The following is a 57,671-nucleotide window of genomic DNA, read 5'->3' on the forward strand; positions in this document are numbered from 1 at the left end:
AATTTCGACCTAACTCAGTCAAGGTCAGTGTCTTACATTCAATCAGTGCCTTAGAGGCCAGCATCAAGCTGTTTAATCGTTTTAGGTGAAGTTCTGGGCAGTATTGGTGTAAAGAATGTTGTAGGATATTGGCTTCGCGCATCTTGTTGTCCAAGTGTAGTTTTTAGCGAAACCATTTGATCATGCAACAAGATGCGCTTCCACCCTAATTTGATGATTTATTTGTAAATCATCAGGGGATTCTTCAGGTGCTTGCCCTGATTCTGAAGTGACATACAGCTTATTCAACACTTTAAAATCACTCAGTTTGTCTAAGTTTACTTGCACTTGAATAGGATAAGTAAAACCATCGGTAGCATGTAAGTCCGCCGCCTTCACTGAGCCAAGAAAGGTAGAAAGTGCATTAGTGACATCACCATAACTCACACCTGAGAGGATAATGGCGTTGCGATCGATAGACAGATCGTAGCGTAGTTGGTCCCTAAGCACTGAGTTGCCCACGTTATTCAGGCCAGGATAATCCTCGAGTAATTTTTGCACTTTGGCGGCGGTTTCGCTGAGTTCGTCCTTATTCCGATCTAAGGTCGTCAGCTCTAAACGCAAATTATTGGCAATATTGAGATTATTTGCTGAGCGAATGCTAAACGACATGTTATAGGCAGAAACGTTTTCCTTTGATGTTGTAATCAAGTCGCTGATCACATCATCTATACCCTCACTGCGCTCACCCCAAGGTTTGAGTAGCACATGGTTCACTGGCTCTCCCTCGATATAGGACAAGTTAGCCCCAACCGCGGGATGCTCGTCCATCACACCATTAAGCTCAGCATTGTGATTGAGATGATACTGCCTACCGACACCGGTAGGGCCATTAGACGCCACATCGATAAAGCCAGAGTCCTCCGCAGGCAAGAGTATTTTGGGTAATTGCCAGTAAGCAATACCCGCAAGACCCACCAAAACCACAGCCACACCAAACATCAAGCGCTTGCGGAAAAACCACTTATTCAGCTCATTGATATACAAATGATTTAACTGCTGCAGCGCATTCTCGACTCGGCTAAACCATTTAGGGTGTTGCTCAGTAGTATTGATAAGATAGGCGCTCATCATAGGCGACAAAGTCAACGCCACCACGCCAGAGATCATCACGGCCGCTGCTAAGGTAAAGGAGAATTGCCGAAACAGATCGGCGGTTAAGCCCGACATTAATCCGATCGGCAGATACACGGCGGCGAGCGTTAACGTCATCGCAATGATAGGGAAAATGATCTCCTGACAGCCTTTAATCGCCGCATTGAAAGGCGTTTCACCGTTTTCAATATGGCGATAACAGTTCTCGACCACCACAATGGCATCATCCACCACCAGGCCAATGGCCAAAATAATCGCCAGAATAGTCAACACATTGATACTAAATCCGAGCGCCGACATCACAGCAAACACCCCAATCACGCACACGGGAATGGTAATAATGGGGATCGATGCCGCCCGCAAGCTACCCAAAAATAACACCACAATCAGCGAAACTAAGATCACCGCTTCAATCAACGCAGAAAATCCTTCGTCGATGGAGGCTTCAATAAAATCAGCTTGGTTATAAGCCAAGTTCATTTCTAAGCCTTGGGGTAAATGTTTTTGCATGCGTGCAATTTCGGCTTTAATGTTCGAAGCCACTGTCACTGGGTTAGCGTTGCTCAGCGGTAAAATCTGCAATGACATTGCACTATGTCCACCGATAGACAACATACTCGGCGACAGACTTTCCTCGCCCATCACCACATCGGCGACATCGGACACGCGGATGATCTTACCCTCGCTAACCTTAATCACCAGATCCTTCACGTCTTCAAGCGTTTCAACTTGATTCAAAGGGTTAATCGAGAAATCCCGCGACTTACCTTTGATCGCGCCCGAGGTAAAACTGGCATTGTAGGAGCCTAACGTGCCCACCACATCGGCAGCTTTAATATTCAGCGCTTTCATTTGTTCAGGATTGAGCCAGACTCTGACCGCCTTTTGTGAGCCACCATAGGGCCCCCAAACAGCACCAACGCCTTGAACTTGTTTGAGTTGCGGTACTAACTGCTGGCTAATGTAGTCGTACATAGCCTGCTTTTCCATGCCACCCGCGTTCACAAAGGTGATGATATTACTGGCCGAATCTGTGGCCGAGGTATCGTCAGTGACTGTGGGCTTATCTATCATGCTCTGGGGGAAATCGTTAATCCCTTCGACGCTGCTACGCAACTTGTTCATTAAGTTGGTGTATTCAATATCGCTGGTGTCATCATTGAATTTAATCGTTAATGAGCAACGCCCCTCGCTACAGTCGGTCGACATGGTATCGACTTTATCTATGCCCGAAGCCGCAGCAATCAACTTATCGGCCACGTTGCTCGACATAAAATCGGCGCTCGCCCCTGCAATCGACGCATTCACAGATGCCGAGTGGGTGGTATGCTCAGGGAAGTATTGGATATCGAGTTTTTGAAAGGCAATCAAGCCCAGTAACACAGCCATAATACTGAGTACGGAGGCGAAGATAGGATGACGAATACAGACTTCGGGTAAACGCATTATTCAGCCACCTCAATATTTGGAGTAGCGCCTGAATCAGCACCTTTGTCAGCGCTTGATGTTGCCGCTTTATCTGCAGTGTTTCTATCCTGCACGACTTTGATCTTGCTATCGGACTTGAGGTTTTGCATACCCGTTTTAACGACTAAATCGCCTTCGGCTAAACCTTCAGTCACGACGGCATAACCGTCATTCGTATTTTGAGCGAGTTTAACCACTTGCTTTACTACGCTATCACCCTGCACTAGCCAGACAAAACGTTCATCGTTATTGGCAATAATCGAATTTTGCGGCACTAACAGACGTTTAATCCCCAGACTATAGAACTGCTTAATGTTGGCGAACATGCCAGGAGCAAGCTTAAACTCAGGGTTTTCAAGGGCGGCATGCACTTCAACCCGTCCTGAGCTTTCATCTACCGCAGGGGCAACATAGTTAACTAACCCTTTGAATACCTTATTACCATAGGCCTCAACAGTCACATTCACCTTTTGGCCCTTTTGCGCCTTGCCTAAATCCTTCTGACTGATGGCATAACGCACTTCGACCGGATTTAAACTATAGAGGGTGACTAAGGCCGTACCAGCACCAATTTGACTGCCGATAGACTGACTAAAGCTGGTCAACTGACCATCGAAGGGAGCCTTGATCAGGTAATCGTTCATGGTTGCTTGTTTCTGGCGAAAATCCGCATCGGCCAGATTCACATTTTCCCGTAGCTCATCCACATCTTGCTTAGCAAGCGCAAAGGGTTCTTTAATCAGTAAATCTTCGATACGCTCCAGCTTAGTTTTAGCCAGTGCTAAGGTGCTCTTGGCTTTGTCTAAATCAGCCTTGGCTTTAATGTTGTCCTGCTCGGCAATCACTTGGCCTTTAATCACTTTGTCGCCGTTACTAAAATGAATCGCGCTAATTTTTTCGCTAGCATTAAAGTTCAGCGTGGCTGAATCGATAGCGTTGATTTTACCGACTTCATTCACTACATCGGCAAAGGACGTTTCTTTAACGGCCTCGACCGTCACAGGGATGATGTCGACCTTGTCCGCCGACATCACGGCCATAGGGGCTAAAGCGAAAACACTCGCCAGTAGAAACGGCAAAGGCGCGAATAAGGGCGCCTTTGGGAGATGATGGGGATGGCTTTTTAATGAAATATCGCATGCACTGCGTGCTTGTTCAGTTACTCTTTGTATAAACAGCGTTCGTGTAAACATAGTATGCAAACCTATCGTTCTTACTATTCAACGGACATCCTATCCGACAACAGCAAACCGGATTGAACCCAAAACTAATACCAAGTCCCCCCAAAGTGCCTGTTTCAGCAATTTGAGGTTATTTGGGTATACAGCCTATAGGCTTAATCCCAGTCAGTGCCAGTAAAAACTCGGTTACACAACCAAACAAAACAATAACTTAACGATAAACTTAATAGTGAGCACTTAAATCACACAAACAACCATAAAATACAGCAAACTTGAAACAAGTGTAGAGCCAGCCTATTAGCAAGCCACTATTTACCTTTTAGCAGGGCTCCGATGGCCTTTTTCACGTCAGCAAAACAGGGGCGCTGAGCCACATCTAACTGCATGCACTCATCTTTAATCGCACTCAACTGTGTGTAGTACAGAGGGCCAATCGAGGCACTCACATAGGCAGATGCATCCACATAGGCCAATAGATCTTCAATCAAGCAACCAAGCGCCCGCACTTCAATAGCTTCTATCGCTAAGCGTTCTGCTGTCGATAGATTGCGTAAGTTTGATGCCGCACCAAAATCCCCAAACAATAAGCTCATCTGTTGATTAACCATAATATTATGGGCGTAGACATCACCATGGCTTACTTGTTTTGCATGCATGTTCGCCATCGCATCGGCCAACTGGTGCGTGATTTTGGCGACTTCATCAAGGCGAAATTCGCTACCGTCTTTAAAGGTATCGCGAGTGCAGGTGACAAGACTTGGTGGTAGCCCTAAGTTACTAAACCCTGGCGGAATAAGTTCCATCACTAAACCCAATTGATCTTTCTGGCTAATGTGCGCCACGACCTTAATAAGGCTGGGATGATCACCCGTTGTGAGACAGCAATCTAACTCGTCAGCGGGATAACCATCGCTCGTCACTTCACCCTTAAAGAGTTTTACCGCAATCTGCGCCGACCCCGTCGCGGCTATCATGGCTTGATTCAACCAATCGCCTCGATAAATGACCCCAGAAGCCCCTTCGCCAAGCTTCTCAGCCAACTTGATATCACCCAGAGTCACATTCGCCACTGTGGCCACATCGGCGTGGGGATCGACTAAGGTATGGCTGAATGGATTTCCCGCAAAGGCGAGCCAAGTCAGTTTGGGCAAACTGAGTAACCAAGCTGGCAGTGCGTGGAGTTGATTGGCCGATAAACGCACTAACTCTAAGTTGCGGCAATTAGCCATGGACTCGGGCAAGGCTGTTAAACGGTTACCCGCTAAGGCTAATTTTTGCAGACGATGTAAATCGCCCATGGCCGCAGGCAATGTCTCAATGAGGTTATCGGTTAGGATGAGCCAGCGGGTTTGCAGCGGTAATGCCGCCGCAGTCACTGTTTTAATTTGATTGGCCTTAAAGCCAATCATCTCTAAATTTGTGCATAGCCCTAATGCCTCAGGCAAATGTTCAAAGCGATTATTCGAGGCGAAAATTATCTTTAAATGCGATAAGCGGTGTAAATCCTCGGGCAAAGTGCTCAGTTGATTATTCGATAAATCGAGGATTTCGAGGGTATCAGCTAAATCAAAAATCTCCCGCGGGAACTCGGTTAAATCCTCAACCAATTGTAAACGTGTGATCCCTTGTAACTGCCCTACCCTTAACTGCGCTAACGTCTGCACTTTGCTACCCAAGTTAATGAAAAATCGCGGCTATGGTAGCGTATAAATCGATAAAGCTAAACGCAGGATCTGCAATCAAAGGGCCGCACAATCGGCCTTAAGACAACTTTGATACAATAGGTAAAACTTGGGGGAGCTATCCAGAAACTCGAAAACAGATTAGCATGTGCACCAATATGGAATGCCCAGTCAACTCATCACAGGACAATCATGCGGACACATTTTCGCCAAACGCACTCATTTACAGTGCTTATGCTTGCCATGCTAATGGCCCTACTGAGCGGTTGTGCTACAACATCAGCAAGCCCATCAACCACTGAATTCAATGCCACAGCAAGTGATGTCAGTAATGATAACGACCACTCGCCACAACAGCATCAAACACCACCCGAAGTGGTTGAGCAGTACAGCGATGTATGGGAAAAGATCCAACACGCCAATACCATTGACGTCCATGATGATGCCGAAGTACGTAAACAACGTAACTTTTTCGATGATAAACAAAAATTTATGAATCAGGTTGGCGATCGCGCCGAGCCATTTTTATATTACATAGTCAGCCAGCTCGAAGCGCGTAACATGCCATTAGAATTGGCGTTATTGCCCATAGTCGAAAGTGGCTATAACCCCTTAGCACAAGCTAACGGCCCCGCAGGACTGTGGCAAATGATCCCTGCTACTGGACGTAATTTTGGCTTAACGGTGAATTCTGCCTACGATGGCCGTAAAGATGCGCTGGCCTCAACCGATGCAGTGCTCGACTATCTACAGCACCTATACGACACCTTAGACAAAGACTGGATTAACGCCGTCGCCGCCTACAATACCGGTGAGCTAGTGATCAAAGCCGCCATTGATAAAAACAAAGCCAAGGGCAAACCTACGGACTTTTGGTCACTGGGTATCCCCGCTAAGCGAGTACAAACAGTCCCTAAGTGGCTGGCATTTATTCAGATTATTCGAAATCCCAACCACTACGGTTTAAAAGTCCCCCCTATTGCTAACCGCCCTTTCTTGGAAAGAGTGCCAGCACCTAATGGCGTAGATATTGGCCAGATTGCTAATGCAGCAGGGCTCAGCAAAGCAGAATTTAAAACCTATAACCCAGGCTTTCGCCAAGGTGTAATCCCCAGCAAAGGCAAATATCAAATCGCCTTACCGCTGGAAAACATAGGTCATTATCAGGAAAATCAGGACAAGCTCTACGCTCAAAAACGCTATGATAGCCAAAGCTATATCGTCAAATCTGGTGACAGCCTAGGCACAATCGCAGCCAAGTTTGATATGTCAGTGAAAGCATTAAAACAGGCCAACAATCTGACATCGGACCGCCTAAAAATCGGCCAAGAGCTCACGCTGTTAACGCCAATGGCGGGCAATGATAATGAGCCTGAACCCACTAAAACCAAGGCGAAGACAGATAAAAAAGTGAACAATAAGTCGTCGACCAAAGCTAAAGCGACTACCTCAACATCGACCGATAAACCTGCAGTAAAAGCGACCACTTACAAGGTGAAATCTGGTGATTCGCTGGATAAAATCGCCCGTAAGAATAAGGTTAAACTGGCTGACTTAATGAAGTGGAACCAGCTCAATGGTAAAAGCATTATTAAGCCAGGCCAAGAACTGAAAATTTCCGAATAACGATTGTAGTTTGAACGGCAAAAAGCCCAACAAAGCGCAGTTCCCAAGCGCTGTGTTGGGCTTGTTTCTATCCCAATATCAGAGTTAACCGCCACAGTTCAGCGTTACTGCTCAGTTGACCTAATCAATACTCCCAGACAATCATTCCAAAACAAACCACTCCAATTGCAGCGCCATTATTTTGTGTCTTTCTTCGCTAAACCAAGGGGATACAATTGCTGCTTAAACATGCCAACAGGCATGTAATCGCCCACGACACCATATTGCTCTGGCCACTCTTTCTGGCCTCGAACTGCAGTCCCAAATAGGTAATCTAAAAAAGAAAAATGGGCAGCATAGTTACGGTCGATTGCCGCCTTATCGGAAGCATGGTGCCAATGGTGGAATTGCGGACTGACAATTAAGTAACGTAGCCAGCCAAAGTTAACCTGCACATTGGCATGATTAAAGACCGCCTGCACGCCAACGATAATCACATAAATACTGATGATGTCTTTGGAGAATCCCAAGATAAAAATCGGCGTGAGCACTAAACAACGGGTAGCAATCAACTCAAACATATGTTGCCTTGAACCAGCCAACCAATCTAAATGTTTCGCGCTATGGTGCACCGAATGGAAGCGCCACAGGAAAGGAATTTCATGGTAGGCACGGTGCGCCGCATATTGCATTAAATCGGCGACCAATAGAATCAACAGTAGTTGCAGCACAAAGGGAAGACCCGCAATAAAGCTTTGCACTGTGCTGGAAATAGCCCAAGAAAAGCTCGACTGTACAAATTGGTTGGCCACCAATAATACAAAGCCAATCGCTAAGTGATTCACCAGAAAATGATTTAAATCCCCTTGCCACTCGGGTCTCAATATTGCCTGTTCTGGTTTATGGGGTAACCATTTCTCGATAAAAATGAAAATTAAGGTTGAGCCTAATAAGTCTAAAATAAACCAATCTAAACCCAGTGAGACCTTATGATTAGCAAAAGGCTCGACCTCAACTTGATGACCACCAAAGGCAATCGCTAAACTCACAAATACCCAAGCCACAAAGCCGAAACGCTTATTTTTATTTCGAATAAAATTCAATAAACCTAAACTGCCCGACACCACTAAGGCGACAAATATTAAGCTGCGAATAACATCGACATTATAGCTTTGGCGTAATTCTGGAGTGGTGAGATATTCGGGAAAATGAAACGCCAATACACCCAGAAACGATAATATCGCTAACATACACGCTATAGTGCCGCTAATACTGCCTTCACCAATTTGGAAATGGCCGTCTTTAAATCCTTTACTCATCACAGTGAACTCCTTTTCCTATATTGCTCGCGTTACTCACATCACAGCAATGCTCGGCTTAATTTTTGCCGATCAGCCTACATTAACCCCGCAGCCACAATCAATAAAAAGTGAATGCTAAGACAATAATGCTCAATCTACTAAGCCCACTAAAACGAGCACAAAAAAACAGCAAAAAAAGCGCTACCTAAGTAGCGCTGTTTTATTAGAGCCGTTCACTCACCTTAGCGGTTAGATCTTAATCAAGTTATAACCAAAGCTAGTAGAAGGATCTTTATTCAGCACCATAGTCACATTGTCTTCATTGCTGAAATCCATTAAATCGGATGCATAGACAACGGTTTTAGTACCGTTTTCCACAGCGATAACCTTAATAGAATATTCGCCAGCTGGCACAGTCAATGACTGAGGGCTCGCAGGATTGACTGCGGTGATCTTATTTACAGCCGTTTCAATCGTGTCATTTGCCTTTAAGAAATACACGGTTAGATTGCTTTTATCGGCAAAACTCACAATGTCGAACTTAAAGCTATAGGGACTTGGCGTCTGAGTTTGCTTCATCTCCATCGCCTTCACTTGGCTGCCCTGCTCGGTCGTTTGCTCATAGATGAAGATGGTTTTAATGTCATCTTGGTTAAGGGTGATAAGCACATTATCGAGCAATTTATTTTGCGTACCGTGGTCGAACACACTCACACCAAAATCATTAAACTCAGCACTTTGATAGCTAGTCACCCCAAAAGATGGCACTTCACTAAACAGAGTATCTTGCTTACTGCTAGCCACTTTCACATCGATAATGTGCGAACCTAAACCGTTAAAGACGCGATAATCGACACTCGCTTCTAATGCTACATGATTGCGAACATTGGTAGTTGAATCGACACTGTCCAAGGTGATTTTTGAATCCGAAGCACCAAAACCTTCGCGGATGATCAGCTTATAAGGCACCTTAGAACTGAATTTAATGTTCGCAGTTGTATAAGAAACATTGGTTGTTCCCGCTGGTGCGAGGTAAACCTTATATTCACCCGTATCCATCACTTGCGGCTGCGACACTTCACCGTAGGCCACACTGCCTAACATCACGGCATCGGCAAAGGTTTGGGTCGACTTAGAAACATAAGCGTCAAAGGCTTGGGCATGTACAGCAGTATTGGCAATCAAGAGCTGCATTTTACTGTTTTCAGCCACTTCGTTGAGCTTATCGAGTTCAGTGCGAGAATAGTTAATATTAAGTAATTTAGGTTCGGTAAAATCACCATGTAATACAAAGAAATGGTCCGTTGCAACTTTCAAATCGATATTTTCTTTATAAATAGAGATATCTTTATCAGAGGCATCCTTAGCCATCACTTCAATCGCAGTTACGCCAGCCGTCGACGTAAATCGCGGCATAGTGTCCCCATAGATCACACTTTCATAGGTTTTATCGGCAACTTTGAGTGCAGTAGCAGTGCTTCCAGCTGAAGCATTATAAAATTGCACATAGGTGGCATTTTGATCTGTGCCCTCTTCATTATTATCATCTGAGCCACATGCCGTTACCGCTAAACAGGCAACAGCCACCGCAGCGAATCCCTTTAGCTTACTTTTTATCATTGTTTCCCTCATTAGCAGACAAAAATTCAGTTCAATCTACGCAGTTATACAATGACAACAATGGCAATTTCCACTAAAAACAAAAACAAATATTTTACAAACTCAAACACTTAACAAACATTTCAATAACACACAAAAAAGTGATACAAACCACACTTTTCTGGCCCTTAATTGATACAAATGCGGCTGCTGATACTTTTGCTCGCCTCTCAAAAATTCTGCTCCAGTGGAAAATGACTGTTCTATCGAACACCTCTCTTTTAGGCTTAAAGCGACTATGGATAAACTATCCTCAAACGGTACAAACCTTGTTCGACTAATGCGATTAGGTTACTCTCGCATCGCCAATTAAGCCTTTGGGATGGATAGGATTTGCAAGGGATTCTCAACTACTACAAACAATGTTTTCAACACGATAGTGCCGAAATCAATCTCTGGTCTAACCACAAGCTTGCCGAGCAAGATCAGCTATTACTCCAACATGAAGACGAGTTAAGCAGTGGCTTCCTACCCCGCTTGCCTGTGCCATTTGCTCCCGCCAGTGCATTACTAGCACGTAGCGCTTTGTATTTACGTGAAAAGGTATTATTGCACTGCTGTCTGTTTTTCTGCGGCACAGTCGACCTTAATGGCGAAAAACGTAAAGTCGTGACACCACTCCTTTATCGCGAATGCCAATTACAGGCTGACGGCGATAATCTCTACCTAGAGAGCAATAACACTCTAGCTGGCAGCGGACCATTCACTATCAATGAAGCTCTATTAGAAAAATTAGTCGTTGAAGGACATAGCCTAAGCCAAGATTTACGCGATAATCCAACGGATGTCAGTGGCTGGATATCTTGGCTGCGGGCGGGCCAAGCCGATGTTGATACCAGTCACTTATTGCATTTTCCCAAGCTGATCGATGAGGCTGAATTCACGAGCTTATGCCGTAAACGTGGGCAGTTTCTTGTCAGTCGAAGCCAAATCATTTTGGCAGAACGTTCGATCGCAAGTCGGGGCATTTTGCACGAACTCGACAAACTAATGACAGCGCCTGAACCATCAGCACCACTTAAAGCGCTATTCGCAGAAACACAACAAACAACATCAATCAGCGCCAGTGTATACACGCAAGAGGCTTATCTTCCTGGGCTGTTAAGCCGCGCGCAAATTCAGGCCTTAAAGATTGCGGCCAATCATACTTTGGGGCAGATCTCAGGCCCACCAGGAACAGGTAAGAGTTACACCATAGCCACAGTGGCGGCGGAGCAGGTATTAAGGGGCAAATCTGTCCTCATCGTCGCCCACACCGATGTAGCTGTTGATGTGATTGCCGATAAATTGCAACAACAATTCCAGCTAGGGAGCAGCCTTATTCGAGCAGGCTCGCCGCAGTTTATAAAAGTCCTTAAAAACCAGATTGATGAAATGCTCCATGGTCAGCACCCTGCATCTGATGAAGCCGTCTCGGATAGGTTGCTACTCAATGCAAAACAACAACTTAATACTGTGACTCGCGAGCAAGTCAAAATGGAAGCGGGCTTTATACGTCATTGCCGCCACGCCATACGTCGCGGCCAAAAACTGGCGACCTTACAACAAGGACAATCCCGTTGGCGCTTAGGATTTTACAATTGGGCTTACCGTGCAGGTATCGAAAGGTTTGCCCAGCAATGGAATGAACTCGATAAATTAACGACACTGATAGCGCAAAAAGAAAGCTTAAGCCTCAAATACTTACAATTGGCCACTCACTATCGATTAAACCAATTACTCAAAAATAAGCGCAGTACGCTGGTGAGTTTTGCCAGTGCGTTACGCGCCCGGCAATCCGCTAAGCAACTCGACGGCTTCTACAAGACGGATTTTGATGCCTTAAAACAAACCTTTCCCATTTGGTTATCTAGCCTTGCCAGCTTACATAAAGTGCTGCCCATGGAGCAGCAAATGTTTGATTTAGTGATTATTGATGAAGCCACCCAAGCCAATATTGCCGCATGTTTACCGGCCTTGCAGCGGGCAAAAGCGGCACTGGTGGTGGGCGACAGTAAACAGCTGCGCCATTTCTCGTTTTTATCCCGCGCAAAACAAACCCAAATCCAGACTCAACTCGGACTCGCCCCGGATTGCCGCGGCCTAATGAGCTACCGTGATGCCAGTATGCTCGACTTAGCGTCACAATCCCTCGCAAGCCAATCCCAAGTGGTATTTTTAAATGAGCATTTTCGGAGTAAACCTGAGCTGATCCAATTTAGTAATCAGCAGTTTTATCAAGGCATGCTGAAGATTATGCAGCACAGACCCTGCACGAGTTCAGGGCACTTACACAGAGTCCACGTTACTGGCAGCCGTTATAGTAAGGGAATTAACGCCATAGAAGCTGAGGCATTAATTCAAAAGTTAGCTCAACTGATTAATGAACAAGATAATGTATTAGTGCCTTCCAGCATTGGTGTGCTCTCCTGTTTTCGCAATCAGGCAGAGTATTTATCCCAGCAGATCCTCACGCGCTTTAGCACGCAGCAAATAGAACGCCATCAATTACGGATTGCCACGCCCTTTGGTTTTCAAGGGGAAGAGCGCGATATTATGCTGCTGTCGTTTAGCATTACGGCCAACGACAGCCGCGCCGCCGTGTACTTAAATCGCGAAGATATGTTTAATGTCGCCATCACCCGCGCTAAACAGATGCAGTGGCTATTTTTATCGGTACAAGCACATGAGCTCCCCAACAATAATTTACTGGCAACTTACTTAGCATCGGCGGGCCAATTTCAAGCGGCGCACAATTATGTCGATGCCCTCGATAGCTTCGGCCAGTCAGTGGCACAGGCGATTGAAGCAAAAGGCATAACAGTCTGGCGCGCCTACCATATGGCGGGGCTAGAACTGGATATTCTGTGCCGCTATGGTAACCAATATTTAGCAATAGATTTAATCGGTTACCCAGGACCTTGGGCGGACTTTTTCGATATTGAACTGTATAAACTCTTACAGCGCGCGGGCATTAAACTGATCCCCGTCAGCTATGGGCTATGGTGCCAACAGCGAGAACTTTGTATCCAACATATTTGTCAGCAATTGGGTATTACCCAAACAAGTTAATGCAGTAAATAACAGCCTTGATCATGCTGTTGGTAAATCGCTTTTATCTTGCTTCGCAGCCAAGTGATTTTGGGGTTGTGGCTGTTTCTCTTATGCCAAATCAAGGTAAAAGGAATAGCGAGTTTATCAAGATATTCGTCGCTTAACGGGATGGGGCGACTCACTAAGTCAGGGTGTAATTGGCGAGCATATTGTTCGCAATATTGTGGCGCAATTGCCATCATGCTGTGGTGAGGCTCTGCCGCGACAAACAGTGACTGCTCAAAACTGGCCAAGGTCAGCACAATATTACGGCTTAACCCAAGCTCAATAAGCACATCATCTAAGGCCCAGGTTTCGCTCTTTTCCCACAAGATATTGATATGCGAGTATTTTAAGAAAGTGTCTATATTCCACTCTTCCTGCAAGGCGGGATGATCGCGGCGCAAATACACCTGAGGAAGATCGGTAAATAAAACCTCAAAATCGATAAAATAGGGTAATAAATCAAGGGATTCCTTGGAACGTGGATGACTTTCTCGGCCGGTAAAACCCATATCAGCTTCACCACGCACAATCGCTTCGAGTGAATCGTAATCCCAATTTCGTACCTTCACCTTTGCATCAGGGTATTGAGTATAAATGGCCTGAGTCAGCTCATTAAGCATGATAAGCAACAAAGGCGACTCAAGCATCAACTCGAAGGTGAGCCCTTTGGTCATCTCGTCACCGCGCTTAGCCATCAGTTGCTTACCCATTTGCAACCATTCCGATAACTCCTGCTCCATACCGTGAGCCAATGGCGTTAACTGAAATCCCTGCGGCGTTTTGACAAATAAGGGATCGTCAAACCAATCCCGTAATTTGGCCAGCGACTTACTCACAGTGGATGGCGTGACATTGAGCTTTTTGGCAGTCTTAGAGACACTCCGCTCCTGTAATAAAAGCTGCAAAATAAACAATAAGTTAAGATCAAGCCGACTCAGGGATTTGGTCATTAAGTACAATTTCCGGCAATTTAGGAACCGCTAAGATCAGTGTAATGCTCACCAGCGCACCGACAGCGAGGATCACTAATAATATATTAATCGCACTCACTTCGAGCAGACCCATCACCCAAATATATAAAGCTGAAGTACACACTTGGGCAATTCCCAGTAATGAGCTGGCAACTCCAGCCCGAGTAACAAATGGGCTGAGCGCCTGACTCATGGTGACCCCAAATCCAATCGAAAAACCGGAACAAACAAAAGCAAAACCTAACAGGTTGAATGACTGACTAACCCCGCCCAATTGAGTCAAGATAAACACCAATGCCGCTGCGGCAAATAATATCTGAGAGAACAAGATTAACGATTTTTCTTTAAACAGGTTAAGCAAAAAGGGCGTCGAAAATGAGGCTAACATACTCACCAATGCCATCATTGCCATGGTATTGGAATATTGCCCACGGTCAAACCCCATCTGCCCCATGATCAACATGGGAGAGACATTTACATAGCTTAAAATCGTGGTCACACCTAAAGTCGTTATCACCACACGACTGAGAAAAAACCGCTGTTTAAAGGATTCTTTATACCCACCCAGCTCAACTGTGGTGTGAAATTGCGGTTTAGGATAGGTTTCGTGCAATACAAAAATACACAGGATTAAGACCATTAATCCCATCCCCGCCATAGTGTTAAATAGGCTAGGCCATGGGAATTTAAGCATAATTAAATGGCCTATCACAGGCGCTATCACAGGGATAATGCAAGTCACGCCATTGACCATAGAGAGCACTTTTGCTCGGCGCTTATCGTCTAATACATCACGCAAAATCGCAAAAGCCACAACATAGCAAGAACCCGCACCAATGCCTTGTGCAAAGCGTGCCATTAAAAAGAGATCACTGGTTTGCGCACTACCGGCAAAGTAAGAGGCAATAGCAAACAAAAATGCGCCAAACAAGGTAATGGGTTTACGCCCAATCCTATCGGCTAAGCTCCCCGCAAACAGCATAGTGGTCGCCATTCCCGCAAGATACACAGAAAAAGCAATATGCAGCTGCGCCTCACTCGCCCCTAAATCCTGCGCAATTTGCGGCAAACCGACCAAGTACATATCTATCCCTGTCGGGTACAAAAACACTAGACAAAAACTGCACAATAGATATCGAAACATATACCTCACCCCGTTAGCCATCTCACACATAAGTTGCGCCTAGACTAGTTTCACTCGCGCAGATCTGTGAGTGGCATTTTCGACAACAGGTATTTCCATTGACGACCTATGGGTGGGCATAACACCACGAACGTGAAAGAAAAGTTGGTAAAAGAAGATAGAGGAAGAAAGAGGTAGAAAAATATCCCCTGTGGTTTGCGACCACAGGGGATATGTCGGTGAATGATCAGTCTACTATTCTATGAGCCCAATACTCATTGCTGAGGTTCTGGCGGTGCAGGAAGGACTTGGATCATTAAACTGCTATCGTCTTGCAGATATTGCTGCGCCAATTTATTAAGTTCTGCAACTGTCATCTGCTGCGCTAACGCTTGCCTTTGTTTAAAGGCAGCAAAACGACCAGGATGACTCTGGGCAGTTGAGGTGAGATCTAACCAAAAACCATTGGTTTGCGGCGCAGCTTGCATCCACTCAAGCACTGGTTGGCGGGCTCGATTAAGCAAATCCTCACTGATCCCCGAAGGCGCTTTAACTTGCTTAACTGCGGCGGTGAAATACTCGGCAACCGTTGGCAACATGGCTTGAGTCGTCACGCTAAACAAACCTAAGTAACCATAACCGCTGGCATTGAAATCGTTGTAAGAAAAGGCCGATGGCGAATAACTCGCGCCCGCCTTCTCCCTCACGTTTTCCGTTAATAGAATGCTTAGCACTTGCTCCAGCAGACCCAATCCCGCGTGTTGACTCAAGTGAGTCATGTCCGTTGTAGGCCACACCATGGCAAGTGCCGCCATATCAAGTTGACCATAATGCGTTAATGTTTTCTGAACGGGCACTTTCGGAAACACAGGTACTATCGACTGAGCATTAGCAATAGGGCTACGCTTAATGGCGCCAATTGTTTCAGCCACAGCAGCAATGGCACTCGCTTCGTCAAAATCGCCCACAATAGCGAGTTCAATCGCCCCTTGCTCGACGGCCGAATGGAAACTCGGCGCTAATTCTCCAAAGTGACGTTTGAGAATTTCTTCAGGCTCACCATAACCATAGCGTTTATCACCATTATGGGAGATACGGGCAAACTGATTAGAAAACTCAGATTGTGGGTTGCTATGAATACTTTGTTGCTCGGCAATCACTTGTTCACGAAACAATTGCTCAGCCTGCTTATCCATACCCGGCTCAATTAAATAAGCCGTCATTAAGCCAAGCTGCGTGCGTAGCTCTGCGGCATTAGTGCTAATCTCGCCGCCAAAACTTTGCTCACGCAGGCCTAAGTTGATGGAAATATCTTGTCCAGCAAAAATATCCTGCAGACTGTCATAATCATGGGCCTTGAGTCCCCCCTGCACAAACGCACTGTTAAACAGATAAGACAAACCATCCAACTCAGGGAATGGCACTTCACCAAAGCCAATGTTTAGGCTGACCAATGTGGTGCCTTTATTAAAGTTGGTAGGCTTAAGATTAAGGCGCACGCCATTGGCAAATTGCAGTTGGCGAATCCCCGTTTCCTTATCGTGACTGTCGGCCACTAACTTGCCTTGCTCGCCAAACTGAGTATAAGCAAACTCATCAATCGCCTTGATTGCTGGTGCGCTCACCGCTTGTTTACGGCTTTTCTCGTAGCTGGCGATAAGCTGTTTTTCAGCATTTTCAATGGGCTTATTGCTGGTCAGATACAAATACGGCGTGGCGTTCCATGTTTGATTAAACACTTGGCTTAGCTTTTGCGGTGTCACTGTTGGCATTATTTTTTCAAAAAATGCGAGCTGCCAATCAGGTTCGACAGGGACGCGATTGCCCGCCACCGAATACACTAGACTCTCGGCAATATTCACACTGTGAATAGTACTGCTCCCCGCGACACTTAGCTGATATCCCTTATGCATACGTTTGATTTGCTGGTCAATTTCCTGCTGGCTAAAACCAAACTCTTTTGCTTGACGCAGGGTTTTCTCCAAGAGTGCGATTCCCTCTTGCCAGTTATTTTCCTGCGTACCTAGGCTCATTTGTGTGCCATAGGCAATATCAAACTGCGGCCCAACCTGCAGGTTTACACCATATAAACCTTGGCTATGCAGTAATTGCGACTCCATACGGCGATACAAGATGCCGTGGGCGAGCTCGAGCAACATTTCCTGCTCCCGCACAGCAGGGCTATCGGTAATCGCTGAGATGGGTTTTAGCATGCCTAGGGAAACTGACGTTGACAGACTTTGATCAAAAAATGCCGCCGCATCGACACTTTGGCGCTCTGCGACAGTACCAATAGCTTGTTCCTTGGTTTTAGCGGCCAAAGGCGCGTCTTTCCAACTGGCAAACTGTTGTTTTATCTTTTGTTCTACCGCGGCTACCTCGATATCTCCCACCACAATTAAAGTGGTGCGTGAGGGCGTATAAAAACGCTGATATAAAGACAGCAACGCCTCACGATTGGCATTACTGATACTGTTCGCCTCACCCACGGGGAAGCGCTTTGACAGCAATGTGTTTGGCATTAAAAACTGTAATTGGTTACGGTAATTCTCAAGATCCGCACCGCTACGTTCACGCAGCTCAGACAACACCACCGCTTTTTCACGTTCAATTAGCGCTGGGTCGAGTAATAGATTACTGCCAATTTCTCTCATTAAAAACAAAGCAGTATCGATTTTATCTTGGCTATTACTTGGCAAGTTGAATTGATAGACCGTCTGCTGAAACTCAGTCACAGCATTGGTATCGGCGCCAAAACTCAGGCCAAGGCGCTGCAATGTCGGCATCATCTCCCCCGCAGCCAATCCGGTCGATCCATTAAAGGCCATGTGTTCAAGAAAATGCACTAATCCTTGCTCGGCATCAGACTCGACCAAAGAGCCTACATCCACCCGCATCCGCACTATGACCGCCTGCTCCGGCGTCTTATTGCTCACCAATAAATAACGCATACCATTGGCAAGTTCACCGGTATGGACCCGCTCACTCATAGGCAAGCCTGTCGTTCCCATCCACAGCAGATCTTCGCTCGCCTGCAGTGGCAACGTCATACTCAAAAGCGCCAGCAGTAACCACTGACGCACAAAACTAATTACCTTGAAATTGTTCATTAAAATTCGCACTTTGCCCCCAAAATCAAACAAGAAACCTAGGAAGCGCTCACCTATGTTTCAGATAAAATAAGCTTTCACTATAGTACCTAAAGCACTTTAAGTCACAAAATCAATACCTTATGCCGTACTAAAAATAGTTTATCGCCTTGATATATAGTCAGAATATGCCGAAAAATAATGAGCGAGGAAGGAAGCTGAAACAGCTGTGGATTTAATGGTTACTGTGGAATGGTATGCATATATTTGCGAGATATTGAGTGCTTAATTGGCGAAGCCTTTCGCCAATCTAGTAATAGAGCAATATCTTGATTGAAAATCTGAGTTGAACCCTCACAATTTTGGCTTTAAAAATCACACCAAAGTTTAGATATTTCGGCTCATGGCCTCGTGAAAAAACCACTTCACAGGTAAGCCATTAATGCAAAAGCCCTACGAATATTCGCAGGGCTTTTGTTTTATCACGCAGTTGAATCTTAAAACTGTTGAAACCAACGTTGGATCTGTTGTGGATCTTTGCTTTGCGTTAAGGACAGCATCAGTAAAATGCGGGCTTTTTGCGGGTTAAGATTACCTGCGGCGATAAAGCCATATTTAGCATCGTCTATCTCGGCATCAAGCGTGGTTGCGCCTGTGGGCACTCGGCTAGAGCGAACGACTAAGGTGCCTTTTTGACTCGCCTTAGCTAAGGTGTCAAATATTGAGTGGTAAATATTACCATTACCTACACCGGCGCTGACTATGCCATCAAAACCCGCTTCAACCATAGCTTTGACAGGTAAATCGCTGGCATTAGCGTAGTTGTAGACAATCCCTACCTGTGGCAGCTTGTCGAGTTTGCTAACATCAAAAGGCGTTTGCCTTGTATGTTGACGCTCAGTTTTGCCCATGTATTCAATCTTGCTGTTATGGATAACGCCAAGCTGGCCAAAGTTAGGCGCGGCAAAAGTGTGTACACCTGTAGTGTTAGTCTTAGTCACATCGCGGGCATTCAATACGGTATCGTTCATCACCACCAACACGCCTCGACCTTTAGATTCTAGGTTAGCGGCGGTCGCGACTGCGTTATACAAATTCATCGGGCCATCGGCACTCATGGCAGTTGATGGACGCATTGCCCCAACCAGTACTACAGGCTTATCGCTCTTGATGGTGAGATTTAAAAAATACGCCGTTTCCTCTAAGGTATCAGTACCATGGGTAATGACGATACCGTCGACATCTTTATCAGCCAATAGCAGATTGATGCGCTTGGCTAAGGCTAGCCAAACTTTATCGTTCATGTCCTGCGAACCGATTTTAACCAGTTGCTCACCTTGAATATCAGCAAGTTGTTTCATTTCAGGCACGGCCGCAATCAAGCTACTAATGCCCACTTCACCAGCCTGATAGTTAGACTCAGTAGCCGATTGTCCGACTCCCGCAATAGTGCCACCCGTGGCAATAATACGTACCTGTGGAAGCGCCTGCGCCGCGGAGGAGAGAAATAACCCTAAAGTGACCGAGAGCAAAAGCTTACGCATTGGAAAATTCATGCTTACATCCTTTGATTAATAATAAACGCCCACAGTGTGCACTATTGTCTAAGCCTCACTGTGATATCTCTCACTAAAATGAAATAACAGATTTAGCGTTATCTAATTGATTATTTAAACTTTAAGGAAAACACCATGCATTTATTATTGAGTAGATTTAACTAATCAATGATTATTCGCTATTGACGCAGTGACAATTAAATATCGTATGGTTTATTTAATTTTAAAAACACTTGAATAAATATGTCGCCGATTGGTTAACGAATAACAAATCTATAGCTAATTTGCATCAAAAAGTAATGGCTCACACTAGTGATCCGAGTTGAGAGACTTATCTAAGAAAAAAAAGAAATACACTATTTCATACAGTTAAGTGATCACCATCCTAATCCTGTTATTGCCAAAGCGTTAAGATCTACTTCGATAGTCAAGGAGACGATTCTCCTTCATGTTTTCGATGAGTTATTCTTGATGTGTTACGTATACTTATTGTACACATCCACAACTCAATACTCGGAGATATATCTTACTATTAATTGGATTTAATAGGATCGAAATGAAAGATACTAATAGCGTACGGATCGAAGAAGATTTATTGGGCACGAAAGAAGTTTCCAATGAATTTTATTATGGCATACATACATTGCGTGCCATCGAAAACTTTAAGCTGAGTAATCAAAAAATTTCCGATGTACCTGAATTAGTCCGTGGCATGATGCTAACAAAAAAAGCCGCTGCCATGGCTAACAGTGAATTAGGCGCTGTAAGTCCTGAAATCGCTGACAAAATTATTGAAGCGTGCGATCTGATACTCACAACGGGTCGATTTGTTGATCAATTTCCGGTCGATGTTTATCAAGGAGGCGCAGGCACTTCAGTCAACATGAATACCAATGAGGTATTAGCCAACGTTGCACTGGAAATCATGGGGCTAGAAAAAGGCCGTTACGATGTCATCAACCCTAATGACCATGTTAATAAATGCCAATCGACCAACGATGCCTATCCAACAGGTTTCCGTATTGCGGTCATCAACAGTACCGATATTCTGTTAGATGCATTAACCGACCTTATCAGCGCTTTCGACACTAAAGCCACAGAGTTTAAAACCATCTTAAAAATGGGCCGCACTCAATTGCAAGATGCCGTGCCTATGACCTTAGGCCAAGAGTTTCATGCCTTTGCTGTTACATTGCGAGAAGAAATTAAGTCCATCAAGCGTTGCCAAGAGCTGTTGTTAGAAGTGAACTTAGGCGCAACCGCCATTGGTACAGGGCTCAATACGCCTGTCGGTTATTCTGCATTAGCCATTAAGTATCTGGCAGACATTACTGGCCGCGCCTATGTGCCAGCGGAAGATTTAATCGAAGCGACATCCGATTGTGGTGCCTACGTTATGCTGCACAGTGCAATTAAGCGTATGGCGATTAAAATGTCTAAGATTTGTAACGACCTACGCTTACTTTCATCAGGTCCACGTACAGGTCTGAAGGAGATTAATCTTCCTGAGCTGCAAGCGGGTTCCTCCATCATGCCAGCCAAGGTTAACCCTGTGATCCCTGAGGTCGTCAATCAGGTTGCCTTTAAGATTGTCGGCAACGATATCACTATCACTATGGCCGCCGAAGCAGGCCAATTACAGCTTAACGTAATGGAACCTGTTATTGGGCAGGCGATGTTTGAGTCGCTCAGTTTGATGGGTAATGCCTGTATCTCCCTGCGTGAAAAATGCGTTGAAGGTATCACAGCCAATCCAGAGATCTGCATGGCCCATGTGATGAACTCTATCGGGATCGTGACCTACCTTAACCCAATCATCGGCCACCATGAAGGTGACATCATAGGCAAGATTTGCGCCCAAACGGGTAAAAATGTCCGTGAAGTGGTACTCGAACGCGGTTTGTTAACGGTTGAAGAACTCGATGACATTCTCTCAGTTGAAAACCTGATGAATCCTAAATATCAGGCTAAACGCAATACTAGCAAAGCCAAAGTGTAACTCAGTGGGGCTGGGGAGCCTTCCCCAGCCCACAACTCGATGATTCAAGAATAAGCATGCACAGAGTGAATATGCGCAGGCTATTGAAATTAAAAATAAAATAGAGTTAACACTATGATTATATTAGAGATAATTATCGTCCTCGGGGCTATTTACCTTGGTGCAAGGATGGGTAGCATGGGAGTCGGCTTCGCTGGCGGTGCCGGGGTACTGATACTGACCGCGGGGATGGGACTCAAACCGGGCAATATCCCGATTGACGTGATCCTCATCATTATGTCAGTTATCACCGCGATTGCGGCCATGCAAGTGTCTGGAGGGATGGATTATTTAGTCTCACTGGCAGAAAAATTATTACGTAAGCATCCCAAACAAATCACCTTTCTGGCCCCTGTCGTCACCTATTTCATGACACTTTTTGCGGGTACAGGCCACACAGCATTCTCCACCTTACCTGTTATTGCCGAAGTCGCAAAAGAGCAAGGCATTCGCCCCTCTCGTCCCTTATCTATTGCCGTTGTCGCATCTCAAGTCGCCATTACCGCCTCACCGATTTCAGCGGCTGTCGTGTTCTTCTCAGGCATCTTAGAGCCGTTTGGCGTAGATTATTTAGTACTGTTAGCCGTTTGTATTCCCTCAACTTTCCTCGCCTGCATGGTCGGCGCCGTTGTTGCCAACTTAATGGGTAAAGAACTGGCCGATGATCCTGTCTATCAAGAACGCTTAGCCAAAGGTTTAGTCAAAACACGCGGTAAAACGGAGATCAAAATTAAAGCCGGCGCGAAACGATCTGTGATGATTTTCTTGCTGGCGATTGCGGCTGTCATGGCCTATGCCACTGCGATATCAGACAAAGTCGGTTTGATTGTTGACCCTGTATTGCCACGCGACGCCGCCATTATGGTGCTGATGCTCACGGCAGCTGCCGCTATTACGATTTTCTGTAAGTTAGACGCGAGCGAAATATCCAATGCGGCCACCTTCAAGTCAGGCATGTCAGCCTGTGTCTGTGTATTAGGTGTGGCTTGGTTAGGCGATACCTTAGTGTCGAATCATATTGAGGAAATCAAAGATCTTGCCGGCACCTTATTGCAAAGTCAGCCTTGGTTATTATCGGTAACCTTATTCTTTGCCTCCATGCTGCTCTACTCCCAAGGCGCGACAACGAAGGCGCTGATGCCCGCAGCCTTGGCGATTGGCGTAAGTCCTTTAACTGCCGTTGCCTCTTTCGCCGCCGTCAGCGCGCTGTTTGTATTACCGACTTACCCCACGCTACTGGCTGCGGTCGAGATGGATGATACTGGCTCGACACGGATTGGTAAGGCGGTATTTAACCATCCGTTCCTGGTCCCTGGCGTTGTGACGATTGCCACCAGTGTGGCATTAGCCTTCCTGTTTGGCGGCATGATGCTGTAGCTCAATTTTACCCTAAGTGCTCTCAGGGCTAATGCCTACAAATGGATTAACCCTCTTCTTTTAATCTGTATCCATAGACTTTGTTTTGGCGTGATGCAGGTACATTCACGCCATAGCAAATCGAGTAAGAGGTGAATTAATGTCAGCAAAAACGCGTGTTCCTACCGCCATTAACGGCGGACCATTTGGCCAAGCTTGGTCGGCTAAAGCAGACTGCTTACAAAGTGCGACAGGGCTTATATTAGGTATTTTCCTCTTATTTCATATGCATTTCGAGGCGAGCATTTTATTTGGTAAAGAAACCTTCTTTCACATGGTGCAATTCTTAGAAGGCAGTATGTTTAGCTCGACGGGTCATGGCTTCCCCATCGTGACCCAGATCATTTCAGTCATTATGCTCGTGATTGTTGCAGTACATGCAGCCACTGCACTACGTCGTTTTCCGGTGCAATTAGGTCAATGGCGAGCGATGCGTGGCTTCATGTCGACTATCAAGCATAGAGATACCCAAGCATGGTTCTGGCAGATGATCACCGGTTTCTTACTGTTTTTCTTAGTGTCGGCCCATCTTGCCACTATGATTTTAAACCCTGATATTGGCCCTCACCTTTCGGCAGAACGGGTTTACCACGATAACGCTTGGCTCTTATACGTGGTGTTTTTACCTATCGTGTTATTCCACGGCATCGTTGGTTTATACCGAGTGATATTAAAGTGGGGTGTGAGTAGTAACCGTCCACTTATCCGCACTATAGCGCAAGTATTGATCGTCTATTTATTGTGTTTAGGCACATTAAGCCTAGTGACCTATATCAATATTGGTATCGAATTAGTTTTGCCAGTTCAACCGTTTATTCCTCAGTAATGGGCATGACGCTATAGGCGCACCTAGCCTATATAGCAAGACAAACAACATACGGATCCTCCTCTGATACATAGTTGCAGCGCATCTATGCCCGAGGAGCGCAATGATAAATCCATGAAATGTTATCTAAATTATTAGATAAGGATCTGATTTGAAAATCATTTATACAGACTCATTAGTCATTGGTGCAGGATTGGCAGGCCTTAGAGTCGCGATTGCCACCAAAGAGCGAGGCCTAGATACCTTAGTGCTATCGTTAATTCCCGCAAAACGTTCACATTCGGCCGCCGCACAGGGCGGAATGCAAGCCAGCCTAGGCAATACCGTTAAAGGCATGGGCGATAATGAAGACATTCACTTTCAAGACACAGTCAAAGGTTCTGACTGGGGCTGCGATCAAGACGTCGCACGCATGTTTGCCCACGTTGCACCGAAAGCGATCCGCGAACTCACCAACTGGGGCGTGCCTTGGTCAAGGATTTCCGCCGGCCCGCGTGAAGTCATCATGAATGCGCAAAGGGTAACGCTCAATGAGGCCGAAGAAGCTCACGGCCTGATCAATGCCCGCGATTTTGGTGGCACAAAAAAATGGCGTACCTGTTACACCGCCGATGGCACTGGCCACTCTTTGCTGTATGCCGTCGATAACCAAGCTATCTCCATGGGCATTCCAGTACATGAACGGATTGAAGCCCTGTCGCTTATCCATGACGGTAAGCGTTGCCATGGAGTCATTGCCCGCTGTTTAGTCACAGGTGAATTGCGCGCTTATGTCGCCAAATCCACCACCATCGCCACCGGCGGTTATGGCAAGATTTATGAAATATCGACCAATGCCACTATCTGCGAAGGCATAGGCCAAGCGTTAGCACTCGACACAGGTGTCGCCACCTTAGGCAATATGGAAGCGGTGCAGTTTCACCCTACCGCCATAGTGCCCGCGGGGATCCTTACCACTGAAGGTTGTCGTGGTGATGGCGGTATTCTGCGCGATAAAGACGGTCATCGCTTTATGCCAGATTACGAGCCAGAGAAAAAAGAACTCGCCTCCCGCGATGTGGTTTCCCGCCGCATGACAGAACACATGCGCAAAGGCAATGGTGTCGAAAGCCCTTACGGCCCGCATCTGTGGCTGGATATTACGCAGCTGGGCCGTGAGCATATCGAAACTAACCTGCGCGAAGTGAAAGAGATTTGTGATTACTTCCTCGGTATCGATCCTTGCAAAGATTGGATCCCCGTTAGGCCAACCCAGCATTACTCCATGGGTGGCGTGCGCACCAATGCCACAGGCGAGAGTCCACAACTCAAAGGGCTGTTCAGTGTCGGAGAAGCGGCCTGCTGGGATATGCATGGCTTTAACCGTTTAGGCGGTAATTCGGTGGCAGAAACTGTGGTTGGCGGCATGATCATCGGCAAATATGTGGCTGATTTTTGTGAGAATAACGACTTAGAAATTGATACTGCGCTGACTCAAAAATTCATTGATAAATTGCAGCAAGAAATCGATGGACTGGTCGAAGGCAACGGCACAGAAAACCCCTTCCAAATAAAGAAAGAAATGCAACGCATCATGATGAACTACGTCGGGATCTTCCGTAATGGACCCGAGTTAGATAAAGCCATTAAAGGCTTGAAAGACTTACTGCTGCGGGCAAAAAATCTTGGCCTTAAATGTAAAAAACGTCACGCTAATCCTGAGTTAGTCGAAGCGCTGCGCGTCACCCGTATGTTAAAAGTAGCCCTAACCGTCGCCTGTGGCGCAGAAGCTCGCACTGAAAGCCGCGGCGCCCATTCACGGGAAGATTACCCACAACGCAATGATAAAGATTGGCTCAACCGCACACTGGCGACTTGGCCAGATGCCGAATCACTTGAACCAGTACTGCGTTATGAAGCGCTAGATGTGATGAAAATGGAGCTACCACCGGGATACCGGGGCTACGGTAACGATAATACTATCGCCCATCCCGATACCGAAAAACGCGTACAAGAAATCAATCAAGTGCTCGCGAGCTTAGGTGATGACCCCGATAGAGACACACTGCAGCAAGCCCTGATGCCATACGAGCTGCCAAGCCACCTGCAGGCTCCTAATGAACGCCTCAGCGATACCTTAGCGATCACTCCAGCCCAACCGGTAGGAAACAAACCACTATGAGCCGTCAAATCAGCTTTAATATCTTCCGCTACGATCCGCAAGATGGCCAAGACAAGCCAAAGATGGAACGTTATCAGTTGACTGAAACACCGGGCATGACAGTGTTTATCGCCTTAAATCAACTACGTGAGCTACAAGACCCTTCACTGCAGTTCGACTTTGTCTGCCGCGCGGGCATCTGTGGCAGTTGCGCCATGGTGATCAATGGTTTCCCCACGCTTGCCTGTCGCACGTTAACGGCAAATTATCCTAATGGCGAAATCACCCTCATGCCGCTACCTGGCTTCGAGCTGATTGGCGACTTATCGGTGAACACGGGTAAATTTATGCGCGAATTAGCCGAACGCTTAAAACTCTGGCTGCATCCTAAACCCGATGATCAGGACATTCATCGCCTCGAAAATCCAATGGCACCTGAAGAAGCCGCGCGGATCTATGAGCTAGAACGCTGCGTCGAATGTGGCGTTTGCGTGTCGGCCTGCGCCACCAAACAAATGCGTGACACCTTTGTCGGCGCGGTTGGCATGATGAAAATTGCCCGCTTTGAAATGGATAGCAGAGACAGCCGCAGCGCGGATGATTTCTACCATGTGATTGGCAATCAAGATGGCGTATTTGGCTGTATGACGCTACTCGGCTGCCAAGATAACTGTCCCAAAGATTTGCCACACATGCAGCAAATCGCTTACCTGCGCCGCAAAATGGCCGCGACCATACTCTAATCCTCCCTCTAACGTCCCGCTGTTTTGGCGGGATTGATAGGATTGCACCTTTCCAAAACCAGCTGACAGCTTTTATCTGTCAGCTGCTGAGATACGAAGCCTAATTTCTTAGCTAGGCGCCTCCCCAGCACTATCACAAGTGCAAATCCTTACTACTAGCGATACAGCTCAATCGGCAACAAAATCCATTAGCGTAACGCGAGTAGTTGTTATGTAAGGAAACATAAATGAAACCGTCTAAACTCACATCAGCCATACTTGTGCTGAGCTTTGCCACACCTATCTTTGCCGTTCAAGCCAATAATACAGCAGAAACCAATGACGAATTACGCACTGAGTTACAACAAATTCAGCAGAGACTCGCCATGCTCGAAGCTCAAGAAAATGAGCCATCAGTGCCATCGGATACCCAGTTTAATTTTTATGGTTCTTTACGCCCAACCTTCGGCCTGACCCACACTAACTCGGACGATGTGTGGGATGTAGGCGATGCGAACTCGCGGATTGGTTTTGCTGCAGAGCACCAACTCGGTAATGGCTTAGTCGGTTTTGCCAAAGGGGAATTTAAGGTCGATATCAAAGATGACGGTGACTTTGGCGATGCGCGTAAAGCCTATGTCGGATTAAAGGGATTTTTTGGTAGCGTTGCCATCGGTAAACAAGCCGTTACTCAGGAAATGATTTCTGATCCGGTCGATATCTTTAACCGCTCAGGAACACCGCTTGCCTATGACAGTGCGAGCCCATTCAGGCTCAATAATCTCGTGACCTATCGTAAAGAGTTTGGCGACCTGTTATTTTCGGCCGATGCGCAATTCGACGGCAATAAAGGCAGTGGCGGCAGTGACTTCGTTAACACGGGTATCCGTTATAAAACCGACTTCATCTACATTGCCGCGGCTTTTTATAATAAAGAGTTAGAAGACAACAAGGATGAAAATACATTCGGTGTAACCCTAGCGAAAAATTTCAATTCTCTGTTCCTCGCCGCAGCCTACCAAAACATTGAAAAAGACAGCGTCGATGGCACCACATTGGATGGTTCAACACTGGATGTGGTTGCAAGTTATCCCATCACTGACAGCTATAAAATCAAGCTAGGCGTGTCCAGATATGACGATGGCGACAATGACATCACCTCTGCGAAATACAATGCCTATAACACTACGCTGGAATGGCATAAAACACCGAAATTCAGCACCTTCATCGAATATCAAAAAACAGATTTTGAATACCGCGAAACCAATGACCAGATCATGCTAGGCATGCGTTATAACTTCGATTATACGTTCTAAGTTTCTATCTCAAACGTATCGTTATGTGAGCAGGAGAGGTGAAAGATTTAGCAACCTCGCCCACGGCCTCAAAGCACAAAACTTAAAAGCATAAAGACAAGAAACAACAAAGCCACGACTCGCGTGGCTTTTGCTTATTTAAGACGATACCGTCTTTACACTTCGATACGTTCCAATCTAGAACGGAATATCGTCATCCCAGCCATCATCCAAATCTGGAGTGAAGTTTTGCTGTGGTTGCGGCGCTGGACGCTGTGCCGGTGCTGCAGGCGCTTGATAAGCTGGCGCTGGAGCGGCTTGTGGCTTAGGCGCATAACCACCTTGTTGTTGTGGTTGTTGAGCCTGTGGCTGACCATAACCTTGCTGCTGGGCAGGTGCTGGCGCAGCATATTGTTGCTGAGCTGGCGCTTGGTAAGCAGGTGCAGCTTGAGGCGCTGGCGCATATTGATTTTGCGCAGGCGCGGCTTGTTGTGGTGCAGATTGATAACCTGCGTTTTGTGGCATGCCGCCCATTGGCGCGCCTTGTGCTTGTCCACCTTGACCACGGCTACCTAGCATTTGCATGCTACCGCTTTGGTCGATAACCACTTCAGTGCTGTAGCGGTCTTGACCACTTTGGTCTTTCCACTTACGAGTTTGCAGTTTACCTTCAAGGTAAACCTGTGAACCTTTACGCAGGTATTCACCGGTAATTTCAGCTAATTTGCCGAACAGAACCACACGGTGCCATTCAGTACGCTCTTGCTGTTGACCCTGTTGGTCTTTCCACGATTCGCTAGTCGCTACTGTGATGTTTGCGACTGCATTACCGTTTGGCATATAACGCACTTCTGGATCTTGTCCCAAATTGCCAACCAAAATTACCTTGTTAACACCACGACTGGCCATTGAAATCTCCTGCGATTCTTTAAATAATCTATTAATTCAGTATGTTGTTTATCTTTATTGCCATAGAGGAAAATCAGCTTCCCCAAATACCACACGGCAGACCAGATATTATTGAGCAGAGCCTAACACAGCTCGTGCTTCTCTTAAATCGAAATGCTCGTCTACCTTGAGATAAGCCACTTTCTCGTCCAGCACGACTATGGCTTCAACAACGCCCATTAATTGGGATAACTGGGTTGCCATATCGCGCGCTTGCGCCTTGTCTTTCACTTCAGCTTCTAAGGTGTAACTCTTTAACAACACAGGATTTTGCATGCCTAATGTCAGGAATAACCAAATAGACATTAAGATCACGGCAACAACAAATACCCCGACTGCGCCCACGAGCTGGAAAGCACCGCCACCGAGCATACCACCACAAAAAGCCCCTAAAAACTGGCTAGTTGAATACACGCCCATAGCCGAACCTTTTTCGCCGACGGGGCAAAATTTGGCAATCAAACTTGGCAGTGAGGCTTCTAAATAGTTAAACCCAGTAAAAAAGAGCACCACGGCAAAACTCAATACCCAAAGATTGCTCGCAAATGCGGCCATCGACAGCAATGCCACTATCATGATCACGAGGGCAATTTGGAACATCGCCTTAGTATTTTTGCGTTTAACCCCTATGATGATTAACGGCACCATCAAAATAAATGCGCCCACAAAAGCGGGGAAATACAGCATCCAATGTTTTTCTTTCACTAGACCCGCATCCACCAGATCCAGCGGTAGTGCCACAAATACTGCGGTGAGCACTAAATGCAGGATAAAAATCCCAGCGTTAAGCCTAAATAATTGCGGCTCGAGGAACATACGTTTGAGCTTAGCGGGCGTTGCTAAAGTGTCTCCCTTCGGCGCCTGAGTGATGGGATTAGGCACTAAAAACTGGATCAACAGCATACCGACAATAGCAAATACCGCCGTTAACCAAAACAATCCAGTCAACCCAAGATGTTGCGCGACGATAGGCCCCATTAGCAAAGACAGGGCAAAAGATAACCCGATACACATGCCAATAATCGCCATCACCTTAGTGCGCTGCTCGTCGCGGGTTAAATCCGCGGCAAGCGCCAGCACGGCAGCGGCAATCGCGCCCATACCCTGTACAGCTCGACCAAAGACAACGCCATAAATCGTATCTGCGTTAGCAGCGATAACACTACCAATAGCAAACAACACTAAGCCACCAAGAATAATCGGCTTGCGACCATATTTGTCAGATAAAATCCCCATAGGGATTTGCAGCACGGCTTGAGTCAGGCCATAGGCGCCGATAGCAATACCCACCCACAGAGGCGAAAAGCCTTCGAGATGCTGACCATAAAGTGCAAAGACGGGCATGATCATAAACAAGCCCATCATGCGCAAACCAAATACACTGGCTAAAGAAAACGCGACTTTTTTCTCAGTACCCGAAAGTCCGTTGTTACCCATGATTTTGCCCTGGATTGAAGTCTTTTAAGGGGCGCATGTTACCACACCCAAAAGGATTTGCTCAAAAGGAAATAGTGGCCTAAACCACTGACTATACAATTAGCTTTTATCCCGTTTATCACGGACCTATATTGACTGTGTCTGAGTTAACATCTTTATTTTTAACGCTCAGGCACAGGGGAATGAGTCTAACATAGTGTTCACAATTGTCCTGTGAGTCAGTGCGCAACAACAGTATTAATCTTAGTTAATCCATTCCATCCACAACATACCGCAAAGCAGGCCGACTTAAAGCCAGTGCCAGCCCTAGGATTGGTGCAGATCACAGAATCAACTAAACTCAGCGGCGGAACTGTGCGATACTTGTGCTCATTTTTTTAAGCATATGGCATTAGAGCGATAGATGGATAAGATTGAAATACGCGGCGCACGCACCCACAATCTCAAGAATATCAACCTGACTATCCCAAGGGATAAACTGATTGTCATCACGGGCTTATCGGGATCTGGCAAATCCTCCCTCGCTTTCGATACTTTATATGCCGAGGGCCAGCGACGTTATGTCGAGTCCCTATCTGCCTATGCTCGCCAATTTTTGAGTTTAATGGAAAAGCCCGATGTGGACCATATTGAAGGCTTAAGCCCGGCGATATCCATAGAGCAAAAATCCACCTCCCATAACCCACGTTCAACCGTGGGCACGATTACCGAAATTTACGATTACCTGCGCTTGATGTTTGCCCGCGTGGGTGAGCCGCGTTGTCCGACACATAATCAACCCTTGGCGGCACAAACCGTCAGCCAGATGGTCGATAAAGTGTTGGAAATGCCCCAAGACAGCCGCTTGATGCTGCTCGCACCTGTAGTCAACGCCCGTAAGGGTGAACACGTTAAATTGCTCGAAGGTCTATCAGCGCAGGGTTATATCCGCGCGCGTATCGACGGTGAAGTGTGTGACTTAACCGATCCGCCAACCTTAGACTTACACGTTAAACACACGATTGAAGTGGTTGTCGACCGTTTTAAAGTGCGTGACGATATTAAGCAACGCTTAGCGGAATCCTTCGAAACTGCACTAGAACTCTCCGGCGGCATAGCGACCGTTGCCAGCATGGAAGACGACACGGGTACTGGTAAAGCAAAAGGCGAAGAACTGATCTTCTCGGCCAACTTCGCCTGTCCGCACTGCGGTTATTCGATGGCGGAATTAGAGCCAAGGATCTTCTCCTTTAACAATCCCGCCGGCGCGTGCCAAACCTGTGATGGTTTAGGGGTACAACAATTTTTCGATCCTGAACGAGTGATCACCAATACCGAGCTGTCACTGGCGGGCGGTGCGATTCGCGGCTGGGATAGGCGCAACTTCTATTACTTCCAAATGCTCAGCTCACTCGCCGAACATTATAAGTTCGATGTCGAAGTGCCCTACGAGCAGCTTAGCGAAAAAGTCCGCAAAATCGTACTTTACGGCTCAGGTAAAGAAAGTATTGCCTTTAAATACATTAATGACCGCGGTGATGTGGTGGTGCGTAATCACCCCTTCGAAGGCATTCTAAATAACATGGACAGGCGCTATCGCGAAACCGAAAGTAACTCGGTACGTGACGAATTAGCCAAGTTTATCAATACCCAAGCTTGTCAAAGCTGTGGTGGCTCGCGCTTACGCGAAGAAGCACGTAACGTGTTTTTAGGTGATATCAACCTGCCACAACTCACCACTTGGTCGATTGGCGAAGCCTTGGACTACTTCGAGAAAGTCGAGTTTAGCGGCCAAAAGGCCCAGATTGCCGAGAAGATTTTAAAGGAAATCCGCGATCGCTTAGGCTTCCTCGTCAACGTGGGTCTCAATTATTTGAGCCTATCACGCTCGGCAGAAACCCTCTCGGGCGGTGAAGCCCAACGTATTCGACTCGCCAGCCAAATCGGTGCAGGGCTCGTCGGCGTGATGTATGTGCTCGACGAACCTTCAATCGGCCTGCATCAAAGGGATAACGAGCGTCTGCTGCAAACCCTGATCCACCTACGGGATTTAGGCAACACTGTGATTGTGGTCGAACATGACGAAGATGCGATCCGTATGGCGGATCACGTGATCGATATCGGCCCAGGCGCTGGCGTACACGGCGGCGAAGTGATTTGTGACGGTCCAATTGAGAAGATCATCGCCTGTGAAGAATCGGTCACCGGCCAATATATTTCCGGTAAGCGCAGCATTCATATCGATACGCCGCGCATTCCATTCGACAAAACTCAAGTGATTGAGCTATTTGGCGCTCGCGGTAACAACTTGCGTAATGTGGATTTAACCATTCCCATTGGCCTCTTCACTTGTGTGACGGGCGTATCGGGTTCGGGTAAATCGACCTTAATCAACGATACTTTCTTCAAAATCGCCCATAGAATGCTCAACGGGGCGACGGTGGATGAGCCATCACCCTATGACCGTATCGAAGGGATGGAACTGTGCGACAAAGTGGTCGATATCGACCAAAGCCCGATTGGCCGCACACCGCGCTCGAATCCTGCCACTTATACGGGCATCTTCACCCCAATTCGCGAGATTTTTGCCGGAACCCAAGAGTCGAGGACTCGCGGTTATCAGGTCGGCCGTTTCTCCTTTAACGTTAAAGGTGGCCGCTGTGAGGCTTGCCAAGGCGATGGCTTGATCAAGGTAGAAATGCACTTCCTACCCGATGTGTATGTGCCCTGTGATTCCTGTAAAGGTAAGCGCTATAACCGCGAAACCTTAGAAGTACGCTATAAAGGCAAGAATATTCACGAAGTACTGCAGATGACAGTGGAAGATGCGCGTCAGTTCTTCGATGCCGTACCTGCCATTGCCCGTAAGCTACAAACCTTGATGGATGTAGGTTTGTCCTATGTGCGTCTCGGCCAAAGTGCGACCACACTTTCGGGCGGTGAAGCCCAAAGGGTGAAACTTGCCAAAGAGCTGTCTAAGCGTGACACGGGCCAAACCTTGTATATCTTGGATGAACCGACCACGGGCTTACATTTTGCCGATATTCAATTGCTGCTCGACGTGTTGCATCGTCTCAAATCCCACGGCAACACGATTGTGGTGATTGAGCATAATCTGGATGTGATCAAAACCGCAGACTGGATTATCGACTTAGGCCCAGAAGGTGGCGGTGGTGGTGGTATGATTTTAGCCACAGGCACGCCGGAAGAAGTCGCCGAGCATCCAACCTCCCACACGGCACGCTTCTTAAAGCCACTGCTAAAACGGGATATCGAGCTTGCAAAGGCCAATAAAGCTAAGGCTTAACATTCGGCTCACGCCACCGTTGGTCTGAATAATAAAAGCGCAGTCGCCCTAAGCACTGCGCTTTTTTTCGCTCAGCAATCCAATATGCTTAAGCTATCGCATACATATAGATCTCATTGAATTAGAATCGGATTTAGGCAAAGATGATATTCATCTTCTGGCGAAGGCTTCAGCGATAAGGAATGTCCATGCGTGATAGCACTCAGTCCCCAGTGACTCACCTTATATTACCGAGGCAGTATCAATCACTTTTAAGTAAAAACCTAAGCGACATAAACCTAAGCGCATCGACTCTATTCAACCACAATCGCATCGGTCAGCAGCTCGCCAAGTTCAAGATCACGCACCTTTTAAGACATCAATCCCAAAGACTTGGCTTATTAGCACTGGCCTGCGTTGTTGCAACGACCCTCACTGGCTGCGTTAACTCAACCGAAACCTGTGCACGCACTGAGCTAAAACTCACTTGGGCCGAGCCCACAGAGTTACAAGCGACAGTCACAGTATTAAGTTCGGATGAATTTGAAGGCCGCAAAACCCAAACCCAAGGTGCGGCAAAAAGTCGTGACTATATAAAGCAGCAATTTCAGGGGCTAGGTTTACAGACTTGGGGAGCGGACTTTATCGTGCCCTTTGAATATAAAACCTTCTTCACCCAAGAAACCGGCGCCAACGTGGTCGCCACCGCGATGGCGGGAGAACCGACGAATCGATGGCGCATTATCGTCGCCCACTATGATCACTTAGGCATGAGCGGCAGTAAGATTTACCACGGCGCCGATGATAATGCCTCGGGCGTCGCCGCTATGCTCGCTATTGCCAAACATTGGCAACAGCAATTTGCCCTACAACCCAATACCTTGCCTAAGGTAAACCTGATGTTTGTGGCAACCGATGCCGAAGAACCAGGGCTCTATGGCAGTATCGCCTTGGTAGAGCAACTCAAGACCCGCCTGCCAGAAGCGACTTTTGAGCTGATGTTGAATTTAGATATGGTGAGTCACTCCGGCAGGCCCTATGCGATTTACCTCGAAGGCAGTCGAAACTTCACTCAGTTCAATCAATTTAAACCCCTACTGAATCAGCAGAACCGACTTTGCATTAAACTCACTCACCCTAAACCCGTTGGTCGAAGCATACAAAGTACCGATTGGCTGCGGGCGTCGGATCATTACCCCTTCCACAAAGCGAATATCCCTTGGCTGTATTTTGGTGTGCCGACCCATCCCCAATATCACACACCAGAGGATACCGTCGCGACAATCGACATCACTTTTCTTGCGGCAGTGACAGAGTCCGCATTCGAGTTACTTCAATTAAATGTTGAATATTTAAAGAATTAATGGGAAGTGGCGCGTTTCTTGCTCAGTTTTAGCGAAAAAAATGCAGAAAACAGGTTAAATAGCGTGACTCTGATTGGTAAAGTGGCCGCCATGCTGCTATAATCCGTCGTTCGCGGGAAATCGACACGGGGTTGATTTTCTGTCTGTGAAACTTTAGCGCCATTTCGCGCGCGCATCCACAAGGCTACAACCCAATGTCATCCGATGAAAGAACTTTCCGTGAACTCGGCCTATCCGAGAATTTGTTGCGTGCTCTTGACGAGCTAGGTTATGAAAAACCAACGCCAATCCAATCAGCCAGTATCGATCCACTTATGGCTGGCAAAGATATTTTAGGTCAAGCGCAAACAGGTACAGGTAAAACTGGCGCCTTCGCGTTACCACTATTAAACAAAGTTACCAGCCAAACTACACCGCAAATTTTAGTATTAGCACCAACACGTGAATTAGCCGTGCAGGTTGCCGAAGCGTTCAGTAGCTATGCCAAATTTATGAAGAATTTCCACGTTCTTCCAATTTATGGTGGCCAAAGCATGCAACAACAGTTGAATGCCCTGAAACGCGGCCCACAAGTTATCGTTGGTACGCCAGGTCGTGTTATGGACCATATGCGTCGCGGCACCTTGAAACTCGACTCATTACAAGCCTTAGTGCTCGATGAAGCCGATGAAATGTTAAAAATGGGCTTCATCGATGATATCGAATGGATCCTTGAGCACACGCCAAGCGAACGCCAACTGGCGCTATTCTCTGCCACTATGCCAGAGCAAATTAAGCGTGTTGCTAACCAGCACTTACGTAATCCTGTACATGTTCGTATCGAATCAAGCCAAACTACGGTTGAGTCAATCGAACAGCGTTTCGTACAAGTATCACAACACAACAAACTTGAAGCCTTAGTACGTGTATTAGAAGTTGAAAACACTGAAGGTGTGATCATATTCGTACGTACTCGTAACTCATGTGTTGAGTTAGCTGAAAAGTTAGAAGCCCGCGGTTACGCTTCATCACCACTACACGGTGACATGAACCAGCAAGCCCGTGAACGTGCAGTTGACCAACTGAAACGTGGCAAGTTAGACATTCTGATTGCGACTGACGTTGCGGCCCGTGGTCTTGACGTTGAGCGTATCGGTCACGTTGTGAACTACGATATTCCGTATGATGCCGAAGCTTATGTACACCGTATTGGCCGTACAGGCCGTGCTGGCCGTACTGGTATGGCGATCCTGTTTGTAACGAGCCGTGAAATGCGCATGCTGCGCACTATCGAGCGTTCAACTAACAGCCGCATTTCACCAATGAAAATCCCAAGCCCAGAGACGGTTGCAGAACGTCGTCTGTCTCGCTTAGGTGAGCAATTGGCTGAAACAATCAACGGCGATTTAGATTTCATGAAAGAAGCTGTTGCTCAATTATGCCAACAGTTAGAAGTCGATACCGATCTGCTAGCCGCTGCATTATTACAGCAAGTTCAGCAAGAACGTCCTTTGCAATTGCCAGCCATTCAAGAACGTGTTCGTGATGAACGCAGTGAGCGCACTGAACGTAGCGACCGCGGAAGTGATCGTAATGACCGTGGTGGTGAGCGTGGTGAACGCAGAAGTCGCGAACCGCGTCCAATGCCAGCAAGCTTAGGCTCAGCTGAAGCGTTGAAAGACAACCCAGATTTAAAAATGTGCCGTTACGTGATCGACGTAGGTCGTGAGAATGGTGTAGGTGTGGGTAACATCGTTGGCGCTATCGCGAACGAAGCTAACATCGACAGTCGTTACATTGGCGCAATCCAACTTTACGATGCAGTGACCACTGTTGACCTGCCAGACGGCATGCCAAAAGACGTGTTACAGCACCTACGTAAAGTACGTGTTTGTGGCAAGCCATTGAACATCCGCGAAGCTGGCGATCAAGTATTTGTTGATTCAGGCCGCAGTGCTCGTTCAGACCGTCCTGCCGGTGACCGTAAACCACGTGGCGATCGTCCAACAGGTGACCGCCCAGCGGGTGATCGTAAGCCTCGCGCTGCGTCAACTGGTGACAAGCCATTTGCTGACCGCAAACCACGTGCAGACAAACCTGCCGGTGAGCGTAAGCCACGTAAACCACGTGAAGACTAATCTAGCTTAAGCTAGAGACTAAAAAAGGAGCCTAGGCTCCTTTTTTGTTGGCTTAAATCGCACTAGCTCAAAGCACACTGGCCAGTTGATATTTCAAGCTGATATAGTCAGTGCAAGAACGCCTAGCTTAAGGATATAAAATGGATTTTTTAGCACTGATCACTTCCCCATTTACCTCGGCACTGCCTGAACTCGCTAAGTCATGCCACAAAGATAAAACGTTATTAATCATGGTACTTGTCGGTTGCACTCTGTTTGCGGGCTTTATTGGAATGTTAGTCGCAATGGCAAATTAACTTGCAGTTAAGCCAACATGTCTATTAGTGTCGACTTAGTCTTTAGCAACGCATCTAGTGTATTTCGATGAAAAAAGCCTTTAACGCCGGCCTGTTATCCGCCTTTGTCGCCCCCGGCAGCGGCCATTTTTACCTAAAACATAAACGCTCGGCACTGGTATTTTTTAGCTTAGCGGTCGTGAGTCTTGTACTGTTGCTATCGCAAATCTATCAAGTGGCGCAAGTCATCGCCTTAGATATTCAAAACGGCATCTTACCGCTAGATATCGGCGTAATTTCTGCCGAAATCACCCAACAAACCCAGACCACAATTGCCAATGCCAATGAACTGCTCTACGGCTTTATCCTCTGCTGGTTAGTGGCATTACTCGACAGTATTCGGCTTGGGCTTAAGCAAGATAAGCTGGATACACAAAGTAACCGCTAAATACCTTCTGACTCTTAGCGAGGCCGTAGCGACAAAAGCGATTTTGATATTGACCTAACATTTTTAATCAATTGAAAAATTGGATATTAACCTTTAGCTACCATGAAAATAACACCATAAACAGTCAAGATGGATGACGATATGTTAACTGAGCAACAACACAATTTTATCCTAAGTGAAGTGTCACAACCCGTGATTACCATTGCCCGTGAGGTTAATTTTGCCGAGCGCTATGCCTCCATGTTAGCGCGCTTTCCTAAGCTCCCTGGCGATTTTAATCCTAAGGTGCCGACGGAGCGTCAACAAATATTGGTTGCCCAGTTCCCTTACCCGATCCGCTTTTACAAAAGTGAGGGGGGATATTACATGCTAAATGCGAAAAAATTCGCCTACCCGCATATGACACTTATGATGGAGATGCGGCAGTGGGTAGTTTTTAACTTTGACTTGTGGCGTGAAGATAAGCGCATCGGTGGCGGCTCCTATCAACAGATTGCCGTTGCAGAGCGGTTAGCGCGAGGTGAAGAGATTGACTGGGATAACGACTGGCGTACACAACGCCAGCCATGGTGCTATAACGAAGATCAATTACAGACGGTGCTAACCGAAAGTTTTGCACTATTTGATGACCTTTGTAAGCAATTACCTAAGTAGTCACAGGAGTTAATTGAGATATATGCGGCTAAACAGGTTAACCGCATAGGAATAAATTATTTAGGCCATGCTTTAATCAGGCTGTGGTAGCAAGAGACCAGTAAATCAGCCGCTTGGGCATAATCGGGAATGGTTTCAGGGCAATAGAGGGCGCAGTGACTACCCGCATTGCGCGCAGTTTGCAGATCAAACAGATAATCGCCCACATACAAGATATCTGCGGGCGCGAGTTGCCACTGCTGGCAAATAAGATGAATACCTTCGGGATGCGGTTTAGGCTGCGCATCGTAGCGCGTTAATACCAGTGCGATATCTATGCCGAGTTTATCGATAGTGATTTGCGCCGCTTCTGGCATATTGCGAGTCAAAATAGCCAAGGGCAGTGACTTGGCCCGTAGGCATTCGATAAGCTCCCTCGCGCCATCGATCCAACTGGCCTTGAGTGAACTTTGTCTCTCGTACTCATGGACAATGTCTAACGCCTTAGCCCGTGCTTCATCCGTACTCAGACTCTCGACATGGGCCAAGATATCCGTACCAGAATGAATCCCCAATTCACGCCGCAACCCAGCAAAATCGGGATTAGAATGTGCTAAGGTGCCGTCGAGATCGAAGATGACACCACGGATATCCTGAAGTTTTAACTCGCTGAGTCTAGTGATCACTGGCCTTTCCCATGGATAAAATGTATGCGTTAGACAGCCTGCAAACGCTTCGCCTGACGATTACGGTACATAGGCAGCAATTGCACCACCATCACAGACACAATAATCACGCCAATCCCCAGCAGAGATAAACCATCTAATTCATCAGCGCGGAATACTTCTGGCCACCAGCCAAGACTCACCACTAACGCCGTGGCACTAAAGCTAAATACTGGCGTTAGGGCCAACATGGCACTGACCTGCGCCGTCGGCCAATACTTCATCGACTGGCCAAAACAGCCATAGGCGATCAAGGTATTGGCGGCGCAAAACAGTACTATCTGCCAATCGAAGCTGTCCATACGGACAAACTGACTAAAGTCGCTAAAGGGAGCCATTACGAAAATACCTAAGCCATAGATCACTAAGAGCACGTTCGCGGGCGACAAACGATTCAGTAAGGATTTTTGCAATAAGGCATAGCTAGTCCACGACAGTGCTGAGAACTGGATGATCATCACCCCAATCCAAACCTGATGATTATTAGCCCCAGAAAAATTTAAATTAGGATGGAAAAACATCAACATACCTAAAGCTAAGGTTGCAAAACAGCTGAGTTGCACCGCATTAAGCCGTTCCTTAAAAAACAACACACCACCAAACGCAAGGAAAAAGGGCGAAGTCTGGAAATTCAGTTGGGCGGCGCCCGGTGCGAGGTAATCGAGTGAATAAACAAAAGACACATAATTGAGCATCAAGAAGATGCCAGCAAGCACTAACCTTAACCAAACTTTGGCATCGAGTGCTGCAAATTGCTTAAGACTACCTGCGCTCCATTGGATCACTATGCTGACTAAAAGCGCGACCAGAAAACGAAACCAAGTAAGAGTCACGGGATCGATAAAGGCCGCCGAGAGCTTTAATGCTATAGGTAACATGCCCCAAAATAAAACCGCAACTGAGATGAACAGGAGCCCGAGTTGAGCATGATTATTTGCCTGAGGGGCGTTATGGCTAAGGTTCACGGAGGAGTCCAGTAGAAACCGCAAAATGGACAGCCATTCTGGCACTGAGCCAACACAATATCTAGCGGATCATCATGGAAACATTCGCGTTAGCTTGGATACTTTAGCTGACACTTATGTGAGGCAAGTTTCAGCATCTTACGATAATTGGAATATTGGCCGCACTCTTGATTCAACTGCAGCAGATTTACCCCGAAAGCCAACATTGGCATTTCCCGCGTTGCCAATAACCGAGTATATTTGGCCCATAAAAATGGCTTCTGCCACACACTCTCTAGGCCACTTCTTTTTAAGCTAACGCTTTAAATAGGAAAGTTAATGTTATCTACCGCCACGATCGAACAAGTTAAAACGCATATTAATACCGCAGCCAAGGAATTAGCCGAGCGCCGCGCAGCAGGCACGAGCGGCGATTTACTGATCCCAGAACTAAGGCCAACCAGCTTCGAACAGGCCTTCGCTATTCAACAAGCCGTAGCAGAAATATTTAAGGCAAGCGACAACAATCCTATAGCGGCGTGGAAATGCCTAGTACCCACGGCGGAAAAAACCGTCGTAGCGCCTATTTATCAAGATGATGTGTATCAACAATCGACTACTTGCCCACTCTATCCATCGACTAAAGGCCTGGCCCGAGTCGAACCCGAACTCGCCTTCGAGATTGCTCGCGATTTACCGCCAAGAAGCACGCCTTATACAGAGGCTGAAATCGACGAGGCCTTAGGTAACATTCGTTTAGCGCTAGAATTGATCAAAAGCCGCTACCACACACCCAGTGAAGCGACGCATTTTGATGCCCTCGCCGATGGCTTAGTCAATCAAGGACTGTGGTTAGGGCCAGTGCTTAATCCGCAAGAAGGTTTAGAAATGAGCTGTTTTGAACTCAGCGTTGATATTGCCAATGGCGAGCACCAGCAAAGCGATACTCTGCAAAAATCCGCCATTCATCCCAACGGTTTCCCTAAGGCAGGACTCTACTGGTTAGTTAACTTTTTATCCGCCCAAGGCATTGGCTTAACTCAAGGGCAATATGTGATCACAGGCTCCTACGCTGGCGTCCTCGATCTGCCATTGGCACAGGTCTGCAAATTTGAATACGGTGCGCTTGGACAGTTCGCCGTGACTTTCACTGCTAAGTGATTGCGACTTATAAAGCGACAAGGCACTGATAAATAAGCGAACTCAGTTTCAGCTGGGCTCGCTTATTTGCAATCTCAGTTCTCAGTGCTCAGTTATCTGCATTCCCCACAAGCATCATTAACAAAAGCCAAACTAACTTGCCTCGAAATGTACACCTATGTATCATCTAAATTCATCAATAATAAGGATATATAGAATGTCGCACGGAAAAATGCTGCCAATCGCCTGTCTTCTTGCCCTCACTTTAGGCACTTCTCTTAGCGTGCATGCCTCAGAAAATAGCTTTACCAAAGCCTATAGTGACTATCAAGCCGCCGTAGAAAAAGGCTATGCTGCAAATATTGAAGCGAGCGCAAAAACCGCTTATCAACTCGGCGAAGCCCAATATGCCAAAGACAGTGTCGACTTAGCGAATCTCGCCATGAACTGGGCCAGCGCGATAGAAAAGCAAGTCGCCCCTTACCCATTTGCAGAAAAGAATCTGCCAAAAACGGCGAAGGCAAATGAGTTGTATCAACTCGCTCTGGCTAACTATAAAGTTCATTATGGCAAAGAAGCGCTTGAGCTTATCGATCCCTTACTGGGTGCTGCACAAACCGCCGTTGAAGCCAAAGATGCGAAAAATGATTTGCTTACTGCTATCGCAATTGCTGAAAAATCCGACAAAAAGAAACTGCTCGCCGATGTAAAAATGGCCGCCTTCAACCGCTTATCAAATACAGAGCTATACACCAAAAGCGTAAGACGCTATGCCTTCGATGCCTATGATATTTATAAAGAGATTTTACCAGAGAACGCCATAGACAGAGTCAAGGCAACCTATGTGGTGGGTGCCGTTGAGTATGCAGAAAAGCATGATGACAAGGCGATTCCATTGCTTTTAGAAGTCGTTAAGCAGTTTGAAGCCCTTAACTTTAGCCATCCCTATGCCTTAAGTGCCCACGCTTATTTAGTCGAACTCTATGAGCGCCAAGGAAAACGTGACGAGTCAACCGCCCACTGTATTGCTATCGGCAAAATGCGTCCTTGGGCCGACGCACAGGAACAACAACCTATTTTCCGTACCGCACCAGACTATCCAATGTCCTATGCTAAGCAACGTAAAAGTGGCTGGGTTCAGCTTAAATTTACTGTCGATGAAAATGGCTTCGTCAAAAATCCTGAAATTTTAGCTTCTAAGGGTGGTGCTCTCTTCGAGAAAGAAACGCTAAAAATGATAGATAAATGGCGTTACGCACCCAAGTTTGAAAATGGTAAAGCCGTTGAGGCACAAACCACTGTGCAACTGGATTACACCATAAATCGATAGCTCATTACTTCACCTCATGCCCTAGCTCATCGCTTACACTCGATGGGCGTTTTTCATCCTGCTCTGCAAGCTGCCCCAGACTTAACCCCTGCTTAAGTTGGATTAAACAAGCTTGGCAAATACACGCATCGGCAGACGGTAAAATATGGTTGATGACCCCTAGCGGCGAATCTGATGCTTGCGCTTGCAAGGCAGCCAAAGGCGGAAACACCTGCAGCGCGCACCAACAGTCCTCAATCCCCTTACCTAAAATCACAGCACATTGATTCGCACCTTGGCACAGAGGGCAAATTTGCGCAGTTTCTAACTTAGGTTGTTCCAATGGCTGAGACACAGTAATCCTTATAGCAAGATAAGTTGTTATAGCGCGGAGATCATAATAGATTTTTGCAACTCAGGCTGAGTTGTTTCCCACCAAAGCAAAGCTGCTGAGTTATGCAGCATTAATTGCCATTGTTTTCCCAGTGACACGCCTGCTTATGATTTAAAAAGAAGTGTTAATAATGTCCTAGGCATTATAGTGATATTCTCTATGCCACTATCGGTCAGATACAATAAAGTATCCTTTCTGATTTGCTAAAAGATTAAGTACTTGTATTCCAGTGACACGCCATAAACTCATCCCTGAGGGCTCGACGCTGAAGAATCCCCTGATGATTTACATATAAATCATTAGATTGGAGTGAACTTGCACCTTGAAGTGTGATCTGATGGAAGTGCGAACAAACATCAATCACAGGGCTTCAAGGTGCAAGTGTTAACTATCTTACATCAATCTCTCTATCAACATTGTCCAGAAATCCATCAAAAGCGACTCAATACCCTCATGGTTGCTTGCCGAGCACTTATCAACGCGGATTGCCTCACCCTAACGCATTTAGGGCGGCACATTGATGGCACCAGCACTCATACTAAGCACTCAATAAAACGCATGGATAGATTGTTGGGCAACCCGCATCTTCACCATGAAAGAATGGCTGTTTATCAGTGGCATGCAAAGTGCTTGCTAGCAGCACATACGATGCCGACAATATTGGTGGATTGGTCAGATATGCGTGAAGGTCGTGAGCTTATTGCGCTACGCGCCTCTATCGCTATCAAAGGTCGCTCTATCACGCTCTACGAACGAACATTTCCGTTAGTGCTGCAAGGCACTCAAACCGCCCATAATCAGTTTCTTAATGAACTCAGAAAAGTATTACCTGACAACATCACCCCGCTGATAGTCACTGACGCGGGCTTTCGTAATCCATGGTTTCGAAAAGTCGAGCAGCTCGGTTGGTATTGGCTGGGTCGCGTAAGAGGATTGAGTGTCTATCGGCCGCATCCTTTCGGTCGCCAATTTTCACTAAAAGCGCTTTATCCCCAAGCCCGTCGTCGCGCAAAACATGTTGGGCGGGTGGCGTTATCGGTAAAGAAACCTTTGTTATGTGAGATGGTATTGTTCAGGGCCCCAAGTAAAGGCAGAAAAGGTCAGCGAAGTACGACAACAGACTGTCACCACACGGCGCAATGGACGTATGAGTTGACCGCCAAAGAGCCTTGGGCACTGGTGACTAACTTGACCATGGAAGCCATGTCGCCTCAAAAACTGGTTAATATTTACCAAAAGCGGATGCAAATAGAAGAAACCTTTAGAGATTTAAAAAGTCCCGCTTATGGCTTTGGTTTACGTCATAGCAGAACACGTTACGCGGCGAGGATGGATATACTGCTATTGATAGCATTATTGGTGCAACTGGCATTTTGGTGGGTAGGATTATACGGGGAAACACAGCAATTACAGCGGCACTTCCAAGCAAACACGATAAAGAAAAGGAATGTGCTATCAACAATCAGGATGGGCAAAGAACTGCTGCGACGACGGCATGATTACCCCATATCAGCAGATGATTTGCTTTGTGCTGCGAAGAAACTAGCTGAACTCTCATTAATTCATGGTTGTTGGGGTTATGAATTATGAGGGGAGCCTACAGGGCTCGACGGCGGCATCCTTGCCGCCAACGGTCACTTCCATGCAAGTACTTAATCTCGTTAATTCCCGAGTATACCTGTCGCTAAATTTAACTATGGATGTTTCAATAAAGTTCAATTGGTTGTATTCATCAAGTTATCTAACTTAAATGATATTTGGGTGTATTCATTTGGCTCAGTGAACCGTATTCCTGTGTTATAGCAAGTGTGTTCACAGATGCATACATGGTGAATTCGATCTGTTGTAAATCCGCAGGTTGAATAGATGAAGTATTTGTTTAGCGGAATGCTTTAACGCCGCGCACAGGGGCGGCCAAATAATCGCCAGCGTTTTGGACGTCCTGCGACCAATGGAAGCGACTACTGCGCCTTGCTAAGCATTTTACCTGCGATATTTATCAAGTAGTTGAGGAAATGGCCACTTATGCTCACACATATAGTCTAAGAGGGCTCTCCCGAGTACGTTATTACTTGAACCAGCAAGAAAGCCAGTAGGGAAAGAAAGCTCAGAGTTCATTTGCAAGAACATAATGTATTGAGACAAAAGCTCCCGCAGTAACTTTCTGTGATTTTCGCTAAGTTGATGGGCTTTAATCTGATCGATTTCATTGTTCGATAAAAACTCGAAAAAACCCTTTTCTTTAGAGAGATTGAGCTTTCCATTACCTTTTTCCCCAATAAAAGATCTTTGCGCAAAATCATATATTATTTCTTGAACTTCTTCCGATGTAACCACGATGCTCTTTCCTAGGATATGCTTAACGCCCATAGCAGGCGCATTTATGTAGGTGTTTGTTTTTATTGCCAGCGTAGCGACCGGCATAAAAACAAGCGCCGGAATAAATGTCGACCTAGCTATGTTTGTTAAATTTATTTGATGCCAAGCGAAGCCACTACTATAAACAAGATAAATGTAAGACCTTGTAACAAAGTGTATATACCTTGATATATTGCATGTCGCGCGACAATACGCACCCCGTACAGTGGGTCGTCTTTAGCTTTTTTAGATGCATTTCTACCTGCCAACCTCGCCCAAAATGGAAACACTGAAAGAAAGTCATTTAGAGCAGATTTTACATCCACATTGTCACTGGATTGAAGAGCATCTTCTACGTGCCCCATGACTATCGTAGAGCTTTGTACCCGAATACAACATAATTTAGCTAAAAAAACAAATAAACCTGAAATAGCTAGCAATGCAAAAAGCCAAGATGCTGCCCCACTCTCTAGAGCACTTGTAATACCAGCCAAATTCGAAACTAAAAGCGCAGCAGTAGCTCCACTTCCCGCCAACATCCACATATTGAATTTATCAATTTCAGGAACCACTTTGGTAGGACTTAAAATCAGCTTTTTAGAAAGCTCCACTTGTTCACTATTCATCTCTTCATCCAGTATGAGGTTGATTTTCGTTTTGAATTTAACGCCCTGTTATACAGCGGTTACTGCCAGTACTGCTTTTCAAGCCATTTGCAAAATATCTCTACTGAATCTGTTACTTGATTAAAGTTACTTTCATCTACGTGAACACGAACCCAGTTAAATCTAGCATTTACCTTTGGTACATCAGCAGGTTTTACAAATACATGAGACTGAAACTTATCCAAATCTCGTTTTAGGTGCTTTACTGAATTTGAGGTAATGTCCTCACTATGTTGAGTTCTATTTCGGGCTAAAACTAACTGTTCAAGTACATCAACATCTATTGGACATTGAGTAAAATCTACGCCATGTGACGCGATTCCGTCTTTCAATGCGTGAAACCAACCTTTGGGCCCTTTTCTTGAAACTGCTTCAACACCTTTAGGTGCTTCTTTACGATCAAGCCACCCATTCATATACAGTTGTAATGCTGATGATAACATCGACAGAGAAGCTAAACCCACAGCTTCAATGCCATCTTGAGCTTGGATCCATTCATAGATGTATTGAGGCTCACCAGATTCGTCATATGTTGGTACATATGGCTCTTGTTCATTTTCAATGAGATTCATGATTGATTTGAAAGGCTTAACTCCCTCTGAATAAAAGAAACGAGCAAATTTCAACCTTTCTTCTGTAAATACTTGTATATCCAAAGGTTACTCCTGATTTGTAGCTGTATAACAGTGTATTACCCGCTCTTCTAATAAAACCCAACCCGAATAGAGTTAGATATAGGAAGTGGGCGAGAAAATAACTTAATCATGACAATAAGTTAGCATCTGTATTAGTGGGCCTTCAACATTTTTCACCCAGAAAAATCGAGACCTTATTGACCGAGAAGCTTTTTGGCGCGGTAAATAATATCAGGACAAATTAAAGTGTAATAATTTTAGTTTGTTGCATAAAATCTCAAGCAAAAACCGATACCTTTTTAGTCTCGATTTGAAGCCAGTTTATAAATCTCACATTATACCTGTGTGTCTAAACAGTGCTTGAGGTTGGAACGCTTCGAGATTTCCTCTTACTAAAGAAATACAGTAAGGTGTAACAATACTCTGTTTCCTTTGACCAAAAACCAACGTAAATCAGCTTCTTAGAAAACGTAGAGAGGGTTCGACTCCCTCAATACGTTTTGCACATTCGAGATAGTGAATAAGCTACTTATAGCGAAAATCTCCGTATGCTTTTAAAGCGACAGTTAACACTGATGTCCGAAAGGTGAGTCATGGTGATTTGCGAGGCGACCGTCCGCCCCACGGACGTGGCGGTCGAGCATCCACGGATGGACTGGCTGCGTGTCGGTGAGCGAATACCATGACAAGCCGATACTAGCGGGCTAAACCACTAAGTATTAATACCCTGAAATCACAGAGCGCTCAGTAGAATTGACCAACACATATTTGACCAATAAAAAAGCCAGCAAAGCTAAATGCTTGCTGGCTTTTCTGTCTAACTTATTCACTCGCTTTATAACATCACACGAGCACTTAATCTCAGCGGCTCAACTATGACTTCTTAGGAAAAATCGGATAGGACTCAGTGCCTAACACTTTGCCATCAACAGTGAGACCATAGTAATCGCTGTCATTATGGTATTTATCCTGCGCTTGCTTTACATCACCTTTGCTACGTGGGTCCTGCGGACGCTCGTGGGAGTTGATGTAAGCGGCAACATCCCAAGCCTGTTGGTTCGTCAGCTGCATGCTCTTACCAAAGGGCATATTTTCATAAATGAAAAATGCGGCAGTATTGACCCTGTGCATTCCCGCTCCCCAGTTATAACTTTGAGATCCCCACAGCGGCGGCAGTGCATACACACCCGCAATGGCTTGACCTTGCCCATCAACACCATGACAAGTTTGGCAATGGGCGACATACACGGCTTTACCTCGTTCAGGTGAATAGGCTTGTTCGGGTTTTGGGATCTCAGGATAAGCTCGACCCGGCAAGTTAGCACGTTGCTCAACTGTCATCGCCTTAGCTAATGCCTCTGGTAGTGGGAAGTCATCCCGCTTAGCACCTTTGACTAACTCAGCATCACTGATCTCAGGAACAGGGCCACTGATATTAGCCTCATCCATCAAGCCGCCCATGCCTAACCAATAGGCGTAGGCAGAAAGCGCCACTAACTCAGGGCTACCTGATGCAGGGGCTTTACCATTCATCGAATAGTTAAAACAGCCTTGGATGCGTTCTTCAAAGCTACTGACTTTATTGTCTTTTTTACGATACGCCGGATAAGCAAAATACGCGCCCCAAAGGGGTGATGCATTGGCTTTACGGCCTGCATCCATATGGCAATTGGTACAGTTAAGCTCATTACCTACATACTTATCACGCAGCTGTTGGGTATTCACAAACAGTTGATAACCTAAACGCACTTTGTCACCAAAGGCGCCTTCGGGAATCGCACTCAAAGGTCTAGGGGTAAGATAGGTTTGATCTGCTACCTTAGGGAAAGAAGGCAGCGGAGCTTGCTTATCTGGCCGTTCTTGTACTGGCTCAGTTTCAGCTTGCGCCTGAACGGTTAACGACCCCATCGCGGCCAGTAATAACATTGCGGAATATTTCATGGCCGGCTCCTTATTTTAAATTCGCAAAGTAGTTCGCTAAGGCATCAATCTCAGCAACGGTGAGCTTATTCGCGACGCTCCCCATCATGCCATCGACGTCACCTTTACGTGTGCCCGACTGCCATGCCAATAATTGCGTTTTGATATAACTCGCCTGTTGACCTGCTAAGCGAGGAAATAAGCCGCCACCTAATGCAGAAGGACCATGGCAGGTCACGCAGGCTAGTAAACCACGGGACCAATCACCTTGATAGGCTAAACGGGCGGTATCGTCATTAAAAACAACTTGTTCACCGCGGAGAACAGGCTTGACGTCATTGGCAGGCTTTGCAGAAAAATAGCTCGACACTTGCTCAATACCGTCACCTTGGAGCGTCATTGCCATCGGCATCATGGTCGCATTTTGGCGAACGCCCGCTTGGAAATGCTGCAATTGTGTCGAGATATATTCTTTAGATAATCCCGCTAATCGAGGGCCGAGTGGTTCAATACCCTCACCCGCTGCCCCATGGCAAGACACACATAACTGTGCAGCTTGTGGAATAACGTTCATCGATTGTTTGTCAGAAGGCTCGGCGGCAGCGGCATAGCCGCTACATAGCGTTAAGCCTATGACTAATGTTTTAATCTTCATGTTCTATCCTTGAAGAGAATTAAGCTCTAAAGCATAGGGGTTATTGTTATTTATGTTTGTGCTCACACACTAAACCCATTTTAAAATCCGCCGCTCATTTTTAAAACAGCCAATAAATGAGCCTTAACATTCATTAAGAGTCACTTATTGTTCAATTCAAACGGGATAAATTTACCTTACTCTGTACAAGGTTAAGCTGCAAGCCTTCAAGACTTAATGGCCTGCTCAATAACCAAATCGCGTCGATTCGAAACGATTCAATAACTTATGTATCAAATAGCATAAAAGTAACGTGCCAACGATAGCGATTAAAATACTGCTCACTCGGTATAAGGCACTGAAGATTAAGTCGTTACCTGGGGTCAAATACTGCCCAAACAAAATCCCTAACGTGGTCATAGCACCAAAACCCACGCCAGAGCCATTCCCCTCGCGCACATGGGCTTGGCTAAAAATCATCAGTCCAATCCACAACAAGGGGACAACTAACATCAATAACCCAGACCAATCATAGAGCAGCAACTGCACGAGTATCCCAAACGACACACCCAACAGGGTGCCTATAGCGCGCTTACGGGCATAGTCGAGTGCACCATTCCAATGCATGGGAAACAATAGCAGAAGAGTGGTCGCTTGAGCCGACATCGAATCCCGCAGATCAAATATTTGGAACACCAGAAACGATGCCGTCGCTATGGTCGCGCCGAGCAAGGTTTCGTGGCGCATTCGATGCGGCGCCTTAGGCCCAGGTTTGTAAGCCGCTCTTGGTTCAACATCGGGCCAGAGTACCGTCATAGCGTAGGCGATAACAACTGAAAGTGCTGTCGCCCAAAAGTTACTGAAAACTAAGTCGTTTAAGTCAACGCCTGGATAGCTAGCAAAGTGCAGCATGATACTGAGACTCAGCACACCGTTGGCACCAAAGAGAAACAAACTGCCGCGGGACATGGCCGCAAAGCGGTATAAAAATAATAGGAAAACGATGGGAGTCATCATACCGGGATGGCTGCCAAAGAAACCGCCGAGTAACCCAACCTCTAACCCAGCCATGGCAGATGAAGCCAATAATTGGCGCATAGCATGGCCATTCATCACTGGCACTAATCCGAGTAGTAGCATAGGTGTCACAGTGAAGAAGACTCCATTGCTCCAACCAAAAATTTTACACAGGGTAAAACCTAAGGTCGCGCCAGTCGCAATCCGTAAACACTGGCGTAAATCGTTGGCCGTCAATGGGCTATGGCGTAGTAACATGCTCGTCGCCTTGTTCTATCGATACATTAAATGAGGATGTTTAGCTGGCTTATGCTGCGTTCACACTTATGTTGCTTTGAAGCGTTCACTCAAGCCACTCGCGGCAAATACAAACCACCGCGAGTCACTCGTGCTCGTCAACGCAGATAAGTACTGATGGATATGCCGATAAATATGCTGGTAAATACGCTAGTAAACATTCTAGTAAATAGGCTAGTAAATATAGTGCAGCAGGCTGATTGCTTTAATCTGCACCTTAGCGAGCAAGCTAAAAAGGCTATTCTCGGGCAGCAATTGCACGGTCGCGCGCGCACCGGCTGGTAAGCTGTTCATTGCCATACCATCTAACACTAGATGTAATCTCAATCTTTGGGCATCACGTACCCAACGGTCCGATTCCTGTGGCGCGGCTAAACGGCCATTGGCATCGAATTGCCCTGCACTCACGCCCGCATCGACACTGCTCACCGTCGCCCGATATAAACGCCCAGGTTCACCATCGAACGCAATCAAAGCGGCCGAAGAAGTATTCACGCCACGCAGGCTCTTCTCGCGAAAATCAGCAATAATATCAATATTATCCGATACCAACGCTAACAGAGGTTGTCCTACGGTCGCAAAACTCCCGACTTCTAACTGCAGGTTAGTTACTATCCCATCTTGATCGGCACGTATTTGGGTGTAAGACAGATTAAGCTCGGCTTGGGCTAAATGGTTTTGCGCCTGACGCACTTTAAGATTCTCTTCGCCATAACTGCCGCGACTCACTTTGAGTTTTTCTAAACGCGCATTGGCGGCAAGCAAATTGGCTTCAGCAGCTGCGGCATCGCTATCAGCTAGCTCCTTTTGCTGCTGCGATACACCATGGGTGGCATACAGGGCATCGAGACGTTTAGCCTCGCTGCGTTTTTGTTGTGAGGTGGTTTTATTGGCATTGACCTCGGCCTTAGCGGCCAGCAGCGAGGCATCTAACTCGGCATTGTCTTGGCGGGCTTGCTCTAAGGCCAATTTAGCTTGCGATACCGCTAACTCATAAGGCGCGGGATCGACTTGAAACAACAAATCGCCCTTGGCAACGGCTTGGTTATTGGTTACAGCTATGGTCTGGATTTTACCGCTGATCTGCGGTGTCACTTTAGTCACTACACGGGTCGCCATGGCTTGAGGCGTCAATGGCATCATAGTGTCGGCCAGCATGAAATAGCCAAAAACCATCACAAAGCCAAACATGGCAAATTTTACTAAACGGGCAAACTGTTGATCCGGTGTCATCTTCTTTCTCACAAAAGGGTGTCTGTAACCTTGGTTAATTTGGCGCTGGCGTTGTCGCTGATCAGGCTAATAATGCGTTCAAATTCGCTCAACTCTTCAGCACTGATCCCGCCTAATAACTCACGGCGCACTTGAATAATCCGCGCTTCCATTTGCTTTAAAACATCTAATCCCGCTGGCGTCAGGCTCACAATCCTTGCCCGCTTATCTTTGTCACAACAATGACGCTGGACTAAACCTTGCTCTTCTAATTGCCCTAAGGTGCGCATTAGCGAAGCCAATTCAATTTCTAAGGCATCGGCCAACACTTTTTGGCTAACACTGTCGCCTAAACGCAGCAGTTTCCATAGGGCAGTCCAACGGGGATGAGTTAATCCTAAAGGTGCCAGCTCGACATCGGCCACGGTACGCCACAGTCGATGCAGACGGCCTAAATGCTCTGCCAGTGATAACTCTTTTAGTCGCTCTAATTCTTTTTGCATCTTGCCCACCCACTTAGTTAGCGTGCTAAGCATTATACTTAGTTAGCAGGCTAAGTAAATGTTTAGGTCCAAAATAGATCTGTGTCCAAGGGCACGAAACGAGCGTAAGAGGGAATAAATAACTTAAAAAGGTTCGCGCCCTCTCAAATCTTATCAAGTTGTATCTCTATAATATCAAACGGATAAATTGAGTTGATTTGCACATGAATTGGAGGCTGTTTTGATAAATCTAAAAATTAGTACGAGGATCGTTATTGGGATCTGTCTATTACTGTTAACAGTAATGAGCTTTATCATGCCGCTCGTTCTCTCTGAATTCAGTCGCCAAGTTGCAGAATCCGAGCAAAGAGAACTCCATAAGATCTATGAAACCGCTGTTGCCGAGATAGCCTCATCGGGCAAATTAGCCGAAGCAATGGCAACCATCATCTCACTCACGCCAGAAGTTCAAAGCACCTTTGCAACAGGCGAGCGTGATGAACTCACCGCCCGTACCTTACCTATATTTACCCAACTTAAGCGCGATTTTGCGGTTCAGCAATTCCAATTTCATAGGCCACCAGCCACTTCTTTTCTACGCTTGCATCGTCCCGAAAAATTTGGCGATGATCTCACCAGCATACGCAAGACCATAGTCGAAACAAATAGCCAAAAGCGCCCTCTTTATGGCTTGGAATATGGAGTGGAAGGATTAGGTATTCGTGGTTTAGTTCCAATGACTTACAACGGACAACACACGGGCTCAGTTGAGTTTGGCATGTCCTTCGGTCAACCCTTTTTTGATAATTTTAAACAAGCCTATCAAGCAGAAATTGCCCTCATCTTGCCAGATGGTTCAGGGTACAAGTTATTTGGCGCTACATTCACGCCTGATACCCAAGCGGCAGATGAACTCAATAACGTCATGCAAGGCCATGAAGTCATACGCACTATTTCCTTAAATAACAAAACCTACGCCCTGTATCGCCACGCCATAAAAGATTATTCAGGAAACGTATTTGGGGTACTCGATATTGCGATGGATAGAACCCATTCAGAACAAGCGATAGCGGATATTCGCCTTAAGTTGATCCTTATCGGTTTAGTGGCTCTGGTCATTGGAACTGCCATTGCTTGGTTTATTGCCAAAGGGATTACTCGCCCTATCGCTGAAACCACCCAAGCCATGAATGATATCGCTGAAGGTGAAGGCGATTTAACCCGCAGAATCGCGGTAAAAGGTAAGGATGAAATTGCTGAATTATCGATGGCATTCAACCGCTTTGTAGAAAAAATTCACAACACAGTTTCCCACGTCGCCGACTCAACAAGCCTGCTCGCCACCTCTGCTGAAGAAATGTCGAGCATTACGCGGGAAACCCAGAAGATGGCGAGTCGTCAGCACCTCGAAACCGAGCAAGTTGCCACCGCAATGAATGAAATGGCCGCAACGGTTCAAGAAGTTGCCCATAACGCTACCGATGCGGCCGATGCCGCCAATCATGCCAATGACTCAACCGAACAAGGCAAATTGGTTGTACAAAAAGTGGTAACCACTATCGCCATATTGGCCGAGGAAATAGCCACAGCAGCGAGTGAAATCAATGAATTAGAGCGTAATACCGCTGAAATCGATTCTGTGCTTGTGGTTATCCGTAATATTGCCGACCAAACTAATTTACTCGCACTCAATGCGGCAATTGAAGCCGCAAGGGCGGGAGAACAAGGTCGAGGGTTTGCAGTCGTTGCCGATGAAGTACGCACTCTGGCGAGCCGCACTCAAGCATCTACCACAGAAATTCAGCAGATGATCGAAGCGCTTCAGCATAAAGCTAAGTCTACAGTCAATGCGATGGAAACCAGCACCCGCACCACCCAAAGCTGTGTATCCCAAGTTCACCAAGCGGGTGAAGCACTCGAAGCCATTACCCATGCGGTTTCCACCATTAGCCAGATGAATATCCAGATCGCCAGCGCTGCAAATGAGCAATGTGCGGTTTCGGCAGAGATTAATAAAAATGTTAATAACATCAATGATATTGCAACTAATGCGACAGATAGTGCGGTACAAACTGCACGCGCTGGCGATGAACTTGCCCAACTCGCAGCCCGTTTAACAACTTTATTAGCTCAATTTAGAATTTAAACAAAACAAAACGCCGCATTCTCTGCGGCGTTTTTATTAGTTTATTTTATAAGGTTTTATTTAGGACGCACGCCTAAAGTGTGGCAAATCGCGTAGGTCAATTCGGCGCGATTTAAGGTGTAAAAATGGAAATCCTTCACACCTTCGCGGGACAGCACTTTCACCATGTCGATGGCCACGTTTGCCCCCACCAATTGGCGTGTACCCGCATCGTTTTCTAGGCCGTCGAATTGCTTATGTAACCAATTCGGTAACGACACATTGGTCATGCCCGCGAAACGTTTTAGCTGGGTAAAGTTAGTCACAGGTAAAATGCCCGGCACAATTTCAACGTCGATACCGGCGGCAACGCAGCGATCACGAAAACGCAGGTAAGATTCCACATCGAAGAAAAATTGGGTAATAGCACGGCTGGCACCCGCATCAATCTTGCGCTTAAGGTTGATCAAATCCGCCTGTGCATTGCTCGCATCTGGATGCACTTCTGGATAAGCCGCAACGGAAATATCAAAGTCAGCCACAGAGCGCAGTAAACGCACTAAATCGACCGCAAAACGGGTTGGCTTTGGGCTGCCCGCAGGTAAATCACCACGCAGTGCCACTATGTCACGAATGCCCGATTTCCAGTAATGTTTGGCCAGTTCTAATAACTCTTCATCGCTGGCATCCACTAAGGTTAAGTGCGGCGCGGCAACGAGGTCGGTTTCCTGTTGGATACGTTCAATCACGCCATGGGTGCGGTCGCGAACACCTGAGTTAGCACCGTAAGTCACAGACACAAACTTAGGATTCAGCGGCTCTAAACGACGGATAGAGTTCCACAGGATCTGTTCCATTTCGGGGGTCGATGGCGGGAAAAACTCAAAAGAAACATTAATATCGCCATTAAGCTCAGACAAGCTCTGGTTCAGCGATTGTGAATGTTGTGCGTGATGAAAAGCCATGTGTATTTCCTCAACCGCCCTTGGCGCTACTCTTTGCTAGTATGAATTAGTTCAAATGGACGTTTGGACGTCTATATGTCCATATACTAGAGAAACTGAGATGTAAGTCAAGCCCAAAAATACCCATAAACCGCATTTAATCTCGGTTAATTCGATAGATTTATTCTAGCCAATAAAAAAGGACTCGAATGAGTCCTTTAAGAGGCTTGATATCGCGTTATTCCTGCAGCAGATCGCGACAGATCTGGGTCAGATCCGACTGCACCGCTGCCGCTGTCACTTCGCGTCCTGCGCCCGGTCCACGGATGATCAGCGGATTACCTTGGTAGAAGACACTGCGGATCACAAACACATTATCACCAGGGGTTAAGTTGGCGTAAGGGTGATGGGTGTCAATCCACTGCAAACCCACTTCGGCCTTGAGCTCTGGACCGCTGTTGTCTAAGGATGCCACATATCTGAGCACCTTATTTTGCTCCGCCGCCGCACCATATTGTTGCAGCAGATCGGCATCTAACTCGGCAATGCGGGTGAGAAATTGATCTAAGGGAATATCCGCCAAAGCGGCTGGTACGAGTGAGCGCAGTTCAATATCTTCAAGCTCGATTTCAAGGCCAATCTCACGGGCCAAAATAAGCAGTTTACGCTGCATATCTCGGCCGGAGAGATCGTCGCGGGGATCGGGTTCAGTAATACCTAAGCCTCTGGCTTCAATCACTAATTCTGAAAATGGCTTGCTGGTATCGTATTTCTCAAATAACCAACACAGGGTGCCAGAGAAAATCCCGCCTACCGCTTCAACACTATCACCGCTGTTACGCAAATCATTTAGCGCATGTTGGATGGGTAAACCTGCGCCACAGCTGGCGTTATAGCGCCAAAACAAACGACGATTACCCAGTTGCTGCTTTAACTCTCGATAGAAAGGCAGTGGACCCGAGCCCGCAAGTTTATTCGCGCTCACCACATGGATGCCACGCTCGAACAGTTCTGGATATTGCAGCGTCAAACTGGCGCTGGCACTGATATCTAAGGCCACCAGCTCATCGCAGTTAACTTGCTCTAATTGCTCGAATAAATGTTCATACTGCCAAGGCGTTGCTTCAGTATTAAACTCTGTTTGCCACGCGGCAAGATTAATGCCGGTGGATTTAATCAAGGCTTTACTCGAACTGACCAAACCAACTAACTCAACACTGGCTTCGAGTTCATGGTCCAGTGATGGCGAAACCGACTTAAACAGATCGATCCATGCCTCACCGATATTACCCACACCGAGCAACAGGACACCAATGCGTTTACGCGGGCCAGCGCAGCGACGGTGAACTTTTTGAGTTAACAGATTCACCTGTGACTGGGGCACTAACGTCACTAAACTTAAATCGCCACTGAACAAAGGTTTAGCATCACGGCTCAGTAAACGGGCGAAACTGCGGCGATAATGTTCGGCGTCGGCACTCACTAATGCGACTAAACCAAAATCTGTGTTGATCTGCTGCTCGCTGATCCCTAATGCTTCTGCCTCGGCATCGAGTAATCTTTGAACTTGTTTTTGATTCTCAGCGGTATAGGCAAGTTCAACCCTTTGATGGGCAGAGGTCCAATGGGCCAATGGCGTTAAACCCGCGGCAATCAATAAATCTAATAAACGAGTTAACTCACCCGTGAGTTTAAAGCCGAACAGGACAACAGCATTGAGGTTAGTCACCACAGGCGCGCTCGCCGACGAACTGTGGGGAGCGATCAAGGTAAAGTCAGTGTGGGACGCATAACTTGAACGCACAGCTAAGCTCACTTCGGTATTGAATAACGGCTGCAAAGTGCGCGAATGCAATACTGGCGAGCCTAAACGCGCTAGGCGATCGGCTTCGGCAAGTGACATGCTTTTCAGTAACTTGGCATCGTTGATTTTATTAGGATCGGCGTTGAACACCCCTTCCACATCGGTCCAAATGGTCACGCGCTCGATATCGGCGAGACTCGCAATCAGGCTGGCGCTAAAATCGGAACCATTACGACCAAGTAACAGGGTATCGCCACGCTCGTTAGCGCAGATAAAACCTGTGATCACTAAGCGTT

General features: G+C 46.5%; 41 protein-coding genes and 2 pseudogenes (1 of these 43 running past the window's edge). 18 read left to right on the forward strand and 25 right to left on the reverse strand.

The genetic code is table 11. The features are described 5' to 3' along the window. From L5M17_RS17495 to L5M17_RS17510, 4 genes and pseudogenes are all read right to left on the reverse strand, one after another. Window positions 1-142 (reverse strand): annotated as a pseudogene (locus tag L5M17_RS17495) (IS4 family transposase); the annotation flags it as partial. Between the two features lie 107 nt (window positions 143-249). Beyond that, window positions 250-2,580 (reverse strand): annotated as a pseudogene (locus L5M17_RS17500) (efflux RND transporter permease subunit); the annotation flags it as partial. Then, a complete protein-coding gene (locus L5M17_RS17505; RefSeq protein ID WP_263148683.1) occupies window positions 2,580-3,794 on the reverse strand; it encodes an efflux RND transporter periplasmic adaptor subunit in 1,215 nt (404 codons plus the stop codon). The gene L5M17_RS17505 and the pseudogene L5M17_RS17500, both read right to left, overlap by 1 nt. Before the next feature lie 296 nt (window positions 3,795-4,090). Beyond that, window positions 4,091-5,446: a leucine-rich repeat-containing protein kinase family protein gene (locus L5M17_RS17510; protein WP_263148684.1), complete on the reverse strand. Its 1,356-nt coding sequence runs from the start codon at window positions 5,444-5,446 to the stop codon at window positions 4,091-4,093. Between the two features lie 210 nt (window positions 5,447-5,656). On the opposite strand from L5M17_RS17510, the gene L5M17_RS17515 reads away from it, so the two are divergent. Beyond that, entirely contained in the window at window positions 5,657-7,090 is a 1,434-nt protein-coding gene (locus L5M17_RS17515; protein ID WP_263148685.1) for a LysM peptidoglycan-binding domain-containing protein, read from the forward strand. 176 nt (window positions 7,091-7,266) lie between these two features. Here L5M17_RS17515 and L5M17_RS17520 read toward each other — a convergent pair whose 3' ends face one another. Further along, complete coding sequence (locus tag L5M17_RS17520; protein WP_006083140.1) at window positions 7,267-8,388, reverse strand: sterol desaturase family protein; 1,122 nt, start codon at window positions 8,386-8,388, stop codon at window positions 7,267-7,269. 231 nt (window positions 8,389-8,619) lie between these two features. Further along, complete coding sequence (locus L5M17_RS17525) at window positions 8,620-9,990, reverse strand: DUF4397 domain-containing protein (protein ID WP_263148686.1); 1,371 nt, start codon at window positions 9,988-9,990, stop codon at window positions 8,620-8,622. Window positions 9,991-10,362: 372 nt separating this feature from the next. Here L5M17_RS17525 and L5M17_RS17530 point away from each other — a divergent pair, with 372 nt between their 5' ends. Next, a complete protein-coding gene (locus L5M17_RS17530; protein ID WP_263148687.1) occupies window positions 10,363-13,080 on the forward strand; it encodes a DEAD/DEAH box helicase in 2,718 nt (905 codons plus the stop codon). On the opposite strand, the gene yidZ is transcribed toward L5M17_RS17530, so the two are convergent. The 4 genes from yidZ to ansB all read right to left on the reverse strand — a co-directional run bounded on the left by yidZ (window position 13,077) and on the right by ansB (window position 19,846). Then, window positions 13,077-14,057: an HTH-type transcriptional regulator YidZ gene (yidZ, locus tag L5M17_RS17535; RefSeq protein ID WP_263148688.1), complete on the reverse strand. Its 981-nt coding sequence runs from the start codon at window positions 14,055-14,057 to the stop codon at window positions 13,077-13,079. The genes L5M17_RS17530 and yidZ overlap by 4 nt on opposite strands. After that, the gene (locus tag L5M17_RS17540) at window positions 14,032-15,222 is read right to left on the reverse strand and encodes an MFS transporter (RefSeq protein ID WP_263148689.1); all 1,191 of its coding nucleotides are present in this window, start codon (window positions 15,220-15,222) and stop codon (window positions 14,032-14,034) included. The genes yidZ and L5M17_RS17540 overlap by 26 nt, the downstream gene beginning before the upstream one ends. A gap of 254 nt (window positions 15,223-15,476) precedes the next feature. Next, on the reverse strand, window positions 15,477-18,311 hold the full coding sequence (locus L5M17_RS17545; protein WP_263148690.1) for a M16 family metallopeptidase: 2,835 nt from the start codon (window positions 18,309-18,311) through the stop codon (window positions 15,477-15,479). A gap of 476 nt (window positions 18,312-18,787) precedes the next feature. Next, window positions 18,788-19,846: an L-asparaginase 2 gene (ansB, locus tag L5M17_RS17550; protein ID WP_263148691.1), complete on the reverse strand. Its 1,059-nt coding sequence runs from the start codon at window positions 19,844-19,846 to the stop codon at window positions 18,788-18,790. Between the two features lie 556 nt (window positions 19,847-20,402). Here ansB and aspA point away from each other — a divergent pair. The 6 genes from aspA (at window position 20,403) to L5M17_RS17580 (ending at window position 28,304) form a co-directional block, all read left to right on the forward strand. Continuing rightward, window positions 20,403-21,845: an aspartate ammonia-lyase gene (aspA, locus tag L5M17_RS17555; protein WP_131524382.1), complete on the forward strand. Its 1,443-nt coding sequence runs from the start codon at window positions 20,403-20,405 to the stop codon at window positions 21,843-21,845. A gap of 114 nt (window positions 21,846-21,959) precedes the next feature. Then, window positions 21,960-23,261 carry an anaerobic C4-dicarboxylate transporter gene (locus L5M17_RS17560; protein ID WP_263148692.1) on the forward strand — a complete coding sequence of 434 codons (1,302 nt, stop codon included), beginning with the start codon at window positions 21,960-21,962 and terminating at the stop codon, window positions 23,259-23,261. 139 nt (window positions 23,262-23,400) lie between these two features. Beyond that, window positions 23,401-24,126 (forward strand): fumarate reductase cytochrome b subunit, encoded by a 726-nt coding sequence (locus L5M17_RS17565; RefSeq protein ID WP_113940029.1) that lies wholly within the window; start codon window positions 23,401-23,403, stop codon window positions 24,124-24,126. Between the two features lie 151 nt (window positions 24,127-24,277). Next, the gene (locus L5M17_RS17570; protein ID WP_263148693.1) at window positions 24,278-26,287 is read left to right on the forward strand and encodes a fumarate reductase flavoprotein subunit; all 2,010 of its coding nucleotides are present in this window, start codon (window positions 24,278-24,280) and stop codon (window positions 26,285-26,287) included. After that, complete coding sequence (locus L5M17_RS17575) at window positions 26,284-27,009, forward strand: fumarate reductase iron-sulfur subunit (protein ID WP_263148694.1); 726 nt, start codon at window positions 26,284-26,286, stop codon at window positions 27,007-27,009. Before L5M17_RS17570 ends, L5M17_RS17575 begins: the two co-directional genes overlap by 4 nt. Before the next feature lie 227 nt (window positions 27,010-27,236). After that, window positions 27,237-28,304 carry a porin gene (locus tag L5M17_RS17580; protein WP_105251337.1) on the forward strand — a complete coding sequence of 356 codons (1,068 nt, stop codon included), beginning with the start codon at window positions 27,237-27,239 and terminating at the stop codon, window positions 28,302-28,304. Between the two features lie 177 nt (window positions 28,305-28,481). Here the strand turns inward: L5M17_RS17580 and ssb are convergent, their stop codons facing one another. Together ssb and L5M17_RS17590 are read right to left on the reverse strand one after the other, a co-directional pair. Then, the gene (gene ssb / locus L5M17_RS17585) at window positions 28,482-29,192 is read right to left on the reverse strand and encodes a single-stranded DNA-binding protein (protein ID WP_263148695.1); all 711 of its coding nucleotides are present in this window, start codon (window positions 29,190-29,192) and stop codon (window positions 28,482-28,484) included. Window positions 29,193-29,300: 108 nt separating this feature from the next. Beyond that, entirely contained in the window at window positions 29,301-30,668 is a 1,368-nt protein-coding gene (locus L5M17_RS17590; RefSeq protein ID WP_263148696.1) for an MFS transporter, read from the reverse strand. Between the two features lie 403 nt (window positions 30,669-31,071). Here L5M17_RS17590 and uvrA point away from each other — a divergent pair, with 403 nt between their 5' ends. From uvrA to L5M17_RS17620, 6 genes are all read left to right on the forward strand, one after another. Further along, on the forward strand, window positions 31,072-33,954 hold the full coding sequence (gene uvrA / locus L5M17_RS17595; protein WP_131524377.1) for an excinuclease ABC subunit UvrA: 2,883 nt from the start codon (window positions 31,072-31,074) through the stop codon (window positions 33,952-33,954). A gap of 188 nt (window positions 33,955-34,142) precedes the next feature. Beyond that, window positions 34,143-35,297 carry a M28 family peptidase gene (locus L5M17_RS17600; protein WP_263148697.1) on the forward strand — a complete coding sequence of 385 codons (1,155 nt, stop codon included), beginning with the start codon at window positions 34,143-34,145 and terminating at the stop codon, window positions 35,295-35,297. A 194-nt stretch (window positions 35,298-35,491) separates the two neighbouring features. Further along, a complete protein-coding gene (locus L5M17_RS17605; protein ID WP_011847889.1) occupies window positions 35,492-37,414 on the forward strand; it encodes a DEAD/DEAH box helicase in 1,923 nt (640 codons plus the stop codon). A gap of 140 nt (window positions 37,415-37,554) precedes the next feature. Then, window positions 37,555-37,710 (forward strand): hypothetical protein, encoded by a 156-nt coding sequence (locus tag L5M17_RS17610; RefSeq protein WP_168825603.1) that lies wholly within the window; start codon window positions 37,555-37,557, stop codon window positions 37,708-37,710. A 67-nt stretch (window positions 37,711-37,777) separates the two neighbouring features. Next, window positions 37,778-38,137 carry a hypothetical protein gene (locus tag L5M17_RS17615; RefSeq protein ID WP_168825605.1) on the forward strand — a complete coding sequence of 120 codons (360 nt, stop codon included), beginning with the start codon at window positions 37,778-37,780 and terminating at the stop codon, window positions 38,135-38,137. 141 nt (window positions 38,138-38,278) lie between these two features. Next, entirely contained in the window at window positions 38,279-38,791 is a 513-nt protein-coding gene (locus L5M17_RS17620; protein WP_173247073.1) for a hypothetical protein, read from the forward strand. Between the two features lie 56 nt (window positions 38,792-38,847). On the opposite strand, the gene L5M17_RS17625 is transcribed toward L5M17_RS17620, so the two are convergent. Further along, window positions 38,848-39,456, reverse strand: coding sequence for an HAD family hydrolase (locus tag L5M17_RS17625; protein WP_263148698.1), 609 nt, complete (start codon window positions 39,454-39,456; stop codon window positions 38,848-38,850). A gap of 29 nt (window positions 39,457-39,485) precedes the next feature. Next, a complete protein-coding gene (locus tag L5M17_RS17630; protein WP_263148699.1) occupies window positions 39,486-40,460 on the reverse strand; it encodes a DMT family transporter in 975 nt (324 codons plus the stop codon). A gap of 318 nt (window positions 40,461-40,778) precedes the next feature. Between L5M17_RS17630 and L5M17_RS17635 the strand changes: the two genes are divergently transcribed. Next, on the forward strand, window positions 40,779-41,600 hold the full coding sequence (locus tag L5M17_RS17635) for a hydratase (protein ID WP_263148700.1): 822 nt from the start codon (window positions 40,779-40,781) through the stop codon (window positions 41,598-41,600). Window positions 41,601-41,796: 196 nt separating this feature from the next. Continuing rightward, the gene (locus L5M17_RS17640) at window positions 41,797-42,909 is read left to right on the forward strand and encodes an energy transducer TonB (protein WP_263148701.1); all 1,113 of its coding nucleotides are present in this window, start codon (window positions 41,797-41,799) and stop codon (window positions 42,907-42,909) included. A gap of 4 nt (window positions 42,910-42,913) precedes the next feature. On the opposite strand, the gene L5M17_RS17645 is transcribed toward L5M17_RS17640, so the two are convergent. After that, window positions 42,914-43,243: a cysteine-rich CWC family protein gene (locus L5M17_RS17645; protein WP_263148702.1), complete on the reverse strand. Its 330-nt coding sequence runs from the start codon at window positions 43,241-43,243 to the stop codon at window positions 42,914-42,916. 414 nt (window positions 43,244-43,657) lie between these two features. Between L5M17_RS17645 and L5M17_RS17650 the strand changes: the two genes are divergently transcribed. After that, on the forward strand, window positions 43,658-44,872 hold the full coding sequence (locus L5M17_RS17650) for an IS4 family transposase (RefSeq protein ID WP_263148703.1): 1,215 nt from the start codon (window positions 43,658-43,660) through the stop codon (window positions 44,870-44,872). Between the two features lie 393 nt (window positions 44,873-45,265). Here the strand turns inward: L5M17_RS17650 and L5M17_RS17655 are convergent, their stop codons facing one another. From L5M17_RS17655 to slyA, 8 genes are all read right to left on the reverse strand, one after another. Continuing rightward, window positions 45,266-45,706, reverse strand: a complete 441-nt coding sequence (locus L5M17_RS17655) for a hypothetical protein (protein WP_263148704.1) — start codon at window positions 45,704-45,706, stop codon at window positions 45,266-45,268. A gap of 47 nt (window positions 45,707-45,753) precedes the next feature. Beyond that, window positions 45,754-46,266, reverse strand: a complete 513-nt coding sequence (locus L5M17_RS17660) for a hypothetical protein (RefSeq protein WP_263148705.1) — start codon at window positions 46,264-46,266, stop codon at window positions 45,754-45,756. Window positions 46,267-46,325: 59 nt separating this feature from the next. Next, window positions 46,326-46,961: a hypothetical protein gene (locus L5M17_RS17665; protein WP_263148706.1), complete on the reverse strand. Its 636-nt coding sequence runs from the start codon at window positions 46,959-46,961 to the stop codon at window positions 46,326-46,328. Between the two features lie 852 nt (window positions 46,962-47,813). Beyond that, entirely contained in the window at window positions 47,814-48,881 is a 1,068-nt protein-coding gene (locus tag L5M17_RS17670) for a c-type cytochrome (RefSeq protein ID WP_173247087.1), read from the reverse strand. A 10-nt stretch (window positions 48,882-48,891) separates the two neighbouring features. Continuing rightward, complete coding sequence (locus L5M17_RS17675) at window positions 48,892-49,515, reverse strand: c-type cytochrome (protein WP_263148707.1); 624 nt, start codon at window positions 49,513-49,515, stop codon at window positions 48,892-48,894. A 225-nt stretch (window positions 49,516-49,740) separates the two neighbouring features. Beyond that, the gene (locus L5M17_RS17680; RefSeq protein WP_263148708.1) at window positions 49,741-50,769 is read right to left on the reverse strand and encodes a DUF2955 domain-containing protein; all 1,029 of its coding nucleotides are present in this window, start codon (window positions 50,767-50,769) and stop codon (window positions 49,741-49,743) included. 213 nt (window positions 50,770-50,982) lie between these two features. Further along, entirely contained in the window at window positions 50,983-52,041 is a 1,059-nt protein-coding gene (locus L5M17_RS17685) for an HlyD family secretion protein (protein ID WP_263148709.1), read from the reverse strand. Window positions 52,042-52,049: 8 nt separating this feature from the next. Next, complete coding sequence (slyA, locus tag L5M17_RS17690; RefSeq protein WP_263148710.1) at window positions 52,050-52,523, reverse strand: transcriptional regulator SlyA; 474 nt, start codon at window positions 52,521-52,523, stop codon at window positions 52,050-52,052. Between the two features lie 223 nt (window positions 52,524-52,746). On the opposite strand from slyA, the gene L5M17_RS17695 reads away from it, so the two are divergent. After that, on the forward strand, window positions 52,747-54,648 hold the full coding sequence (locus L5M17_RS17695) for a methyl-accepting chemotaxis protein (protein ID WP_263148717.1): 1,902 nt from the start codon (window positions 52,747-52,749) through the stop codon (window positions 54,646-54,648). Window positions 54,649-54,704: 56 nt separating this feature from the next. Here L5M17_RS17695 and metF read toward each other — a convergent pair whose 3' ends face one another. Both metF and L5M17_RS17705 read right to left on the reverse strand, forming a co-directional pair. After that, on the reverse strand, window positions 54,705-55,592 hold the full coding sequence (gene metF, locus L5M17_RS17700) for a methylenetetrahydrofolate reductase (protein ID WP_012088154.1): 888 nt from the start codon (window positions 55,590-55,592) through the stop codon (window positions 54,705-54,707). Between the two features lie 217 nt (window positions 55,593-55,809). Next, window positions 55,810-57,671: the 3' portion of a bifunctional aspartate kinase/homoserine dehydrogenase II gene (locus L5M17_RS17705; protein ID WP_105251321.1), read on the reverse strand. Its footprint extends 532 nt past the window's final position; the window shows 1,862 of its 2,394 coding nt (coding positions 533-2,394); the start codon falls outside the window, past its right edge; its stop codon occupies window positions 55,810-55,812.

Source organism: Shewanella sp. SW24 (genome assembly GCF_025653395.1).
GTDB lineage: Bacteria > Pseudomonadota > Gammaproteobacteria > Enterobacterales > Shewanellaceae > Shewanella > Shewanella oncorhynchi.

Bases quoted from the DNA above. Each gene is read 5' to 3' on its own strand.
- L5M17_RS17670 (WP_173247087.1), bottom strand. From the start codon at position 48,881: ATGAAATATTCCGCAATGTTATTACTGGCCGCGATGGGGTCGTTAACC.
- L5M17_RS17680 (WP_263148708.1), bottom strand. From the start codon at position 50,769: ATGTTACTACGCCATAGCCCATTGACGGCCAACGATTTACGCCAGTGT.
- L5M17_RS17560 (WP_263148692.1), top strand. From the start codon at position 21,960: ATGATTATATTAGAGATAATTATCGTCCTCGGGGCTATTTACCTTGGT.
- L5M17_RS17675 (WP_263148707.1), bottom strand. From the start codon at position 49,515: ATGAAGATTAAAACATTAGTCATAGGCTTAACGCTATGTAGCGGCTAT.
- ansB (WP_263148691.1), bottom strand. From the start codon at position 19,846: ATGAATTTTCCAATGCGTAAGCTTTTGCTCTCGGTCACTTTAGGGTTA.
- L5M17_RS17515 (WP_263148685.1), top strand. From the start codon at position 5,657: ATGCGGACACATTTTCGCCAAACGCACTCATTTACAGTGCTTATGCTT.
- L5M17_RS17580 (WP_105251337.1), top strand. From the start codon at position 27,237: ATGAAACCGTCTAAACTCACATCAGCCATACTTGTGCTGAGCTTTGCC.
- ssb (WP_263148695.1), bottom strand. From the start codon at position 29,192: ATGGCCAGTCGTGGTGTTAACAAGGTAATTTTGGTTGGCAATTTGGGA.
- slyA (WP_263148710.1), bottom strand. From the start codon at position 52,523: ATGCAAAAAGAATTAGAGCGACTAAAAGAGTTATCACTGGCAGAGCAT.
- L5M17_RS17525 (WP_263148686.1), bottom strand. From the start codon at position 9,990: ATGATAAAAAGTAAGCTAAAGGGATTCGCTGCGGTGGCTGTTGCCTGT.
- L5M17_RS17620 (WP_173247073.1), top strand. From the start codon at position 38,279: ATGTTAACTGAGCAACAACACAATTTTATCCTAAGTGAAGTGTCACAA.
- uvrA (WP_131524377.1), top strand. From the start codon at position 31,072: ATGGATAAGATTGAAATACGCGGCGCACGCACCCACAATCTCAAGAAT.
- L5M17_RS17605 (WP_011847889.1), top strand. From the start codon at position 35,492: ATGTCATCCGATGAAAGAACTTTCCGTGAACTCGGCCTATCCGAGAAT.
- L5M17_RS17540 (WP_263148689.1), bottom strand. From the start codon at position 15,222: ATGTTTCGATATCTATTGTGCAGTTTTTGTCTAGTGTTTTTGTACCCG.
- L5M17_RS17600 (WP_263148697.1), top strand. From the start codon at position 34,143: ATGCGTGATAGCACTCAGTCCCCAGTGACTCACCTTATATTACCGAGG.
- yidZ (WP_263148688.1), bottom strand. From the start codon at position 14,057: ATGACCAAATCCCTGAGTCGGCTTGATCTTAACTTATTGTTTATTTTG.
- L5M17_RS17590 (WP_263148696.1), bottom strand. From the start codon at position 30,668: ATGGGTAACAACGGACTTTCGGGTACTGAGAAAAAAGTCGCGTTTTCT.
- metF (WP_012088154.1), bottom strand. From the start codon at position 55,592: ATGGCTTTTCATCACGCACAACATTCACAATCGCTGAACCAGAGCTTG.
- aspA (WP_131524382.1), top strand. From the start codon at position 20,403: ATGAAAGATACTAATAGCGTACGGATCGAAGAAGATTTATTGGGCACG.
- L5M17_RS17685 (WP_263148709.1), bottom strand. From the start codon at position 52,041: ATGACACCGGATCAACAGTTTGCCCGTTTAGTAAAATTTGCCATGTTT.
- L5M17_RS17610 (WP_168825603.1), top strand. From the start codon at position 37,555: ATGGATTTTTTAGCACTGATCACTTCCCCATTTACCTCGGCACTGCCT.
- L5M17_RS17545 (WP_263148690.1), bottom strand. From the start codon at position 18,311: ATGAACAATTTCAAGGTAATTAGTTTTGTGCGTCAGTGGTTACTGCTG.
- L5M17_RS17505 (WP_263148683.1), bottom strand. From the start codon at position 3,794: ATGTTTACACGAACGCTGTTTATACAAAGAGTAACTGAACAAGCACGC.
- L5M17_RS17520 (WP_006083140.1), bottom strand. From the start codon at position 8,388: ATGAGTAAAGGATTTAAAGACGGCCATTTCCAAATTGGTGAAGGCAGT.
- L5M17_RS17655 (WP_263148704.1), bottom strand. From the start codon at position 45,706: ATGCCGGTCGCTACGCTGGCAATAAAAACAAACACCTACATAAATGCG.
- L5M17_RS17640 (WP_263148701.1), top strand. From the start codon at position 41,797: ATGTCGCACGGAAAAATGCTGCCAATCGCCTGTCTTCTTGCCCTCACT.
- L5M17_RS17615 (WP_168825605.1), top strand. From the start codon at position 37,778: ATGAAAAAAGCCTTTAACGCCGGCCTGTTATCCGCCTTTGTCGCCCCC.
- L5M17_RS17660 (WP_263148705.1), bottom strand. From the start codon at position 46,266: ATGAATAGTGAACAAGTGGAGCTTTCTAAAAAGCTGATTTTAAGTCCT.
- L5M17_RS17635 (WP_263148700.1), top strand. From the start codon at position 40,779: ATGTTATCTACCGCCACGATCGAACAAGTTAAAACGCATATTAATACC.
- L5M17_RS17565 (WP_113940029.1), top strand. From the start codon at position 23,401: ATGTCAGCAAAAACGCGTGTTCCTACCGCCATTAACGGCGGACCATTT.
- L5M17_RS17575 (WP_263148694.1), top strand. From the start codon at position 26,284: ATGAGCCGTCAAATCAGCTTTAATATCTTCCGCTACGATCCGCAAGAT.